The following is a 48872-nucleotide window of genomic DNA, read 5'->3' as shown; positions in this document are numbered from 1 at the left end:
ACGCGGCGTTGCTCCGTCAGACTTTCGTCCATTGCGGAAGATTCCCTACTGCTGCCTCCCGTAGGAGTCTGGGCCGTGTCTCAGTCCCAGTGTGGCCGATCACCCTCTCAGGTCGGCTACGCATCGTCGCCTTGGTGAGCCGTTACCTCACCAACTAGCTAATGCGCCGCGGGTCCATCTGTAAGTGGTAGCTAAAAGCCACCTTTTATAATTGAACCATGCGGTTCAATCAAGCATCCGGTATTAGCCCCGGTTTCCCGGAGTTATCCCAGTCTTACAGGCAGGTTACCCACGTGTTACTCACCCGTCCGCCGCTAACATCAGGGAGCAAGCTCCCATCTGTCCGCTCGACTTGCATGTATTAGGCACGCCGCCAGCGTTCGTCCTGAGCCAGGATCAAACTCTCCATGAAATAATGGAGCGCAGATTAAGTTCGTCACATCCTGTGACAACATCTGCATGACCTGCATCGTGCAGGCCCCTGACTACGCACATTCGCATGTACGATTTATTTAATGAATTAACAGGTACGTTTTGTCTTGTTTAGTTTTCAAAGATCATTTCCGCCTCTCAAAGAAGCGACTTTACTAATATAACATTCTATCATCTTGAATGTCAACAACTTTTTTTAAAAGATTTTCGAAGTTGTTTTTATAAAGCCTCCTTTTTAGGGGCGGATACTAATATAACATCTATTTTCGTTTTGCACAATAGCTTTTTTAAAAAAATAATAATCAAATGATTCGGACTCAGATGATTCCTGATCATCTCGACCTCCGGCAGTTGACAGCATTTATTTCTTCTTACTGCTTTCTTCTATATAAAAGTATACAGCGGTCTTTAAAAATTGATTTGCTAAAGCTGCACATGTCCAAAGCTTCGAGGATGACATTAAACTCTCCGTTATCAGCTTTTACTTGAATAAAAAGCTCCTCATTCCGGAGCTTTGTAACAGAATATATATTCTTCTCATTTTCATTCACGCTGGTTGGCGGATAAAGATTGTGCAGCCTACCTTTTCAGCTTGGCGGTCGAATGTCTGACAACCAGTTCAGGTTTGTAGACGGTGGAATGTTCAAGCTGATTCGTGTTGCGTCCCTCAACTTTGGCAATCATCCATTTTGCCGCCTCAATCCCCATCTGCATTTTCGGATGAGTGACTGACGTCAGCTTCACTTCAGATGCCTCGCTCAAATGTGAGTTGTCATATCCGACAATCGAAATGTCTTCCGGCACTTTCAAACCGAATTCCCTCACGACATCCAACACCAAAAGCGCTATCTCGTCATTATAGCAGAATATGGCAGTCGGACGATCTGATGAAGAAAGCCGCTTCCTGGCTTCAGCTATCGTTTTTTGTTTTTTGTTCTCTGTTGTGTACGTCACGACCATTTCAGGGTAAAACGACAAGCCGTTTTCTCTGAAAGCACGGATAAATCCTTTCATCCGGTTGGCGCCCTGCATATCGTCCTGTTTAAAGAAACCGAACACTTTTTCATGGCCGAGTTTAATCAAATGCTCAGTGGCGATAAAGCCGCCGTGTTCATCATCCAAAATGAAATGGGGCGGATTTAGCTCCTGATAAAATTGGTTGATCATCAAATACGGAATATGATGTTGTTCAAGCGTCAGATAGTAACTTAAATTCGGGTTAAAGCTTCCTGTTTTCGTCGGCTCCACGATCAACCCAGCAATTTTTTTATCGAGCATATTCACAAGGCATTGTTTTTCTTTTTCAATGTCATTATTGGTGCTCGCGACGACAAGGGTGTATCCTTCGCTGGACAGTGACGATTCGATTCCTCTTATAATAGAAGGAAAAATGTAATCCGAAAGGTAAGTCGTAATAACCCCGATCATCTTATTTCTTTCCCTTCCTTTTTCAGAAAGCTGAAGACGGTGAGAGCAATACGTCCCTGAGCCCTGCTCTCTGTATAAAAGCCCTTCATGAACAAGGTCGCCAATCGCTTGCCGGATCGTGTGCCTGCTTACATCAAATATTTTCATCAATTCGTTTTCCGAATGAATTTTTTCCCCCGGCTTCACTTTGCCTTCATATATCCACGATTTAATTTTATTTTTCACCATGCTGTATTTTGTAGGTTCACTCATCAGATCAACCCTTTACTGATCTTGTACGTACGAATACGTTCTATTATAAAGGAAAAGATGTTTGCATTGCTACATATTGGAGAAATTAAGCAAAATTTTTCGAAAAATCAGCTTGTCGTCCGTTTCTTTTTTTAGTATAGTAGAATATAACTAAATAACTTGATGACCACAAGGGGAGCCTCGAGGCTGAGAGTGAACGACCGTTCTGACCCTTTGAACCTGTTAGTTAACGCTGGCGTAGGGATGTGGCAAAGTCATTTCTAATTGCATCCAAAGCAGTGCGTGGAAAACTTTCCTACTCCTTCCCCGCATTGCTTTTTTTATTGGGAAAGAAGTCCAGTATCCCTTTGTTCATCAAAAGTGAGGGTTATGATGAATCAATCTAAACAACTTGTACAGCTGATTGAAATTGCGTTTATGACAGGAATAGCACTTATACTTGATATGGTGTCCGGAATGTTTTTAAAAATGCCTCAAGGCGGTTCAATCGCCGTCATGATGATTCCGATCTTCCTGATTTCCTTTAGATGGGGGCTGAAGGCAGGGCTGGCAACCGGGTTTTTAGCCGGATTGCTTCAGTTTGTCACTGGAGGATTTTACGTTTATCATCCTCTGCAGCTTCTTCTTGATTATTTTATCGCGCCTACAGCCGCGGGAATCGGCGGTTTTTTTGCCGGATCGATCAGAAATGCTTCAGTCGAGAAACAAAAAGGAAAGATCATTTTCTATGTTACGCTGGCCGTCTTTCTCGGAAGCGGACTGAAATTTCTCGCTCATGTCATCAGCGGCGCTGTCTTTTTTGGAAACTATGCGCCTGAAGGCACTCCGGTATGGATTTATTCCTTGGTATATAATGGAACATATATGCTTCCGTCTTTCATTGTCTGCACAATTGTCCTTTGTTTACTGCTGCTAACCGCGCCAAAACTCTTGGAAAACAGATCAGACATGAGATAGCATAAAAAAACAGCGGACTCGCCTGAGATTCCGCTGTTTTTTTATGATTTAATCAAATCTGCGACCAATATATACCGCTCCGGTGCTGAACCGATAAAGTCAAAAGGATAGCAGGTGGAAACCGTCAATGTTGCTCTCGGCTTTGGTACAATCACCGTCCGGTCATCCGCATCCACGATCCGCACCTTTTTCACTTTGTATGTAAAAGTTCCGTAGGAAGCTTCAACAATTAACTGATCGCCCTTCCCCACTCGGCCGAGTTTTCGGAAAACCGTATCCCGGTGGCCTGATAAAACCGAGTTGTCATCTTCTCCAGGCAGAACGGAACCAGCGAAATGGCCCACGCCTTTTTGCAGCTCGTCTTCATCTGTCCCGTGATATATAGGAATCCTTGCATTGATTTTCGGAATGACAAGATCGCCGATTTTCTCCCCGGTTTCAAATGTTTGATCAATCACCGTTTTTTCTTTTTTCGCCGTCTGAATCGGAGGTTTTTCAGGCTTTTCTTCTTCTTTCATCTGCTGAAATGAAAAAAGAGCGTAGCCGTGCATTAACTTGAACACATTCGTTGTTGTAAAATAAGCGCCGCACACAACCATCACAATAGCTGCGAGCCAGATGATTTTTTTTCGATGTGCCTTAATTTCCTTTCACTCCTTATAAAAACTTCCCATTCTCTACATAATTAGAATGGGAAGTGACATGTTAAGCCGCTTTGCGAAGCCTTCTGATCATGAAGAATCCGCCAAACATCAGAACGGCGCCTAAGATCGACCATTCCGCGTAATGCCCGGCTGTCTTTGGAAGCTTTGCACCTTTAACCGTCTTTTTCACATGAGATGGCTTTGAATCATGTTTGACAGCCGTTTGGGTTTGCTTCACTTTTGACCCTGTATCATGAATTAAATCAGATCCGATCATGTCAGGCGTCATCAATACATCCAAAATGAAGTTGCCTTGCAGATCGTATACTTCCACCAGAAGGCTTGCTCCCTTCAGATCTTCCGCGCTGACAAGCGTTGTCAAAGACACTTCTTTTTTCTTTCCGTCTTTAACAAGATAGTATTTTGTTTTCACTTCAAGCGTCTTCTGAAGATCGTTTAAAATGGATAGCATTTCAGCGATATCCTGAGCTGACAGCTCTGATACAGACTCGAAATCGGCTACCGCTTCAAGACGTTCTCCAAGAGCCATCAAATCATTTTCAAGGTTTGGATTTTTATCGCGCACCTTTCGGAGATGATTCACGAGCCTTTCCCACTCCTGATCATCCACACCCAATTCTTGAAACAGGTTCCCGATCTGAAAATCGTCTTCTTCATATGTCACAGTGAAAAGCGCATCATCCAATTCGTATTCAAACATAAACACGTCGAGAATGTTTTGGCCGCTTTCCATATAGCCATTTTCAACAAAAAGGTCAGCCGCTTCTTTTTCGCTCAATCCGTATTCTTTTAAATAGGATGCCAAAAGTTGATTAGTCAGTCTTTCCCCTAAAAAATCTTTCAACTCTTCCACCGACTCAAAATCTTTTAAACTTTCATCATATGTATCCTGTAAATAAGCTTCCAATTCTTTTTCTGTCATTCCTATTTCTTCAAGATACTCTTGAAGCTCAGCCTGTTTCGGCGCGGCAAAAGCACCAGCTGCCGGCACTAAAACCAGGATGCAGACCAATAGTGACATCAGCCTTTTTTTCATTTCTTATGACCCCCTAAATTTATCTTTCATTTTGATTATAGTGGAAATATTTTTAAAAACATGTATTGTAATTGAAAATCTTTTCGTCTATAATATTTTGTTCTTTTTCCTGTTTAAACAGGCATAATCTTCCCCTCTATTGAATGTAATATAGTAAAGCGAATAGAGGAGGTATGCAAATGAACCCTTACTATATGATGCTCTTATGTTACGTCCTATCGATCATCCACTTTTTAATAGGCTACCGGGAAGCCCTGAAAATAAGCGGAGCTGACGGGCTGGTCAACGGAACCGCAATGATCTCCTGTATTCCGCTTGGCGCGGTTTTCGCTTTTTTCGCGCACTTTTTTTGGAAAATGACGATTTAATTTCAGAAATGAACTTTTCACCGGCGAACTTGCATTTCAGCGTTATTCACAGACGGCAGCAGTTTATGCTATGATTAATAGAACTTCAATTTACAAAAAATTCACAAAGATTGGAGGGAAGAGAATGGCCAAAGCCGTGGCTTCACAAGAAGTCGCCAATATGCTCAACGACTGGTACATACTGATGAAAAAAAGAGACATTTCAGGCTCAATCGAAATGAAAGATGACATAGATAAAGCAATTGAAAAAATGGAAGAAGATCATGACGTTCTACTCTATTATCAAATGCTCGATTTTCGCTTAAGGCTCCTTCTTGAAGATATCTCCCAATCTTCCACCGAAAAATTGGAGGCCATCAGTTTTCAAGACAAAGATCCAAAAAGTACGGACGACAAGCTGAATTATTATTTTTACCTGTTTAAAGGGATTTATGAGGACTACAAGCAAAACCATACAGAAGCGCTCAATTTTTTCAGAATAGCGGAAAAAAGACTGAGCGTCATTCAAAATGAAATTGAAAAAGCTGAATTTCATTATAAAATCGGTGTTTTGTATTACAACTTAAAAGCGACATGGCTGTCGATTCATCACATCAACATTGCCTCCGGCATCTTTCAAGGGTATGACGGGTATGCCAAGCGGGTCATCAACTGCAAAATGCTGATCGGGCTCAATTATATTGACCAATTTAAGTTCTCCGAAAGTGAAGTATTATTAAAAGAAGCGATCGAAAAAACCGAAAAAATCGGCGACCAATACCTTTTACCGTGTACCTACTATAATATGGGCTTTTTGAAGAGTAAGGAAGACAAGCAGGAGGAAGCGCTAAAGTATTACAATAAAGCTTTTGCAATCAAAGATTTTGAAACGAAAGCCAAGTATGCTTACCTTCTTTGCGTTTATGAAAACACAAGGTCTCTTTTCAAAACCAACGCACACAAACAAGCATTTAAATGGATCGAAGTAGGCTTTAAAAAATCCCGCGAAATGAACAGCGAAATTTTCGAATTGAAATTCAAAATTTTATATACATTATATTCTGATACACAGAATAAACTGGAAATAATCAAGGACTATGTTCACCAGTTAGAAAATGAAAAAGCCTGGGTAGATTTGGAGGAATTATTGATGGATGTAGCGAATTACTACAGGCGAGAAAAGTTATATGAAGAAGCCATATACTTTTACATTAAAACAGACAAGGCGAGCAAGCTCGCTGGAAGAGGAGGAGAATAAAATGAAAAAAGTATTATTAACAGCAGTTGTATTAGGCGCAGTTATCAGCTTTTCATTCGTAAACCATGCACCGGAAGCGGCTTCTCAAGGAGATCAGGTACTTCTGGCATCCCGGGGATCAGGAGCATAAAATATTTAAAAAAATACCCATTCAGACATCTTCTGAATGGGTATTTTGCACTTTATATTCATATTCAGGAGGGATCGATATGGGAAAGAAAGTACTGCTGACAGGTTTTGACCCCTTCGGGGGAGAAACGGTCAATCCGTCTTGGGAAGCTGTAAAACGGCTGAACGGAGAAAAAGTCGAAGGCGTCTCTATCGTGGCGGAGCAGATCCCGACCGTTTTTCATCATTCAGCGGCCGTTTTGGAAAAAGCGATCGAAAAGCACCATCCCGATATCGTCATTTGTGTAGGACAAGCAGGCGGCCGGGCTCACATTACTCCAGAACGCATCGCAATCAACATCGATGACGCCCGCATTCCGGATAATGAAAAACGGGAACCGATCGATGAACCGATCGCGGCAGACGGGCCTGCAGCTTACTGGTCCGCGCTTCCTATCAAACTCGTTGTGAAAGAGTTGAGAAAAAACGGAATCCCGGCCTCCGTCTCTAATTCAGCTGGAACATTCGTATGCAACCATCTTTTTTACCAGTTAATGCACCGTATAGACCGCACCTCGGCAAACATCCGCGGAGGGTTCATCCACATTCCGTATCTCCCCGAACAAACAGTCGATAAGCACGAGCCGAGCCTCAGCCTTGAAACGATCGTCGAAGGGCTGAGGCTAGCCGCCGTCGTCTCTGCCCTTCACGAAAAAGACATTCGCGAAACCGGAGGCTCGCTCAGCTGAAACCGAAGCCGCCTCAAGGCGGCTCTCCGGATTCGCACACTTCCGGATTCTTGTACATCCCTGTGTGTTTTTCTTTTAAAAAAGTAAACACTATAAGAAAAACAGATAAAAGGGTGAACACGGATGCAGAAATCTTATGCCGTTTTCGGGCTCGGTCAGTTCGGCGGCAGTCTTGTCAAAGCCTTCCACGCAAAAGGGGCTGAAGTTTTAGGCATCGACAAATCCGAAGAAAAAGTAAACGAATATTCTGCTTATGCAACCTACACCATTTGCGCCAATGCCGTTGATGAAAATACATTGAAACAAATCGGAATACGCAACATCGATCACGCCTTTGTATCATTCGGCGATGACATTGAAGCAAGCATTCTGACTTCGCTTTTGCTGATTGAAATGGGCGTTCCCAAAGTATGGACGAAAGCGCAAAATGACTATCACCAAAAGGTTCTCCATAAAATCGGCGTCCATCGTATCATTCATCCCGAAAAAGATATGGCCAAGCGGATAGCCAGCCATATCACCTCGGAAAAGATGATCGATTTTGTTGAGCTGTCGCCAAATTACAGCATCGTCGAAATTGTGGCAACAAAAAAGCTGGACAAAAGAAGCCTGGGGGATATCGATGTACGCGCCAACTTCGGCTGCAACATCGTCGGCATAAAAAGAGACGGGCATTTCATCATCGCACCGAGCGCTGATGACTTGATATACGAAAACGATATTTTGATTGTGATCGGGCAAAACAAAGATATTGAGACCTTTGAAAAAAAGGGCGATTAACCGTGAAGTTTAAACAGATTCAATTAAGCCCGTCCCAACTGCTCGTGCTGGTGTTTTTATTTTTCATCATATTAGGAACTCTTTTATTGAAGACCCCGGCAGCGACGTCTAAACCCATAGGCTGGATTGATACGCTTTTTACATCGACATCGGCGATGACTGTTACCGGCCTAGCCGTCGTTGATACAGGCACGGATTATACGTTGTTCGGTCAGCTCATGATCCTCGTTCTCATCCAGATCGGGGGACTCGGCATCATGTCATTTGCAGTGCTCATTTTTATCATGCTCGGGAAAAAAATCGGCCTGAAAGAACGGCTGTTGATTCAACAGTCTCTCAATCAAACTTCTTTAGGCGGGATCATTAAGCTCATCAAGAGTTTGTTTATTTACTCCTTCGCAATTGAAATGCTGGCCATGGTCATACTGGCTGTCAAATGGGTTCCTGAATACGGTTTCGCACGCGGCGTCTACTACAGCCTGTTCCACGCGGTTTCCGCCTTTAACAATGCGGGATTTTCCATTTGGCCGGACAGTTTAATACGGTATAAAAGCGATCCGCTCGTCAACTTGGTGATCAGTTTTTTGTTTATCATCGGCGGGATAGGGTTTACCGTATTGTCTGATCTATGGCATAAGCGGAGCTTGAAAAAGTTAAGCCTTCATTCGAAATTGATGATATACGGTACGTTTATCATCAATTTGTCAGCCATGATCTTTATTTTTCTGCTTGAGTATCAAAATCAAAAAACGCTCGGCATGCTTCCGCCAGCTGAAAAACTTTGGGGCGCCTATTTTCAGGCCGTGACCCCGCGAACAGCCGGGTTTAACACGACAGATATCGGAAGCCTGCACGAAAGCACGATCACACTTTTGCTCCTTCTTATGTTTGTCGGAGCGGGGAGCGCATCCACCGGCGGAGGAATCAAGCTGACGACGTTTCTTGTCATTCTCCTGTCGGTTATCACTTTTTTAAAAGGCAAAAAACATATTTCGATAGCAAAAAAAACGCTGAAAGACCAATTGATCATTCGTTCGCTCGCTATTTCGACTATCAGTGTGCTGTTGATTTTAGCGGCTGTCTTTATTTTAAATATGACAGAACCTAAGCCGTTTTTGGCGATTTTGTTTGAAGTCGTATCAGCCTTCGGCACGGTCGGCCTGTCAATGGGGATTACGGCTGACCTGACCCCTGTCGGAAAGATACTGATTATTTTCATTATGTTTCTCGGAAAACTCGGACCGCTCACATTGGCGTTTTCCCTGGCCAGACCTGAACAGGAAAACATCCGCTATTCAAGCGAAGATATTTTGACCGGATAAGGTGCAAACTTTAAAGCGCCTTATGTGTTTTCCCTTTCACGGACGGGACGGTGTTTTTCCTCATGCTTTGCGAGGCCATGAACAAGATAATACCTGAAAAAATGACCGCTCCGCCGATCACCTGCGTCATCATGACGGATTCGTCTAAAATCCAATACGCCAGCGCAACCGCTCCGACAGGTTCAAATAAAATCGCCACAGAAATCATATTTGTGCTCAGCCATTTCAGCACCCAGTTAAACAGCGAGTGGCCGAGCAAAGTCGGAATGACGGCAAGCAGAAAGAAATACCCCCAATCTGACGCAGGATAAGAAAAAAAGGCGGCGCCCGAAAACAGACAGTACAGGCATAAAGTGATGGCGCTGATTCCATACACAATAAACGTGTAAACGGTCAAACTGTGGCGTTTTCTGACATGCTGGCCAAACAGCAAATATGCCGTCACAAGCGCACACGCCAATAGTGCAAGAATGTCGCCGTAGAGCGCCTGGCCGCTTACTTTGAAATCCCCCCAGCTGATGTACGCGCTTCCGCCGATCGCGAGAAGCGCACTGATGATTCCAGCGAACGACACTCTTTCTTTAAATAAAAAGTATGTACCGATAAAAGAAAAAATCGGCTGCAGCGTCACAAGAACAACCGAGCTCGCCACTGAGGTGTATTCAAGCGAACGAAACCATAAAATAAAATGAAATGCCAAAAAGAACCCCGCTGCCGCTGAAAACAGCCAGTCCTTTTTCGAAAAACTCAAGACTTCTTTTCTTTTTCCCCAGAAAAAAGGAAAGATCAGCAAAGCGGAAAAAAAGAGACGATAAAAAGCGATGATTCCAGCGTCAGCCGTTGACAGTCTGACAAAGATGGCGGAGGAAGACACAGCCAGCACCCCGACTACTAATGCGATATACGGGTACAATGTTGTTCTCAAATAAATCCTTCCTTCTATTCATTTTTCTTAAGCATATCCGATGGCGATGCGAAAATCGAGTGTTTTTTGGTTATTTTACCAGCCTGCGATATGGTACAGTAAAAACAGGAGGGGATATGATGAGCATTTTTAATGAAGCGAGAAAAGAACTTTGGAGCGAGATTCAAGGCCTGTCAGACGAAACGCTGAATAAAAGGCCCTCGGAGGACGAATGGAGCATTCAAGAAGTGATCGACCACCTGAAAAAAATCGACCTGATGGCACTTCAAATCCTAAAGGAACAAATCAAGCATGCACCGGTCAAAACAATCGAAGATAAACCGGTGCATCAGTCGGAAGACAGAAGCTCCAAACGAAAGGCGCCCCCATATGCAGAGCCTGAAAGAAAAACGGCGGATGCTTTAACCCTCAAAGCTGAGCTCGACAATGTCAGAACACAATTAACTTCAGTCATCGCCGCCTTTCATGATGAAGATTTTCAAAGGGTGCTGCCGCATCCGGTTTTCGAAGAGCTTACGGTCAGACAGTGGCTCGACTTCATCGGCCATCATGAAAGAAGACATATTAAACAGATCAAGGAAATCAAACAGAAACTATTATAATACACGGAAAGCCCCGGCTTTAGAGGCCCGGGGCTTTTCATCCGCTCAGGCAAACGACCTGGCGTCTTTCGTGGCAGCAGGCGAATACGCCCACACTTCTGCCTGGTCGCCTTGATGGATCAAGCCGGGGCGTTCGACGACGCAGACGATTCCCCTTCTTCCGATCGCATGGCGCACAAAGCGCGAAGCAAGCTTCGGTTTGTCGGGAAACTGCTCCTGAATGACTTCTCCGGGCTGAATGCACGGCTCGTTCTCACCCTCGCTCAACAGAGAGGCGCCGCTTGGAAAAACGATTCTGCTTCCTTCTCTTAATGAAGTTAAATCAGGCAGTCCGCTTAATGCGATATTAGCCCCGAGCCATTCCGGAAGGACCGCAGGAACGTTCAGCCGTCCGGCAATCTCAAGACACTCTTCGACCGAGACAATTGAAATCTGCCTCCTGTTGAAAATCTCCGTCCCTCTTTTATACATCGGCTCCCTTGCTCCCGCTTTTTTCGTCAGTCCAAAATGCAGATCACCCGGTATTCCCCCATAATCAATCACAATCTTTTCTTGTTTCTCTGTCACAAATGACGGTGTGTCCGCTATGTATACGTTCTCTGCAACAGCCGTGTGCTTTTTCCACATTCAACCCATCCCCTTTTTTCAAGATGTGATTTATTTTACAATGCATCCCTTTTTTTCTCAAATTGAGAAAGCCCGCTGTGCGTTCACACAGCGGGATTCATGCATTTCTTTATACAGTTTTCGGGGTTAGATTAAAGCAGCGTTTGTAAATCCAATTGTACGCTTTTTCGTTCAGGTCTCTCGGGTTTCCGACCGTTTGCGGATCTTTCATCGCTTCTTTTGAAAGGCGGTCGATCATGTCAGGTGATACGCCTTGCTCTTCAAGACTAGGAATCTCCAAGTCTTCCACAAGCTGATACATCCAGTTCACTGCAGCTTTAGCCGCTTCCACTGTAGACATGCCGCTTGTGTCAATGCCGAACGCTTTTGCAATGCGGGCAAATTTTTCAGGGTAGCCTTTCCAGTTGTATTCCATTACAGGACCCATCATCGCCGCCACACATTGGCCGTGCGCGACAGGAATGATTCCTCCGAGCGTCTGGCTCATCGCGTGAGCAGCGCCTGCAGATTCGCTTCCGTAAGAAAGGCCTGCAAGCATAGCCGCCTGCGCCATGCCGTATCTCGCTTCAAGATCTTCCCCATCGGCAAACGCTCTGCGGATGTAATGTGCGCCGTATTCGATGGCAAGAAGGGCCACCGCGTCAGTTATCGGCTGAGCAAATTTCATCGTATAGCACTCGATGGCGTGAGCCAAAGCGTCAACGCCGGTCATCGCTGTGACGTGCGGAGGCATTGATACATGCAATTCAGGATCGATAACTGTCAAGTGAGCAGCAATCAGCGGGCCGCCCGTATTGAATTTAAATTCACGCTCTTCATCTGTGATAACCGCCCATTGTGTAACTTCTGAGCCGGTTCCGGCAGTCGTCGGGATCGTTGTAAGCGGAGGAATCCGGTTTTCAAGAGGCTTCTTTCCTTCTGCCGCTTCATAGTCAAGAACCGAGCCTTCATGAGTGGCTTCGACTCCGATCGCTTTCGCCGTATCCATTGAGCTTCCGCCGCCGACTGCTACAAGGCCGTCGCAATTTTCTTCAGCATACAGTTTGGAACCTTCAGCGACAAGACGGACAGGCGGATTCGGCTCGACTTTATTAAAGACGACAACTTCAACGCCTGCTTCCTGAAGGGATTCAACGACCGGGTTTGTTACACCTGCTTTGTAGATGCCGGGGTCTGTGACAAGCAGTGCTTTTGAAACGCCAAGTTTTTTCACTTCTTCACCCACATGTTTAACGGCTCCGATTCCGTGCTTAATGACGGTCGGGATTTCAAACGTGTGGAATTTGTTCATCGCTTCTACTTTCATATTTAAAGTCATGAATAATCTCCTCCTTCTTATGCTTTAAACCAATTGACAGCCGCCGGTTTCGTATTGCGGTAGACGTGCTTCACTTCTGTGTATTCTTCAAGGCCCATGCGGCCAAGTTCGCGGCCGATGCCTGATTGCTTGTAACCTCCCCAAGGCGCTTGTGCGAAATAAGGGTGGAAGTCATTGATCCAGACGGTTCCCATGCGCAGTTTGGCAGCGACGCGTTCCGCTTTTTCGATGTCTTTTGACCAAACGGCGCCGGCAAGGCCGTAAATCGTATCGTTTGCAAGTGAGACAACTTCTTCTTCTGTTTTGAATGTTTCAACTGTTAATACAGGACCGAATACTTCTTCCTGAACGATTCTCATATCTGATGTACAGCCCGAGAAGATTGTCGGCAGATAGAAGAATCCATTTGCAAGTTCAGGGTCCTCCGGACGCTTTCCGCCTGTTTCCAGCTTGGCGCCTTCTTGCAGGCCAATTTCTACATATTTTTCAATTTTGCTGCGGTGCTCAGCTGAAATGAGCGGACCGCTCTGTGTCTCCTCGTGGAATCCGTTGCCAAGTTTGATTTTTTTCGCACGCTTGACAAGCTCTGCGACAAACTCGTCATGAATGGATTCTTCAACGAGAAGACGAGCACCCGCGGAGCAAACCTGTCCTGCGTGGAAGAATACCGCATTCAGCGCCTGGTCAACCGCTACGTCAAAATCTGCGTCTTTAAACACAATATTCGGATTTTTTCCGCCAAGCTCAAGCGCAATTTTTTTCACATTCGTACTTGCAGCCTGCATGATTTTCTTTCCGGTTTCAATTCCGCCGGTGAAGGAAATTAAGTCGACGTCTGTATTTCTGGCAAGTTCATCGCCGACAGTGGCTCCGGGGCCGAGAACAAGGTTGGCAACCCCTTTAGGCACACCGGCTTCTTCCATCAGCTTGAAGATCTTAATGGTTGTCAGCGGTGTGATTTCACTTGGTTTGACAACGATCGTGTTGCCCGCTGCCAAAGCCGGAGCGATTTTCCAGCTAGCCTGCAGAAGCGGATAGTTCCATGGTGTGATCTGCCCGCAGACACCGACCGGCTCCCTGACAATTTCGCTTTTAGAATCGGGAATCGGTGAAGAAATGACTTCTCCGCCATCTTTATCCGCAAGCCCTGCATAATATTGAAATACGTTTGCAATATCATCCATATCGGCTCTGCTTTCTTCAAGCGTCTTGCCGGTGTCAAGCGATTCAAGCTCTGCCAGCTCTTCGTGGTCGCGTCTGATCAGTTCGGCGATCTTTAATACGATGTTGCCTCGTTCAAGACCCGGCGTATTCGCCCACTCGCCGTCGTCAAAGGCGCGGCGCGCTGCGGCAATCGCCCGAACAGCGTCTTCTCTGTCTCCTTCACTGACGGTTTCAATATGCTCTTGATTGTAAGGGTTGATAATTTGGCGGGTTTCGCCTTTTTTGGCGCCCACCCACTTTCCGTCAATGAAAAGTGTTTGACTCATAAAAGCAGCCTCCTCATTACGCAAAGTTTGTTAAATAAAAATTTAACGTTTTGAACACTTTGAATTTATCATGTGCCATTTTTTGTGTCAAAGAAAATCAGGCTGATTATTTTTTTGAATTTTATATGAACGCAGTACTCACACGGGCTGAGGCCATTTGAAAAAAAATTTTGATTTTGACATTTGAATTTCTTTCGTTAAGATAAAGAACATACAGAAATAACTTAACAAACTTAACGCGGATTTCAGATTAATCCCCGTTTTTCCGGGGCATTGAATCTGCAATGCTGATGTTCCGCTCCTGTGAAAGGAGGCAAGTAATGGACAATCCCCGTGATCTTTCAGCAAAAGAAGCGATCGCACAGGCAAAAGATCTTGTCATTGATTCAATCGCAGAAACGATGGATCTGTACGGCATTACCCGGAGTGCGGGTATTTTGTACGGAACCATGTACCTTTCGGATGAAATGACACTGGACGAAATGCGGGAAGAACTGCAAATGAGCAAGCCCAGCATGAGCACAAGCGTAAAAAAACTCCAAGACTTAAACGTCGTCAAAAAGACATTCCATAGAGGAAGAAGAAAACACAGCTTTGTTGCTGAAAAGGATTTCTTCAAATTTTTCACAAGCTTTTTCCCGCAAAAATGGGAAAGGGAAGTCAAAGTGAATCTCATGGCCATTCAAGACGCTCAAAAAGCATTGGAGGACATCGTCGAAAGCGATGGGCTTGACGAAAGTATAAAAGAAGAAGCGAGAACTCTTTATGACCAGTTGGAACAGTCAAAACCGTATTATGACTGGCTGCTGAGACTCGCGAAATCTGTCCAGTCCGGAGAGATTTTTGAGTTTATACCGATTGATAACAAGGAATAAAAAGGTTTTATCCGCTCTGAAGTCAGCAGTTTGCATACTTCCCAGAGTGGCGCAAAACCTTTTTTCACATTTTAATTTCAAGAAAATTCGAAAAATTATTACCGGAGGCGATGTGCATACATGAATTATGCTGAGAAGAAAAAAAGCTGGATCAAATTAGGTATTTTTGTGTTGTTTGCGGGAGGCTTACTCGCGTATATCGGCATTTCGAATGCAGACATTCATTGGGGCGGCTTTATCTCGATGATGATATTCTTTGCTTTCACCTATTATTTAGGCGCTTTTTACGCAGCAAAGAAATCAAATTCTTTTTCTGATATGATCGTGGCAAAAAGGAGCATGCCGTTTTTCGTCGGAATGGTGACGATGGCCGCAACATGGGTCGGCGGCGGATATATTAACGGAACGGCCGAATCGGCTTACAGCGACGGTCTCATCTGGGCCCAGGCACCCTGGGGCTACGCATTAAGCCTGATTATCGGCGGTATTTTCTTCGCCAGAAAAATGCGCCGTCATCAATTTATGACCATTATCGATCCTCTCGAACAGCGCTTCGGTAAGCGGATGGCCGGTGTTTTATATATACCGGCGCTGTTAGGAGAATTGTTTTGGAGCGCCGCGATCTTAACGGCATTGGGCACGACTTTCGGAATGATTCTGAATATCGATTTCCAAACGTCGATTATTCTTTCGGCGATGATCGCCATCGCTTATACGGTGGCCGGAGGCATGTGGGCAGTCGCTTTCACAGATGTCTTCCAAATGATCATCATTTTGCTCGGGCTGTTTTTAGTCGTCCCATTTGTGTTGTCAAATGTCGGTTCATTCGATATCGTATGGGCAAATTACAGGCACGATTTCGGAAGCAGCGCCAATCTGTTTCCGCCGTTGGACGGCTGGAAAAATCCTGAATGGGGAAACCTGTTTTGGAACTGGTGGGATAATGCGCTCCTCTTAATTTTCGGTGGTATCGCATGGCAGGTGTACTTTCAGCGCGTTCTTTCGGCAAAATCGGAAAACGCCGCCATGTGGCAGTCGATTATTGCCGGAGTGATCTGTATCATTGCCGCCATTCCGTGCGTGATCATCGGAGCTGCCGGAAACAGTGCGGATTGGAGCCTGTTCGGAGCGAGCGCTCCGGATAACCCGGCGATGATTTTGCCGCAAACGCTTGCGTATTTAACGCCCGGAATTATCGCTGGCATCGGTTTGGGTGCAATTGCAGCTGCCGTTATGTCAAGCATGGACTCATCGATTCTATCGGCATCATCAATGGCCGCATGGAATATTTACCGTCCGCTGATCAAGCCGAAGGCCACCCAAAAACAGCTGCAAAAAGTCGTCAAACGCTCAATCATTTTGTTCGGCGCGGGAGCAGCGATCATCGCGCTGAATGTCAAAAGCGTTTATACTTTATGGTATTTGGCATCGGATTTAGTTTATTGCATTCTTTTTCCCCAGTTAACAATGGCCCTCTTTTATAAAAGAGCAAACCTGTACGGGTCAATTTCCGGATTTGCAGTTGCGGTCATTCTGAGGCTGGGCGGCGGTGAACCCGCATTCGGCATCCCGCCGCTTCTGCCGTATCCGATGATTGAAGACGGCACAGTCCTCTTTCCTTTCCGGACGCTGGCTGCGGTTACAGCATTTATGACGATCTTCGCTGTGTCCGAATTGACGCAGCGCAAATGCCCTCCTAAACAGCTTGTACTCCCCCAAGAAAAACAGAAAGACGATCGCGCGGCTTAAAATAGGAAAAACGCCCGGCCCCGGGCGTTTTTCTTGATTCGTGTTTAATTTTTCACGGCATGAATGTAGTGAATCGTTTCAAAGGCTGACAGATCATCTTTTCGATTTTTAAAATAACGCTCTTGAATATCCGACGGTGACAAATGCTCATAAACGAGCAGTCCGGATTGCTCCAGCATATGCTGGATTTCCTGATACGAATAGCATGACTTCATCGGTTCTCCGCCTGCCGCTGCCATTTTCACCATATTTTCCACCCTGTTGGAGAAACCTTTTTCTTTGAACAGGTTTTCATCCGCATAATCAAAAACGATCGAACTCCCTGAAGGAAGATCAGCCATTAATTGTCTCAGCAATTTTTCGGTTTCTTCCTTTGTTAAGTAGTAGGAAACGCCCAAAAAGCTAAAGAACGTTTTTTTGTTAAAATGAAAACCCTTATCAGCCAATTCTTGATAAGAAAATGCCTTGGCAAAGTCCAAAGGAATAAAATGAAGATGGGCCGGGATGTGAAAACCGGCTTTCTCCAGCCTTTCCTTTTTCCATTTTTGTGTCGCCGGATGGTCAATTTCAAAGATATCAATTTTGCCTTTTAACTCTAGGTTCCGAAAACAAAAAGTATCCAGCCCTGCCCCAAGAATCACGTATTGTTCTGCTCCAAACCGAATCTCATGGTGCAGCACGCTTTCGCAATATGCGGCACGCGCGAGCGGCGTCGGAGAGAGCTGAATTTGTGTGACCCATTTTAATATTTCTTCATCGTCTCCCTCGTATTTTTCCGCTATATCTTTGTTGAAGAACTGTATACCTTGAATGAAACTGTTTTTAATATCAGAAAATTCTTGTTGGGAAATGAGCGTTTTGGCTAGATTGTCATCAAAAATTTTTGGTTCATCATATTGGCTGTGATAAGCTCTGCCAAAAGCCGAAATAAGAGACGTTACACTCGATTCATCTTTTTTCATGTCGTACACTCCTTCATCAAACGCAAAAAAATAGGATTCTCCCGGCCAGGAGAATCCTATTATACACACCAATATTCAATTAGTAAATTATAGCATAAATAAATTTTTTTGTCAAGAATTTTCACTTTTCCTATTTTATCAATGATCGAGAAAACAGCCTGTGAGTATGGGAAAACTACACGTATAACAGCGGGGTCGACTTTTTAAAAATCTTGCCGTCTCTTATATAAAAACGGGGGACGCGCCAGCTTATTGTAGATACCACTTCATAATTGATCGTATCAAGCATTTCCGCAACTTCATCAACGGAAATTTCAGCTCCCTTTTGCCGGCCGTAAATCACGACTTCCTCTCCTTGTTTACCTTCGCTCTCTCCCAGACTGACCATTATCATGTCCATTGTTACTCTTCCCGCCACCGGCACCCGTCTTCCGCGGTGTAGAATAAATCCGCGATTGGAAAGTTCACGGGAATAACCGTCAGCATAGCCGACCGGAATCGTGGCAATCACTTCCCCGCGCTCCGCAACATATGTAGCCCCATAACTAACGGTCCGCGGTTCTGTCAACATGGTTTTCACATAAGCGATGCGCGCCTTCAAGCTTAGTGCAGGCACAAGCTTAACGAGATTGAGCTGCCTGATATAATCGGAAGGATATAATCCATACATTCCGATACCTAAGCGAATCATATCAGCGCTGAATTCCGGAAAAGCGATCGCCGCGGCCGTGTTGTTCATATGCACCGTAGGCAGCTTAAAGCCTTGTTCTTTCAGAAAGCGAAGAAAGCTGATAAACTTTTCGTGTTGAATCATGGTTAGCTCAGTATCCGGTTCGTCAGCTGTGGAAAAATGCGTAAAAATCCCTTCCCATCTGAGGTTTTCACTTGCCGCCAGCGCTTCCACAATTGCTAAAAGCCTTTCTTTTGTGCGTACACCTAAACGCCCCATGCCGGTATCCACATTGATATGAACAGACAGCCGGTCAGGGGTTGCTTCTGTTTCCAATATCTCGTTCGCTTCTTTAATCCAGTCAACTTGAAATGCTGATAACGATATATTCCAAGCTGCCGCTTCTTTCACACAGCTAAGCGGGGTGAAACCGAGCACAAGGATCGGTGCGTCAATCCCCGCTTTTCGCAAAACGACCGCTTCCTCCACCGAGGCAACGGCGAGCTCACTCGCGCCGTTTTCCAGTGCATGGCGTGCCACTTCCACCGAGCCGTGACCATAAGCGTTTGCTTTTACGACAGCCATAATCTTGCTCCTCTTCGGAATATGCCGCCGAAATGCGCGCAAATTTTTTTTAATCGCATCAAGGTTTACCTCTACCCAGACTTCCCGGCAAAGCTTTTTCATCAACGCTCCCTTCTTTCTTGTCACATAGTATTCATTCATGTAGCCGTTCGAAAATTGCCCGGATGCTTTCTATCTCATTCTTATTCAGCTTCGGGCGAAATCATTCAGTCAGTAATCGTTAGCGGTGGAAGGCAAACAGCAGAAGACCGTGCCGTGCAGACTTTAAATCGAAGGTTTTCTTCTGCTGCCAAAGGAAATGCAAATCTGTCCATCTAGTTTTTTTAAAAGCGTCTTAATAAGGCTCCGATTTTTTTCGATTTGATATATTTTAAGCGTCCCTGTCATAAATTTCGGTATACACGACCTGTGAAGGGAGCTTTTTACATGAAAAGAACAGCCGGGACTCCAGCTTGGTACAATCGCGTGCCTCATCCAATAAGACACGATGGTGCGGGCGCGACCGATTTTGGGCCCCGCGACGTGATGCGGGATTTAGAGAATCCCGACATGTTCGTTCCTCCAAAAACAGATGCCGGAGCAATCCCCAATTTAAAGTTTTCTTTTTCAGACACACATATGCAGTTAAATCATGGCGGCTGGTCGCGCGAAATAACTGTCCGGGAGCTGCCGGTATCAACGACGATTGCCGGCGTCAACATGCGGCTGACGCCAGGCGGGGTGCGCGAGCTGCATTGGCATAAGCAATCGGAATGGGCTTACATGATTTTGGGCCATGCGCGCATTACCGCCGTCGATCAGGACGGCCGAAACTTTATCGCCGATGTCGGCCCCGGGGATTTGTGGTTCTTTCCCGCTGGAATACCGCACTCGATTCAAGGGCTTGAGGATGGCTGCGAATTTCTCCTCGTTTTTGACGACGGGAACTTCTCCGAGTTCGATACCTTCACGATTACAGATTGGTTCGCACACACACCGAAAGATATTCTGGCCGCGAATTTCGGTGTACACGAAAGCGCCTTCGCCCGCATCCCCGACAAACAGCGATACATCTTCCAAGCAAAAGCGCCGGGACCGCTCGAAAACCAAAAAGTGCCCGACCCGTATGGAACCGTACCAAAAAGCTTCGCTTACAGGTTGTTTGCACAAAAACCTATCGTAACACCCGGCGGAACGGTGCGAATTGTTGATTCTTCAAACTTTCCAATTTCGACAACGATCGCCGCCGCACTCGTCGAAGTCAAGCCCGGCGGAATGAGGGAAATGCATTGGCACCCGAACAACGATGAATGGCAGTACTATATCACAGGAACCGGGCGAATGACAGTATTTGCGGCAAACGGGACTGCCCGTACCTTTAATTACCGGGCGGGGGATGTCGGATATGTCCCGTTTGCCATGGGACATTACATTCAAAATACAGGCAGCGAAAGCCTGTGGTTTTTAGAAATATTCAAAAGCAGCCGCTTTGCAGACATTTCATTAAATCAGTGGATGGCGCTGACTCCAAGAGAGCTGATTGAAGAGCATTTGCATGTAGGACCGGAGCTGATGAACGCTCTGCGAAAAGAAAAATGGCCAGTCGTCAAATACCGTACAGACAGATAGGCCATCACCCCGCAAAAATGGATCGCGTAAAAAAGGCAACAAAAAAACCCTTGAATCTTCAAGGGTTTTAAAGATGGAGCATAGCGGGCTCGAACCGCTGACCTCTACACTGCCAGTGTAGCGCTCTCCCAGCTGAGCTAATGCCCCGTATATTTAAGACATGATTTATTATAGATGGATTTTTGGAGAAAAGCAAGTGGTTTTTGATGTGAAAAAGAAAATGCTCTGTCAGCCGGCATTTTCTTTTTCACCTAGACAAGCGCTATTGCTTTGATTTTTCAAAACAGAACTGAGTGAACCTTTCAGACAAATCCAGAATGTCATCTATCCTAGCCAAGGCAGTGATCCATTCTTCCGGGATGCTTTCCATTTGATCATACATTCCAGCCATTGTACCTGTAATAAAGGCAATTGTATCTGTGTCTTCCCCCAGGTTCACTGCTTCCAATACAGCATCAGAATAACGGTCTGAATTGAGGAAACACCACAATGCCGCTTCTAAAGAGTGCACAACATAGCCGTCTGACATGATGTTTTCTCTTTTAACACTCGCAATGTCATCATTAAGTATCCTCTTATACGAAGAAAACTCATTTTCATACTCGGTTCCTCTCAAATTCTCCACACAAGAATGGACTGCTTGTTTATATGCCTCTTTAGGGGAATGATCAAACAAGTTTATTAAGAATTCTATATAAATGATACATCCCAGCGTAGATCGGGGATGACGATGTGTAATAAATGCCCACCTTTCGATCTCAGCTTGTCTTTTTGAAAAATCGGATTCGTTCCATAGCATAAAAGCCAACGGAGATATTCTCATCAATGCTCCGTTTCCATTATCAAACTCAGACGCTCCGCCGCATTGTTCAATTGGAACGCCCCTTTTGAAGCGCTCGATTGCATCATCAGTCGCTCTGCCAATATCAAACATGCTGCCGTATGGAGTCCAGTACCCTTCCCGATACGCAGCAAACTTTTTCATCAATTCGGTCTCATCTTTTTTTTCGATCAGATTCTCCATTAAACACAAAGTGAGTGATGTATCATCTGACCATGTCCCAGGCGGTTGATTATAAGTCCCGTACCCTATCATTCCAGTGATATTTAAGTTTCTAGCTTTAAATTCCACAGGGACGCCCAGCGCATCACCGATAACCCCGCCAAGGATAGTGGAGTACAGTCTTTTTTTAAATTGTGAGATATGGTTATCATCGTTCCACTGAAACGATATTATTCTTCTTTTCATTTGGCACACCCGCTTTGTTGATTCATCTTGAAAACGCATGGAGATCGATTTCCATGCGTTTTAGTTTTAAATCATATTCATTTAAAAATAATTATACATCAAATATTATTTTCCTAAAATCAATCTTCTTATCTTCTCTTCAAACTGCATACTTATATTGAAATCGTTTTTCCATAGATTTAAAAGAGAGATAACTTCTTTTAATTTCAAGGAAAAGTTATACAATACAAGAAATGCACTTGGAGCTTCTCTATCTTTAATTAAATAAACTTTTTTGAAGTCAGGAGTCATATAAAAAATATTATATAATCCATTTTTTGTTTGTTCTAAGTTAACAGAAATCTTTTTTTCTTTAAAAATTGAAAAATAATTCTCACCAATTTTCAAATCTAATAAGTTATTTAAAGATTTTATTTCATTATCTTCTAACTCTAATATTTTATCTTGTGTTTCAATATCTCGAATACGATCACCTAAAATTGAAACCGCATAAATACCGAGTGCACAAATTCCCTCTTCTTTATTATCAAATTGCTCTTTAATAAATTCATTCCCTCTTTGATTTAATATTAAATAATATATATTGTTTTCCGTGTTTTCTTGAAGTTCAACAAATGTTTCTTGATAAATACAGTTATTAAACTTTTGATAAACCCCTATTTTATTTTCTTCAGCATGACTTATAACCGCATAATCCTCACCAAGGTTTTCCTTCAACAAATTATGCATTTCTAAAGACCACCTTTTGTAATTGAAACTTCTTTTATATAACCTTTATCTATTGTATCATTGTGATATTTAAGAATAGTGTAATCTTTACTCTCTGTCTCCATAACCTTATGTAGTTTCAATTAAAATCGACCATCTATAATAGATAGATGGTCGATTAAAATTTCATTATAAAAGAAAAGTACTTATGTCTCCTTCAGAGAAATTATTTGCTATTCCTTCAGTTTCCAACAAGTTTTTCACTTTATTTTCAAATTGATAAAGCAAATAGACTTTTTTGAACGCAATAAACAGTGCTCTTTGATTTTGGATTGCTACTGTAGATTGAATCACATTACCTTTATTGTTGACAAAAGAGACAATCGAACTTGCTTCGTCTTCCATCTCTAGCATAATCGCTCTATTTTTTACTTGTGATTGTCCCAAAGCAAATAAAGAAGCAGGGATCCCTAATATAGACATGGCTTGAAAAAGCTTACTTTGATCAAATGTAGGTCCACCTATATCCAACTCTTCATGTTCCATCACAAAAAGCTGAAACTTTTCTAAAAAATAAAAAGAAGATAACCTATCCAGAAAAAAGTGTTTTGCCCCTTCAACTTCATTGTAAAATTCTTTTGTTATTTCCAAATAAGGGTTATTTTGTCTTTCAACCATAAACAAACCATAAACCCATTTATCTTTGTCGTTCTTCAATATATAAAAATTTTCATACGGAGCAACATTCTCTTTAATGCAACTATCTTCAAGAGTAGTTGATTTCCCCAGCTTATTCAAAATTTTATGAGCTTGATTAATATTCACTGAAAGTCCACCACATTTATTTTAATAAACTTTGTCAATGAGCTACGGTCGTTGAGCTTGTCTTTTGCTTTCAGTCGCATGCGTTTTTGATTATATCTCATTTGAGTCATACAGCAACTCTTAGCTTATTTCTTCTCCTTTCTAAATGCTATCTCGGAACATCTGCCCACATTCCAGTAGATCTGTCACCATTATGAATAGTTATATTGTGTATTCCAAAAGGTACTAACTCCATTTTACCTGGCACTTCAGTATGGTGCCATGTCATACCTTCTGGTCTTCCTCCAATTGCGTTATCTAGCCATTCAAATTTTGCCTCGTCAGACTTTAACCAGAGACTTTCTGGTAAATCTTTAGTCTTTACCACAAGTCCAGCACCCTTGAAATCTGCAAAACCAATACCTCCTTTTAATAGGTTAGTTTAACATTTAAATAAGTTAATTTTTTCTCACTAGAACTCATATTTTGTGCTACACTTCTTATTTGTTCATCCACTATGTCTATTCTATATTTCCATTGAGATCTGAGGGAAGAATTTATTTTTCCTTCTACCAGCTATATTACACAAAAAAGCACCCGTTGTTTTTAACAACAAAGTGCCTTATAGTAACGTACAGAAAGCATTCCACTTAAAGTTTAGCCTAAAGTTGCACAGAAAGCTTCTTCATCTCACTATGTTCCTCAAGTATCCATTATTTAATATCATATTTTTCTTTAATCTTCATTAATAATTCTTCAATAAGCTCTTTCTTCTCAGGATTTCTTTCTATATAAAAATTACACGCAGTACTTATATACTGATACAATTCATCATAACTCACAATATCGTAATCATCGTCACCGTCGCCAGAATAAAATAAAACTTTATTTTGTCCAAAGTATTCCTCTTCATCTTGTTCATATTCATCTGAATAAATTATTCCATTATACTCACGGCGCTCTCCCTCTTTATTTTTAAATTCTTCTAAATGCTGTAGAAAGTTACGTCCATTTACATAAAGATTCAAAACATCTATAACTGCCTCTTTAGTCAAATTATTCTGTTTCATCATCTCAATAAATTCTTCATATACGTTCATACTAATCCACCCATTCTAATACTGGATAAGCATTTTCTATCTCACCAGTTTCTGAATTCATAATGCCTTCAAATTTTAATTTTTTTCCATTATATTCTGTTTGTCCTTGTATTTTTATCTTCTTTTGTTTTAATAGAGGAATTTCTCTTTTATTGCTTAATCCTTCGTCCATTGCCTTTTTACTTAAATTTATTATTTCATCATCCGAAATAATCTTTGGATCATACACTGTCTTTTTATACATTTTGTCTTTATTAGGTATTACTTTGTATTCACCTGTTCCATTTTTTCCGGTATAGTCCATTTTTTCGTACTTCACTTTATATTCAATATCAAAAACTCCTTCTATACTTGGATGTTCTTTCTTAACAACAGTTTCCAACTCATACTTGTTAGAATTACTATCAAAATAATTCTTAAACTCATCATAATTATGTCCACCACTAACACCATTACGTTCAGTAAACTTTTTAACGGGTCCTGTCGTGTGTTCGACATAGTAATCTTCTTTATATTTAAGGTTTGTCGTACCTTTAGAAACACTCTTCCCAGCCTCAATCTCCTTCTCAACCCGCTGAATCGAATCCTGCATCTTCGCTTTCGACGCTTTATGGGCGTCGTTGACGTGGGCGGAGTAATTGGACCCTTTTCGGACGAGGGTGCCGCCGGCTCCTGCTTCTGCACCGCGGGCAATATCGCTCAAAGCGTCGGCGCTTTTGGCGAATTGTTTTTTGATGGCGAAGCCTGCGTCGTTGAGTCGGTCTTGAGCTTTCAGCCCATTCACCTTCATGCGGTTCGCCCAGATGTTTTTGCTGTCTTTAAAAGATTGTACCATATGTTCTGTTTTGCTTGAAATTTGGCCGATTGTGGCTGCGCTTTTAAATGTACCTTTTGCCGCGGCTGCCCCCGGGATGATGTCAAGGGCGCCGAACACGCCTCTTTCAACCCTTTCGTCTGTGTTTAACTCCCGTTGTGTCATCCAGTCTTTTCCGGTTGCGGCGCTCGAAATATTGGCTCCTCCGTAGGCGACGGCCACCGTGAGACCTGCCGGTGCACAAAAGATGGTGAGCACGATGATGCCTGCACCGGCCAGAAGATCCCGCCACAATTCCTGATTCTTTTGGACATCTCCGATTGATTCGTATTCAAATCCGCGGGAAGAGGCAATCGCTTTCATGTATTCTTCATACGATAATTCGATGTCGGGGTGGTTGATCTGGAATTCTTCAAATTCTTTGCTCAGTACGTGATCAAACGATTCCGAGTCTTTGAAAATATCATTTACGCTCACTTTCGCTTTGTCGGTTTCGACCGCTTGTTTGGACATGCCGTATCCGACGTAAGTGGTTTCCTTGGAGCTTATCCGGTTCGCGGTCGTGTAATTATGTATCGTCAGTCCGCGCATTTTTTCGGCGAACGCGTCTATTTTTTTATAAAAAGGGCTGTCAATGTGATCTTCCACCAAACTGCCGGCTTTCAGGCAAAAGTCAGCCAGCTTTTGATAATCCTTAAACAGTTCCTCGATCTTGCTTTTTTTGCTTGTGTGGGTAAAGCTGATCGACCTGTCGCTGTCCTTGTCTTTGATTTTGGATTCGATATCTTCCAAGAGATCGTTGAGTTTGATAAGGCCGGCTTTCATACCGCCGCCATATGGTCCGCCCGTCAGCGCATCGAGCCCGTCTTTCATGCCCTGCCATTCTTCCGGTACGTATTTCACATCCATTTAGATGATCGCCTCATTTCTATTTCTGAATCTTGTAGAGTTTTTGAAGCTCTTTATCTGTTTCATACATTTTCTCCATCGCATAACTGACAATATGGGAAGCTATACAGTAATTATCAAACAGCTCCATCGTCTTCCCGAGAATATCCGCGTAGCTTTCAATCGCTTTTGATGCCTGTCCGGCTTTATAAAAATCGGATTCTGAAAGGTTTTTGATTTCTTTCTGAACCCCTTCTGTATAAATATCGCAGATGCTTTTCAGCTTATTAGAAATGGTGATCATTTCTTCAAACTCGAGATGGATGTTTGTACCGCCGCCTCCTGCTCCGCCTTCTGCATTCATAGCATCGCCCTCCCTGCTCTGAAATTGATGTGCAGTGCGTCATAGATCCGGTTGTTCATAATATAAAGGCTGATCCATTCATATCGATCATTTAAAGGATCAACCGAGATGAAATCTTCGCCTTTTGTAAAGTAAAGTGTTGTCGTCTGGAAACCGGTGTCTGCCGGTTTTTGCTGCGAGGCAAGCTTGAACGTTTCCACAGCAAGAACTTCTTTTTGATCAAGATCCATTGCCCTGACTTCGGCTTTTTCAGCGGCGCTCATCGGTTTTGTCAAAAAAGCGAGGTCTTGATCACGCGGCTCTCTTACTAAAAATGACACGTTGGAAATAAGCGATAAATAAACTTCGCGCTTTTCCAAATAATCTAATGTGTAGCCTTTGCCCTGGCTTCTTTCAGTCAGAGCGACAACGCGCTCCTCATCGTCCGGCAAAAATGCGCACATGACGTTATTAAAGCGCACGAATTCTTCGCTTTCTTGATATTGCTTCAGCAGCTTAATCAGAAAAAAAGCGGTCTTGGTCAGCTTGCCTTCCTTTAAAAGGATGCCTTTTTCAATCAGGCTCTCTTTTGCTTTTACTGCACAATCCGGCTCAGCCAAGGCCAGCTGTTCGCGTTCCGGAAGACCGAATATGTAGGTAACTCCGGCTGCTCCTGCTAAAACATAAAGTTCTGACGCCGACAGCGTATCTGCTTTCACCTGCATGTCATTCTCCTTCCCTGTTATAAGTTTTTGATTTCCTGCACTTCACTGAGCTTTGAAAAATCGTCGATGTGCATTTGCAGTGCATCTAATGCAGCCGTATGTTCTTTCAAGGCGTCTTTCATATCGGCATTCAATTCGATAATCAGCTCAAGGTAGCTTAAAAATGCGTCGCGGGTTTTTCCGCTCCATTTTCCGCTTTCAACATACGCTTTCAATTCCTTTGCTTTTTTCAGCGAGTCGCCAACATGTTTTTCGATCGCTTTCGCATGGGAATGCGCTTTTATTGTTCCATTATGTGAAATTTTCACAGTCTCTCCGCTTACTTTCGGATTGGCCGCTTGATAGTTGTAGTATCCATATCCGTCCATGACTCGGCTGTTCCTCCTCTACGCCTTTTTCTCTTCAGCTTCAGCTTTTGCTTTATAATACTCCCACTTGCTTTTCGCCTTCGACTTGGCGCTTTGAATGTCATCGACCATATCTTTAAAATGCTTGACCAATTCCTTCAGCTTGGCATCCTTTTCATGGCGTGTATCCTCAAATTCGTGGGAAGGGATTTTCAAGTCCGGGAGATTGCTGTTGTATGCTTTCAAACTTGCATCAACTTCTGCTAATTTCGTCTTAACATCGCTTTCTTTATCAGATAAAAAGTCGTATAAATTTTTATACTCGTCGCGTTTTCGTTCATTTTCCGTGTAGGATATGTGCAAAAAGTTGCCTACTGAATCCCAAAAACCTTCGCTCAAAGCAGCTGCCCCTTTCATTTATCCTAGTCAATAAAAACTATTTTCCTGTAGTGGATGATATTGTAATAGGTTTATCTTACAGGATGGTCCTAGGCGAATGAATAGGTTAAAAGGATTGTTTTTTCGACGAAAAAATAAAATAACCGGTCTTCGAGAGATTTTTATAAGCAAAAAGGATCAGTCCGTTTTCCCCTCTTTTCCGACCGGTCATTTCCTGAGAAATATTTTCTTTTGAAGAACATTCCATTATAATGAAGTTGGTTGGATTTTACATCATGAAAGGAGAAGCGCTATGCGTGAACATAAAGGATGTATCAAGTGCGGAAGTACAGATGCGGGGCAAAAAGAAATCGCGACGACCGGCACCGGCCTGTCAAAATTGTTCGATGTGCAGCATAACCGTTTTCTCGTCGTTTATTGCAAAAACTGCGGGTATTCGGAACTGTACAACAAACAATCTTCAACCGCCGGAAACATTCTCGACCTGTTCTTTGGAGGATGACGGCCCGAAAGGAGAAACGGTTATGAGAGAAAAATACGGATTATTGATTGCCATATTTATTTTGGCTTTATGTGTGCACTCCAATATCGTCGTAGAACATGCACTCTTACAGGCGATCATAAAAACAGTCTCACTATTCGTGATGATCGCTTCGGCGCTTGCAGCATTTGTCAAAGGCATCAGACAGCCGTCATAATCACTGGGAGAGGGGGTTAGTCATTGCCCCGTTCCCAGTGATTTGACTAAATCGAGAATCCATTCTTTCACGTCGACAAGGCGATTGTATGCCGGCTTTGTATCGGTTCCGGTGATGATCATGGATACGAGGGAGTCCTGCTTGTGCAATGCACCGTGGCTGGCTCCTCCGACGTGCGTCGGCGACCCTTCGCCGATAAATTCGTATCCAGGCTTTGCATTGGCGATCAAAAAGTCGCCTTCATGCGAAAAAAATGAAGTGTACAGTCTGGCCAGCGCATCGGGAAACTTTCCGTATGTCATGCTGCTTTGCTCGACCGTCAAATCGAGAATGTTTACATCCCCTTCCAGCGTCCACGTTTGTCCAAATTCATCCGTGTATTTGCCTCCCGGCCGAAATGTGAGCTTCCCGTGCTGCTCCCCCGAAACGACCTCAATTGAATCCGTTTCATTTTTCCAGCCGATGATGTCGATCCTCTCGTCCTGTTGCAGAATATCCGCGATCCTCGCGAGCGGAAGCTTCGCTTTATCGAGCGAATAGATGAACGCCATTCTTTCGTTAACGGCAAGAACGATGTCGTCATCGTCCGCCACGCCTTTCTTTAATTTCACAATGCGAAAGGCGTCCAGAAGACTTCTCAAATCAATCAATGCTTCTTTTTTATTGCCGCTGATCCAGGCCTGTCCGTTATCCCCCATCACGATCCAAATGTGATCTTTTAAAGCGGCTTCCCATGACGGAAAGCTGTCTAAAATCTTTTGAACATGCCGGTCTGCTTTCGCGACCCCTGCTGCGTCGTTTCTCCCGTGTTTATGTACGTGCTGGTCGAGATCGGGAAAATAGACGAGTGTAAGAGGCGGCACTTTGTTTGTTTTGATCAGATGAACCAATTCATTCGCAGAAAACCGGTCATTAAAGCCGAATTTTTTGAAAAGCGAGCGGTTTGCCGGATTCACTTTGGAAAAACCGCCGTACGAGAACAGCTGGGACGTGTTGATTTTGACTGATTGGTTTAACCCGGAAATCATTGAAAAAAGAAAAGGAACCTGTAAATAGCCGTCCCGGCTCCCCCTGTGCAAAAGTGCATTGATCGAGCACGTTTCAATTCCTTTTTCATCAAGCTCTTCGTGAAGCGTCTTCACCTGTTGGCTTAAATGAACCTGATTCAAATTGTAAAAGACGTCTCTGGAGGATTGTTTGATGCCTAATTTCAGAAGCTCTCGAATATGGCTGCCATAATTGATGATCCGTTTTTCCTTCGCGTTGTACCACACAAGACCCGGAACTTTATGGCGGTTGCTGCTCGCCCCTGTAAGCAATGTGCTGTCAACATTGACGGACATCGTCGGAAAAGGGCTGATCATATCAGGGACATAGCGCCCGTTTTCCAGAAAATATCGCAGACCAGGAGCCTGTCCGGTTTTCACGGCTTCTTGAAGCGGTTCATCCATTAATGAATCAATCAGCAACATGACGACTGATTTCTTGCGGCTCTCAGACATCGTTCTTCCTCCTTCCTTATACATGAGCATTCCCTAAACCGCTCCGGTTATGAATGATCCCGTCTAAAATGTCGCTGATATCCCGGTCCGATTTTTCACGCAAATATTGACCAACGCTCATTTGATAGCGTCTGATGTCTTCTTCCGAACGGAAAAAGGAGAGCAGCTGCTGTTCAATCGGCTCCTGTTTTTGCTGATTCAGTTCAATGACAAGGTTTTTCTTTTTCAGAATATCGAGATTCATCTCTTCCTGTCCGGGCAGCGCATGGTAGATAAATACCGGAAGCTGTTTTTCAATGCACTCGCTGATCGTGACGCCGCCGGGCTTCGTTATGATGCCCGACGCCTCCTCGTATAAACGGTTCATTTCTGCTTTGCTTTCGATATAAGGCAGCGCTGTAATGTATGGATTGTTTAAATCATGAACATACCGGTAGAGCTTTCGGTTTTTTCCGCATAGTATTTGGTATGCGACATCCCCATTCGGCGACAGCTCCTGCACAAGCTTAAAAATGCCGCCCACCCCCATGCTTCCGCCGGTTATGAGGATGTTGCACACCGCTTTTTTGTCCCCGTTCTGCCCAGGCTTTCTCTCCATTTTATAGGAACGATGCACGGGTATTCCGGTCAAAAAAATCTTCTCTTCATCAACGCCTTCTGCGATCAGCTGTTCTTTGATGTCTTTGATCGGCGCAAAATGATAATCAATCTTTTCTCTTCCCCAAATTCGGTTGACGAAAAAATCGGTATAGACATTGACCACTTTCATGTCGGGAAATCGGCCTTTTAAGCGGTTCAGCAAATAGGAGGGCAATGCATGCGTACAGAACACGATATCAGGCTTTTTTTCCGCAATGATCTGCTGCATATCCTTCAAAAAGATCAGCTCGTACAAGAGGTGGCGCTTTGCGGTTTGATGGCGCCCGCACGCCAGGAGATGATAGACCGAGCTGTAGACTTTCGGAAAATACTGAATCCATGACAAATACGCCGCAGAAGAGGCTTTTTCAAGCCGCCGATAAGCATGTGAAAAAATGTCGATTTTTTCACATTGATGGGATTTGAGAAGCAGTTCTGCCTGCAGTGAATCGGCAACGTGATGATGACCGGTGGAAATGCTTAAAAAAGGGAAAATCAGAATCTTTGTCATCTCCATCCTCCATTTCAGAAGAAAAATGTTTTCCATTTATATTTTTCAAATATCCAGCCAAAATATAAGTGTATTTTTTCAGGAAAGGAAAGTGGCGACTTGAGAAACTGTTTTTTGTCGATTTGGAGTGTAATTGACCCGTTTTATTATTTTTTTTCAAGACTGACACTCATTGATCAAACGAAATCGAGCATTTTTCGCGTCCGTCTCACAAGGTACAAAGGGATCGATGTGGTGTTAAACGATGGGACGGTTATTAAGAAGAACGATGTTCTGATCAAAATTCATCTGCATAATATTAAGCTGATCAAAGAGCTTCAAAATATTGAGAGCGCTGTCAGAAGAGGCATCCTCATTTATCAAAAGGCGTACTTTTCAATGCCGATCCTGGCCGAATATGTTAAAAACCATCACCGGACAGACCAAATCAAAGGCATCATCGGCATTACGACGCTGCATAAAGGCGTTGAAAGGCTCGGTTTTGAAGCCGTTGAGCCCGCAAACCAGTTTTACAGAGTCTTTAAAAAACTGACGCAGATTCCGATTTTATATTTAACAACAAAGCAATTTTCTCTTCGTAAAATTCCTCCTTCCCAATATTTGTTTATCTCGAAAGAAAAATTGTTCAAGTCCTATCTGCAGAAATAACAAAAAAAGAGACTGATCCCTCAAAACAGGAACAGCCTCTTCTTTTTATGAAATGTGATGGAACGTCATTTCCGGACGGCTTCCAATGCGGATATTCGCTCCCGTCTGGCCCAATCCCTCGCTGATATAAAACGGTTTGTCATGATGATAGTGAAGACCTTTAATCATATTCATTCGCACAAGCTTTCCCATCTTCAGAAGATGATAAGGCTTCGGCCAATGAATCTGACCGCCGTGAAAGTGCCCTGACAGAAGATAGTCAAAGTGAAATTCCTGCATATCAAGCACAACGTTCGGATCATGCGTCAATACAAGGTTGTACCCTTCCTTCAGCTCTTTATATGAAGCGGCAATATCGCTTCGCTTCGTGCTGTAATCATCAATCCCAATAATGTTGAGTGCCTCACCTTCCACTTCAATCGAGACATGCTGATTTCGAAGGGTGATGCATCCGTTATCTTCCAGCACACGTTTCAGCTTCCGAAAGTGTTCACCTTTCAATACGTAGTCATGGTTGCCGAATACAGCGTACATCCCGTATGCCGGCTTTAGTTTTTGCAAAGCTTTTAAGTAGTTTGCAAGCTTTGGTATATTTCGTTTCCTATCAAGAAAATCTCCTGTCAAAGCAATGAGATCCACTCGTTTTTTATTGGCAAGTTCAAGAATCTGTTCAGGTGAAATCGAAATGTTTTCTAAATGAAGATCAGACAGATGAAGAATGTTCAGCTTTTTCTTTAAAGCGGGAGCCTGGACGCGCTCGACCGAAATCGTGTTGACTTTCACATCTTTTGTATTGTGGTTCGCTTTATAAAAAATAGGCATTAAACCTAAGATAATCAATAGACATGCGATAATAAACATTTCAATATCTCCTCCCTCTTACTAGTATAGTAAGTTGGCAGGCAGTTTTATAGTGGGAAATAATGGGATATCATTCTTTTTACCTATAAAAAAACCGATTTCCAGCTGGAAATCGGTTCGTAATTTTACAGAAACAAAATGAACAGAAGAAGCCCTAAAATGATGCGATAGATGGCAAACGGGACAAGCTTGATCTTATTGATCAGCCTGAGGAAAAAGCGGACGACAAAAAGAGCGACAATAAAAGCGCTGATAAACCCTGTAATAAAGAAAGGAAACAGGTCTGCACTTAAATATGCCCAGTTTTTAATTAAAGAGAGCAGGCTGGCTCCCATCATGATCGGAATCGCCATGATGAAGGTGAAATCGGCGGCCGCTCTGTGGTTCAAGCCGAGAATAACACCGCCCGAAATCGTCGAACCCGAGCGCGAGAAGCCCGGCCAGAGCGCCAGACATTGAAACAGCCCCATACCGAGTGCCTGCTTATACGTCATCCGGTCAACCGAATCTGTCGTCTCCGTGCGCCGGTTAATCCAGTCGGCCCCGAGCATCAGCACCGCGCCGGCGATGAGACCGACCGCAACGGTGTGTACGGAAAACAGGTACTGATCAATATAGTCTTCGAATAAAAAGCCGAGCACAGCGGCGGGAACAAGTCCTACAGCGATTTGGGCGATAGAAAGGCGGTTTCCCGATTTTTGCTCTTCCGTCATGTTTTTCTTCACACCTAAGAGGTTGAGAATCCGGTCTTTAAATACGATGGCGACAGCGAGGATGGAGCCGAGCTGAATCACGACTTTAAAGGTATTCGCCGCCTCAGGCGTGAGCAGTTCTTTCGATTTCAGCCAGACGTCGTCAACAATGATCATATGCCCTGTTGACGAAACAGGGGCATATTCTGTTAATCCTTCAACAATTCCGAGTATGATGGCGACAAAAATATCCCAAATGTTCATATGTCATTCCTTTCGCTTCATAAAACTTGTCCTCTAATAAACTATTTATATCGCCTTTAAAAGCCGATTATGCAAGCGGGATTTAGACTTCTTCGTTTTTTTCATAAAGGTGTGAACGCTGTTTAAACCATTCAAACAAATGCGTGACCACCACTTTGATGACCGCGTATCCGGGGATGGCGAGAATGACGCCGATCACGCCGAACAGCTTGGCTGCCGTCAGCAGCACAAAGATGATCGTTACCGGATGGATGTGCAGGTTTTTTCCCATAATTTGCGGCGAAATAAATTTTCCTTCAAACAGCTGCACGACAGTCCATACGATGATCAGCTTCACAAGCATAAACGGGGAAGTAACCAGGGCAATAATGATTGCCGGCGTGATCGCAATCGTCGGTCCGAGATACGGAACGATGCTCGTACACGCCGCCACAAGGGCCAATAAGGAAGCGTAATCAAGACCGATGATCATATATCCGATAAACAATAGGCAGCCGATACAGAAGCTGACGATGATCTGCCCCCTGATATACGAACTGAGCCGGTGATTCATCTCGGACATCATCACATACGTCTGTTCCCGCAAGCGGACCGGTACGAGCTTCAAAATAAAGAGCGGCAGTTTTTTACCATCTTTCAATAAGTAAAACAGGATAAACGGCACGGTCACAATTGAAATCACGACTTCTGTAACAGCGCCTATGAACGTTCCCACTCCGGTAAATGTGCTGTTTAAAATTGTGGTGGCTTGATCGGATAATTTGCTTGCCAAATCGGTCAGATTGATGTTCAGCGTCTGCTGGACTTGATTAAAAAACTGGCTTCCGATCAGCTGTTTAATTTGGTCTTCCACAATGTGGACATACCTTGGGAAATTATCGACAAGGCTTGTGATCTGTTCCCTTAACAGCGGGATAACGGAGACGATCAAAATCGTGATCAGACCGATGATCACGATATAGAGAAGAAGAATTGAATAAATCCTTTTCACATTTTTCCGCTCTAGAAAATCAACGATCGGATTTAACAAATAATAAACGACACCTGTCAGTACGACAGGCAGAGCGATAGTTTCCACAAGGACGATGAAAGGCGTGAAAATAAACGATGCTTTTGTAAATACAAGGATGTTCAATCCGATCAAGAGCAGAACGAGCAGAAACAAAACGAATTTATTGTCTAAAAAAAACTTCTTAAATCTGCCGCCCCACATATTCAAAGAGTCCATGGCGATCCTCCATTAACGTTGGTTTTATACATTAAATTGTACACTATTACTCCTCATACTAAAAATAAAACCATTGCTATTGGTCTTTTTTTCCGCTTGCAAACGTTTATTGATGATATACATATACGCCGGTGTTTCCGGCTTTTTGTCTTTCGCCGGCAAAAGAAAACACTGTATAATAAACATATCCTACAGCGAAAGGGGAAAATAGCATGATACGGTTCGGGGTAGTCGGAACAAATTGGATCACCGACCGGTTTCTTGAAGCGGCCCGTTTGGTCGACGATTTTCAATTAACCGCGGTATATTCAAGGAGCGGGGAGCGCGGACGTGAATTCGCGCAAAAATACGGGGCAGAGGCGGTTTTTACCGATATCAGCGAAATGGCTGAGAGCGATGTTATTGATGCGGTATATATCGCAAGTCCCAACTCTTTACATAAAGAACAGGCCGTCACATTCATGAAAAGCGGAAAGCACGTCCTGTGCGAAAAACCGCTTGCGTCCCATGTCAAAGAAGCGGAAGAAATGGTAAAAACAGCGCAGGAACACCGCGTGACATTTATGGAAGCGATGAAAACGACATTTCTTCCGAATTTTAAAAACATCGAACGCAACCTGCACAAAATCGGCAAAGTCCGCCGTTTTACAGCAAGCTACTGTCAATACTCTTCCCGCTATGACGCCTATAGAAACGGAACCGTCTTAAACGCATTTAATCCGGCTTTATCGAACGGTTCCCTGATGGATATCGGCGTCTATTGCGTCCATCCCGCGATCGTCCTGTTCGGCAAGCCCCTCGAAGTAAAAGCAAACGGGCTGATCCTTGAGTCGGGGGCGGACGGTGAAGGAACAGTGCTGTTAAAATACAAGGAGCATGAAGCTGTTTTGATGCACTCGAAAATCTCCAATTCCTTCACGCCTGCTGAAATTCAAGGGGAGGAAGGCTCTATCGTCATTGATAAAATCCACCGACCTGAAAAAGTCGACATCCGCTATCGGGACGGACGGGTTGAACATCTTACGCTGCCGGATGACAAACCGGCCATGTTTTATGAAACAGAGGAATTCATTCATTTAATTAAACAAGGGCGGATCGAGTCTTCGCTTAACACATTTGAACGCTCTATCAACACCTTGGCGGTCATGGATGAAGCCCGCAAACAGATCGGTCTCGTTTTCCCCGCTGATCAAAAATAACAAATGAGCCGCCTCGATTCGAATGAACGGGCGGCTCATTTGTTTTAGGATTGCGCCAAAAGATCGGCAAAGGCTTTGACATAGATCGGCAGGTCCGGCGGGCGGCGGCTTGACACGATATGACCGTCGACGACCGCTGCTTCATTTACCCATACTGCTCCGGCATTTTCCATATCGTCTTTGATCCCAGGTGTGCTTGTGACTTTCCTGCCTTCCAATATTCCTGCGGAAATCAGTACCCAGCCGGCATGGCAGATTTGCCCGATAGGCTTCTTCCTTTCGTTGAACCACCGAATCATCTCCAGTACCTCGGGATATCTTCTGAGCTTGTCAGGCGCCCAGCCTCCCGGAACCAGAACTGCGTCGTATTCCTCAATGTTCACACTTTTCAGCTCATAATCAGAGACAGCAGGTACGCCGTATTTGCCCTTATATTCATGATCCGCTTTTTCGCCAACGAGGTGTACGATCGCGCCTTCTTCCCTCAGCCTTAAAACTGGATACCACAGTTCTAAATCTTCGAAGTCATCGCTGACAAGCGCGATCACTTTCTTGCCTTCAAGTCGCATGATTTATCCCTCCTGTACAACCAGTGTACGATAGATGACAGTCTGTTTAAACCTATTTATCCCCTTCCCCGTCACTTTTTAAAAATGCTTTTCCCGCGTAAAAGGCTGCCGGATCGCCGGCAGCCTGATGTTTAGTCAATCTTAAATTTTTTCGTCAAATCGCGCAGTTCTTCAGCCATTTGTTCAAGCGTAGCCGCGGAAGAACTGATTTCTTCCATTGAAGCGAGCTGTTCTTCAGCCGAAGCGGCGATGTCTTGAATGCTTCCTGAGCTTTCACGCGATACGTCTGCAATTTCTTCAACCGCTCCCGCGACATGCTGTGACCCTTCTGACAGCTCTTCAACTGCCGCATTCATCGTCTGCAGCTTGCCCGCGATTTCGTTTGTCATGTCATAAATCTGCTTAAAGCTTGTATCTGTTTCATCTGTGATGGTAAGTCCCGACTGTACTTCACGGTTGACGTCCTGGAACATGTCCAGCGACTTTCCGATCTCATTGACGATTTCCTGAATGAGCGCTTCGATTTCTTTTGCCGATGAGGCGGATTGCTCAGCCAGTTTGCGCACTTCTTCAGCCACTACTGAAAACCCTCTCCCGGCTTCACCGGCTCTTGCGGCTTCAATTGCAGCGTTCAACGCGAGCAAATTCGTCTGATCTGCGATGCCGTTGATCACCCGCAGAATTGCCGTAATGTCTTTTGACTTGCTTTCAAGTCCTTTCACGACGGATTCTGCCTGTTTAACGGAATGATCGATGGAATTCATTTGTCCGACCGTTTTTTGAACAAGCTCTCCGCCTGTACCGGCAATGTCTGTCGATTGAATGGATGATTCTGTAATCGATGCTGAAACTTTGGACATTTCATGCAATTGGCTGTTCATGTCAGCCAGCTGCTGCGCACTGACTTCCACTTTCTCGTTTTGGCTTTCGTTTCCGTTTGAAAATTGTTCGATCGCAGATGTAATATGTTCTGTCGCCTTGCTTGTCTGATCCGCGCTCGCGGTCAGCTGCTCTGACGAAGAAGCGACGTTTTCAACTGATGTCTGAATGACGCTGATTAAAGAGCTCAGCGATTCGGCCATTTCGTTGAAGCTTGATCCGAGCTGTCCGATTTCATCTTTTGAACGGACAGTGATTTTTTGCGTCAAGTCGCCTCCGCTGATGCTTTTCGCAGAGGAAACGAGTTCGCGGAGCGGACCTGTGATCGATCTGATGATGAAAATCATCAGAAGCACACCGATGATGATGCTGACGCCCAACGTAATCAAAGCTGCATTCAACACAGGCTGTGACGCTTCTTTTAGTTCAGTGATATACATGGTTCCGCCGATTTTCCAGCCGGTCAGTTTATTGGTCGCGAATGCCATCTGCTTTTCGCCGTCAGACGTATATTTGATTGTTCCTTTGTCATTGGCGTATACTTTTTCAACCCAGCTGCCTTCGATGTCTGAGCCCGCATCATGTTTCGGGTGGGCGACAAACTTTTTATCGGCGCTGGTGATAAAGGCAAAGCCTTTTTTCCCGATGGTCACACGTTCTGTCGCTTTAATGAGCTCTTCGATTTTCATATTGACGGCGACCACGCCGGATCCGTCTTCATGCATCTTGGCGATGGTGATAACCATCGTTCCGGTTGACGCCGTTTTGTAAGGGTCTGTAATAATGACTTCGCCCTTGTGTTCGGCGGCTTTTTTATACCAGTCCCGCTCTACCGGATTATATCCGCTCGGCATTTCCTGATCCGGGTAGCGGATGAACTTTCCGTCCTTTGATCCGGTAAAGATCCCTTCCACATCGGGATGGAGCTTGGCGAACTGTTCGAATTTCACTTTTAAAGCGTCACTTTCTTTTCCTTTAAAAGAGTTTTCTTTAATGAACCCGCTGAAATAGGACATGGCATTTGTTTTCTGGCTGATATTCTGATTGATGATTTCGTTCAGCTGATTAACGTTTTCGCGCGCATTGTCCATGATTTCTCCGTCAAGCGTACTGCTTGCCGTTTGATACGCGCTATAGGAGAGGACGATGATTGGAACGGTTAAAATCAGCAAGAATGAAAGAATTAATTTCTTTGCAATGGAGGGACGTTTCACCCAATTTATAATATTTTCCATAGAATTGTTGACTCCTCTTTTCTGTTATATTTCTAATATCGGATTCTTTTAAAAGTTTTTATACGCGTTTTATAACTTTTTATAGTCTAAAATAACTAAAAAAACATCCGGAGGAAAACCGGATGTTTTAAAGCTATTCAATCTTAAATTTCCGTGTCAAATCACGCAGTTCTTCAGCCAGCTCCGCCAATGTGGTGGAAGATGCGCTGATCTCTTCCATAGAAGCGAGCTGTTCCTCGGCTGAAGCGGCGATGTCCTGAATGCTTGCCGAACTTTCTTTCGATACATCAGCGATTTCTTCGACCGCGCCCGCGACTTGGCGGGAACCTTGCGTCAATTGTTCGACAGCGGCATTCATCGTCTGCAGCTTGCCTGCGATATCATTGGTCATATCGTAAATCGTTTTGAAGCTTGTCTCTGTTTCATCTGTGATTCGAAGTCCTGACTGTACTTCATGATTGACCGATTTGAACATGTTCAGGGAGTTGTCGATTTCCTTGACGATTTCCTGAATTAAATGTTCAATTTCCTTCGCCGAACCGGCGGATTGTGCAGCGAGCTTCCTGACTTCTTCAGCCACTACCGAGAAGCCGCGGCCCGATTCCCCGGCCCTTGCCGCTTCGATCGCTGCATTGAGCGCGAGCAGATTCGTTTGATCGGCGATTCCGTTAATCACACGCAAAATGCTTGTGATGTCTTTTGATTTGGCTTCGAGCCCTTTGACGACCGCTTCCGCTTGCTTGACAGACCGATCGATCGAGTTCATTTGGCCGACCGTCTTTTGAACAAGCTCTTCCCCTTTGCCTGCAATCTCAGTCGATTTCAGCGACGCATCAGTAATCGCGGCTGAAGTTTTTGACATGTCATATAACCCGTCGTTCATTTCATTCAGCTGATGCGAGCTTGCTTCGACTTTTTCTTTCTGGCTTTCATTACCGTCAGAAAACTGTTCAATGGCCATTGTAATATGCTCAGTCGCTTTGCTTGTCTGCTCTGCGCTGGCATGAAGCTCTTCAGATGAAGAAGCTACATTGTCAACTGATGATTGAATGACGCTGATTAAAGAGCGCAGCGATTCGGCCATTTCATTAAAGCTTGTACCGAGCTGACCGAATTCGTCTTTTGAACGGACTGCGATTTTTTGTGTCAAGTCGCCGCCGCTGATGCTCTTTGCGGATGACACGAGCTCGCTTAACGGCTTGCTGATTCCGCGGATAATGAAGTAGATGAGAATCCCGCCGAGCACGATCGCGGCTGCCAAAATGATGATCGCCATGTGGAAGACAGGCTGAGCAGCCTCTGATATCTCATCCGTGAACATCGTTCCGCCGATTTTCCAGCCGGTCAGCTTGTTCGTCGTAAAGGCCATTCTCTTTTCTTTTCCTTCAAATGTATATTGAAAATCACCTTTTTCACTGCCGTACATTTTTGTAACCCAGTCGCCTTTGCCTTCGGTTCCGGCTTCGATCTTCGGATGAGCGACATATTTTTTATCATTGCTTGAGATAAACGCAAAGCCGCTTTTTCCGATGTTGACGCGTTCTGTCGCTTTGATAAGTTCATCGATTTTCATGTTAACGGCAACAACCCCTGAGCCGTCCTCCGTCTGCTTTGCAATCGTAACGACCATCGTTCCGGTTGACGCCGTTTTATAAGGGTTTGTGATAATCGCTTTTCCTTTATTTTCAACGGCTTGCTTATACCAGTCCCTATCCGCTGGGTTATAATCTTTCGCCATTTTTTCAGCGGGATAGCGGATGAACTTGCCGTCTTTTGAACCTGTGTAGATCGCTTCCACATCCTGGTTCAGCTTGGCGTACTGCTCGAATCTCTCGACAAGTGATGCGTTCCCTTTTTCTTGATAAAGCTTTTCATTCACCCAGCCGCTGAAAAAAGAGACGGCCTGCTCTTTCTTTCCGATATTCTGGTCTATGATCTCATTCAGCTGTTCGACATTATCGCGCGCGCTTCTCATGATTTCCGTTTCAAGAGAGCTTCCCGCCGTTTGGTACGCACTATAGGATAAGGCCAAAATCGGCAAAGTTAAAACCAATATAAAGCTGAAAAACAGCTTTTTTGAGATAGACGGCCGTTTAAGCCAGTCCAATACCTTTTTCATTTGATATAACTCCTTTAGCTTCTAGATTATGAAACTAATATCGGAGCTTTCATTTACTTTTGCATATTAAAAAACTTTAAAAAGTATTTCTGAAGATTCTTAAAAAAGAGCTTAAAAAGAGGCTGACCAGCAGCCTCTTTTCATCAAATTGTAAACTTTTTCGTTAAGTCGCGCAGTTCTTCAGCCATTTGTTCGAGCGTCGCAGCGGATGAGCTGATTTCTTCCATTGAAGCCAGCTGTTCTTCCGCTGAAGCAGCGATGTCTTGAATGCCGGCAGAGCTTTCACGCGATACGTCGGCGATCTCTTCGACCGCGTCGGATATTTCGTGAGAACCTGTTGACAAATGCTCTACGGCGGCGTTCATCGTCTGCAGCTTGCCTGCGATTTCGTTCGTCATGTCGTAAATATGTTTAAAACTCGTTTCCGTTTCTTCCGTAATTTCGAGCCCTGACTGTACTTCTTGGTTGACCGATTTGAACATGTTGAGCGAATGTTCGATTTCCTTGACGATATCCTGAATCAGCTCTTCGATTTCTTTTGCCGATCCTGCTGATTGGGCCGCAAGCTTTCTGACTTCTTCAGCGACAACCGAGAATCCTCTGCCTGATTCGCCGGCCCGCGCTGCCTCGATGGCGGCGTTCAGCGCCAGTAAATTCGTTTGATCAGCGATTCCGTTTATGACGCGCAGGATCGCGGTGATATCTTTCGATTTCGCTTCTAGCCCTTTGACAACCTGTTCGGCCTGTCTGACGGACTTGTTGATCGAATTCATCTGCCCGACGGTTTGTTGGACGAGCTCTCCGCCTGTTTCGGCAATTTCCGTCGATTTACCCGAGGATTCTGTAATCGATTCCGATACGCCTGCGATTTCATTCAGCTTGTCATTCATTTGGCTGAGCCGCTGGGAGCTCGCTTCGACTTTTTCATTTTGACTTTCAGCGCCGCTTGAGAACCGCTCGATGGCTAATGTAATGTGCTCCGTCGCTTTACTTGTCTGGTCGGCGCTTGCCGTCAGCTGCTCTGATGAAGATGCCACATTGTCGACCGATTCCTGAATTGTGCTGATCAGCGAACGCAATGAGTCAGCCATTTCGTTGAAGCTTGCGCCCAGCTGTCCGAATTCGTCTCTGGAGCGGACATCGATTTTTTGTGTCAGATCTCCTTCACTGATGCTTTTTGCAGAAGAGACGAGTTGATTTAAAGGCTTGCTGATCGCGCGGACGATAAAGTAAACAAGAATGCCGCCCAGAATAATCGCGCCTGCCAATGTCATGACTGCCATGTGAAGCACAGGCTGTGCAGCGTCTTTAATCTCTGCTGTATTCATCTCTCCGCCGATTTTCCAGCCTGTTAGTTTATTGGTCGTGAAGACCGTTTTCTTTTCTTTGCCTTTTTCATTAAATGTGAACAAGCCGCTCTCTTTGCTGAACATCTGCTCTGTCAGATCGGCTTCTGCTTCTGTGCCGGCTTTCATTTTCGGATGGGCGACATACGTTTTCCCTTCGCCGATGATGAATGCATAGCCGGTTTTTCCGATGCTGATGCTGTTTGCCGATTTGATCAGCTTGTCAATGTTTAAGTCAAGGGCGACTACGCCTGATCCGTCTTTGTTCTGCTTGGCGATCGTGACGACCATATGGCCTGTTGATGCAGACTCATAAGGTTCAGTTACAATCGTTTTCCCTTTTTCCTGGACAGCCTGTTTGTACCAGTCGCGTTCTACCGGGTCATACCCGTCAGGCAATGGAGCATTCGGATATTGTGCGTAAACGCTATCCTCCGAACCGGTGAATACGAGTTCGACGTCGGGATTTTGTTTTGCAAATTGCTCAAACCGCTGTTTAATGGCGGTCTGCCCTTTCTCTTTGTACGCTTTTTGATCAATCCATTCGCTGAAATACGCAATAGAAGTCTCCTTGCTGCCGATATCTTGCTGAATGATGTCGTTCAGTTCATCGATATTGTCTTTCGCACTTCTCAAAATCTCATCCTCAAGCGTGCTGCTGGCCGTAAAATATGAAGTAGCCGAAAGAACCAAGATCGGAATTGTTAAAATGAATATAAATGAAAAAATTAATTTTTTAGAAATAGAAGGCCGTTTCATCCAATTTAAAAGCTTTTTCATGTGTGATTCCCCTTTCTCTACTTTTATCGGAGACGGGGTCTATTTTTTAAGTAAAAAAAGCGGAAAATTAGACCGTTTTCCTGCCCAAGCATCAGGCATACGCTAATAAAAAAGGGAAAAGGGTGTATCCTATGATAAGTGTTTCGGGCTACTGGCTCCGTCCTGAGGATATCGAAAAACTGAATGTCAGTCAGACGCAGAGAGACATTGCCAACCGGATGCTGGCCATGCCGTCCAGATATAGATACGGTTCAATCTCAGAACTGTTATTTGAGCTGAGATTCAGAGTGCATACCGTCGAATCAGCCAGAGAGCTGATCAACAGCGGAGCAAAGTTTGCCACCTTTTCAAAGACATACGGGAATGAAGAGTTTTGGAGGGTGACGCCTGAGGGGGCTTTGGAGTTGAAGTACAGAGCGCCGGCTTCAAAGGCGATTCGAAATATTTTCGAAAGCGGCTCTCTTTATGCTTTTGAGTGCGCAACTGCGATTGTCATCATTTTTTATATGGCGCTCCTCAAAACGATCGGCGATCAGACATTTGACCGGAATTATCAAAGAATCATTTTATACGATTGGCATTATGAGCGGCTGCCGATCTATACAGATAAGGGGAACGACTACCTTCCGGGAGACTGCCTGTATTTCAAGAACCCTGAATTCGATCCCGAAAGACCGCAGTGGCGCGGAGAAAACGCTATTTTACTTGAAAATAATCTCTATGCGGCACACGGTCTGGGGATCTTAAGCGGCGAAACGATCATTGAAAAACTGAACGGGCTGAGAAAGCCTCATGCACAGACGTCCGCCTATCTGCTTTCTCAAGTGACACGGGTTGATATTCCTGCATTAATACAAATGATCAGATAGCACATCGGCAGGCGCAAGCTGATCCATCAGCTCCTTCACCGTCGTTAGCCGGACGGAGGCCCGCACGCCCTGTCCGGACCACAATGACATGCCGTCCGGATTCCCTTCAAGCTTCGCCTGTTTTCTCATCGGCTGCGTCAGCGTATTTTGCAGAGGATAAGGCAGCGCTTCAGCTTCGGCCGGGCGCCTGTCTTCCATCCATTGATTGACGATGCCTCTTGCCGGCTTCCCTGAGAACAAACGGGTCAGCCTTGTGTCTGTTTCAACCGCTTCGAGCAATTTTTGTTTGTATGCAGGGTGTGTTCCGCTTTCTTCGCACGTCAAAAAAGCGGTGCCGATTTGAACGCCCTGTGCGCCGAGGGCAAAAGCTGCCGCAACACCTCTTTTGTCAAAAATGCCGCCCGCTGCAATAATCGGAACCGACACATGATCTGCCGCTTGGGGAATTAAAGCCATCGAGCCGACAGCGGGTTCTCCCTTCGTTTTCAAAAAGGCACCCCTGTGGCCGCCAGCTTCACTTCCTTGAACAACGATGACATCCATCCCCAATTCTTCAAGCATCAAGGCTTCTTCAACCGAAACGGCGGTGCCCATTAAACAGCAGTTTCGGTCTTTCAGTTCTTTGACGGCATCGGCCGGCGGCGGGCCAAACGTAAATGAAACGGCGCTGACCCCTTCCCTTAAAATGATTTCGATTTTCTCGTAAAAATCGTCCCAATCGTGTTTCTCTTCTGGCACGGGTGAAGCCGAACGTGCATAAGGTATCTTCTCTTTCCACCCTTCATAATCTTCCCGTCTGACGTTTTCCCGTTTTTCCGGAATGAAGAGGTTGACTTGAAACCCGGCTGATGTCAGCTTTTTAGTCTCCAGAATCTGTTGTTGAAGAACTTCCGGCGTCAAATAGCCGGATGCAAGGCTGCCTAAGCCGCCGCAGTCTGATACGGCGGCGGCGAGCCTTGGTGTTGTCGGTCCGCCCGCCATCGGCGCCTGGATCACAGGCTTTGATAAAGAGAGACGTTCCATGAACTGATTCATTTTATTTTCTCCTTTCAATCGGCTGTGATTTTAAAATAGCATGTCCGGTGCCTCGGGCCGTCGAACTCGCAAAAATATATGCCCTGCCAAGTCCCGAGGACAAGCCTGCCCCCTTCAATGATCATATGTTGCGATGCCCCGACCGTGCTCGCTTTCAAATGCGCCGCGGTATTCCCTTCCATATGGCGGTCAAGCTCATGTTCCCACGGATACACTTCATCGAACCGTCTCAGCATATCGCGTTTAACATCGGGGTCGGCATTTTCATTAATCGTAATGCCTGCCGTTGTATGCGGACAGTAGACAATAACAGTGCCGCTGGAAACGCCATTTTCTGAAACGAATCTTTGGACGTCATTTGTAATATCAAGCATTTCATCGCGCCGGTTTGTTTGAATCTGTATTTTTTTCAACATATGAATCCGCTCCTTTCCTGGCACCCTTTCTCTATTCGTTATAAATCGCCGATTTCCTGTCTGATCATGTAAACGCGCGCCTCATAAGGCTTCATCACAAAAGATGTAAGGTGCTTGTGCGCGTTGATATCAGCATTTGACAGCAGCAGTCCGTCCGTACATAACGAGTATGCGGGATGGTGGTAATACGCCTGGCGCGCGCTAAGGTTGACGATCACGATGGCCGTTTCTTCCCGAAGCTTTCGCAAGTATGCGAAAATCTGCCGGTCCTCAGGCAAGAGCAGTTCATATGATCCGTCGATGAAGACGTCATACCGCTTTCTGATCGCGATCAACCGTTTATAAAAATGATAGACTGACCGGGGGTCATGCTGCTGATGAACCGTATTGATCAGCTTGTAATTTTCGTTCATGCAGAGCCACGGTTCTCCTTTAGTAAAGCCGGCATTTGGCCGATCCGTCCATTGCATCGGCGTGCGGGCGTGATCCCTGCTCTTTTTCCAAACCGCCTTCATGATGTCTTCGTGTGAGCGGCCCTTTTCTTTTTGAATCCGGTAATCATTTTTAATCGATACGTCATCATAATCATCTATCTCGAAGAAAATCGCGTTTGTCATTCCGATTTCCTGCCCTTGATAAATAAACGGGGTGCCTTTCATCAAAAAATACATCGCAGCTAAGGCCTTGGCGCTGTCTACTCTGTATTTCCCGTCATCTCCCCAGACTGAAACGGCCCGGGGTTGATCATGATTTTCGATAAAAAGCGCGTTCCACCCTTTCCCCTCAAGAGCCGATTGCCAGTTTGACAATATCCGCTTGAGTTCGGGGAGATCGAGTTCTCCGCCTTCAATCCCCCAAAGACCGAGGTGTTCAAATTGGAAAATCATGCTGAATATCCCGTTTGATTCTCCAACCCAGTCCTCCGCTTCTTCAGCGCTGACACCGTTTGCTTCGCCGACTGTCATGATATGGGGATACCCGGCGAACGTATTTTCTTTTAGTTCCTGCAATAACGCTATAATCCCGTCGACATTCATATGATAAGCAAATGAAGGCACAAAAGAGAGCCCTTCCGGATTCGGCAGATCCGGAAGTCCTTCTTTTTTCTTAATGTGTGAAATCGCGTCAACCCTGAACCCGTCGATTCCTTTTTGAAGCCACCAGTTGATCATGTCATAAAGAGCGCTTCTCATGTCACTGTTTTCCCAATTCAGATCCGGCTGCTTTTCGTGAAACAGGTGCAGATAATATTGCTCTGTTTTTTCGTCATAAGTCCAGGCTGAGCCGCCGAATATGCTTTCCCAGTTGTTCGGTTCGCTCCCGTCCTTTCCGTCTTGCCAAATATACCAGTCCCGCTTCCCGGAATTCCGCTCTGCCCTTGATTCGATAAACCATGGATGTTCATCGCTCGTATGATTGATGACGAGATCGATGATCAGTTTCATTCCGAACTGATGCGTTTCAGTCAGCAGAGCGTCAAAGTCGTCCATCGTGCCAAATTCCGGCATAATGCTTTGATAATCCCTGATGTCATAACCGTTATCGGCATTGGGAGAATCAAAGACCGGACAAATCCAAATGGCATCTGCCCCGAGCTCCCTGATATACGGAAGCTTCTCTCTGATCCCGTTGATATCTCCGATGCCATCCCCGTTCGAATCCATAAAACTGCGCGGATACACTTGATATATGACAGCCTCTTTCCACCATGCCCTTGTCATTCAAACACCCCTTGTTGTGAAGACATTATGATATATGAATAAAATATTTTTAGACTCCGAACATAAACATCCTATAAACTTTGATATACCAACGATTATACGTTTCTCAATACTAAATATGCTTTGCGGCTTATAAATCCTTTGAAGGCAGCAAGGGTGATGGCAAGAGTAGGTGAAAGAAGCTTTAATCCTTTTGAAACGGAGCATCTGTTAATACAGAATATGTAAAGCATAAATTACAGTTGCTTTTTTACCTATCGGTAAGTAAAATAAATATACAGATTATGCTAAGGATGATTTCAATGAAAAAGAAAATGAACACCCAAGATGCGATTGTTGAAGCAGCATTTACTCTTATTGCCCAACACGGCCTAAAAGGCACGAGCCTTTCAATGATTGCATCGGAAGTCGGCATTTCTAAACCGGCTATTTACTATTATTTCCCTTCTAAAGAAGAGCTGGTGGATTATCTATTTCACATTGTATTTGATGATCACAATTTCTCTGAATTTTTTTCAATCAATGAGTACACGAAGGAAAACTTTAAAAAACGATTAATAACAGACGGCATACGCTATTTTGAAGAGTATAAACATAACTCTCCTGCTTTAAAAGTGGTGCACGAGTTTGTTTTAAGTGCAGCACAAAAACCAAGGTATGAGAAAAAGCTTAAATCTATCATGGAACAATTCTTAGAAGGTTTTGAAGCTTTGCTTTCTTACGGTGTCGAACTCGGTGTCATCTCTTCTAAAAACACCAAAGTGAATGCACACTCCCTTGCCCTGATCATTGATAATTTGGGTAACTTTATGATTTTAGGAATCGAGATGGATTATAAAAAAATATGGGAAACAGCAGTCAGTCATGTGATGAAAGGCAGTGAAAGATTTTGAATCAGGAAACGATCATTGGATTATCTAAAATAGAGAAAACCTTATATTGGATCATTCCACCGGTTTTAGGAGCTGTTCTTGGATGGTTTTTGCCTGTTATAGCCGATTGGGTATTGACCATTCCAATCGTTCCTTTTAAAGGGCCTTTGGAATTTATCACATCACTAAACAATTTCTGGGTTTCAATTATCGCTGCAGTTATCGGAATCGTTGCCGGCCTATTTTTTTCACAATATATTTTCACTGAAATTCTTCAGGTGTTCATCTCTGATCAAAATGTGAAGCTGTTGTTTAAAGAGAAAGAAGTAGTGATTGAGAAAAAAGACATTTCTGCAGTTTATCTTGAGAATAAGGATCTTGTTGTTCTTGATCATAAGGGTACTGAATTGTACCGTGAACAACTTGAATCAAAGAGAGCCCTTGCAGAAAGTGCTTTTAAACATCACGGCTATAAATGGGCAGACGAAGATCCTTTTAAGAATGAGTATCAACGCTGGGTTGCGGATCACCCCGATTTTCCCTCGCATATCAATACGCTACTTTTAGCCAGAGAACGAGCTTTACTGGATAATAAACATGAAGAAGCAAAAATTCTGCGCAAAGACCTGGCAAAGCTTGGAGTGGTTATACAGGATGAAGATAAACG

Annotated in this window: 50 protein-coding genes, 1 tRNA gene, 1 rRNA gene, 3 pseudogenes and 1 riboswitch (1 of these 56 cut by a window edge); of the genes and pseudogenes, 18 read left to right on the top strand and 37 right to left on the bottom strand. The window is 44.4% G+C overall.

The genetic code is table 11. The annotated features are described in order from the left end of the window. Both KI350_RS12225 and KI350_RS12220 read right to left on the bottom strand, forming a co-directional pair. Positions 1-412: ribosomal RNA gene (locus KI350_RS12225) — 16S ribosomal RNA — on the bottom strand; the annotation flags it as partial. Between the two features lie 599 nt (positions 413-1011). Next, positions 1012-2112: a GntR family transcriptional regulator gene (locus tag KI350_RS12220; RefSeq protein ID WP_023856004.1), complete on the bottom strand. Its 1101-nt coding sequence runs from the start codon at positions 2110-2112 to the stop codon at positions 1012-1014. Positions 2113-2273: 161 nt separating this feature from the next. Beyond that, positions 2274-2373, top strand: a riboswitch (TPP riboswitch). Positions 2374-2484: 111 nt separating this feature from the next. On the opposite strand from KI350_RS12220, the gene thiT reads away from it, so the two are divergent. After that, a complete protein-coding gene (gene thiT / locus KI350_RS12215; protein ID WP_020452705.1) occupies positions 2485-3069 on the top strand; it encodes an energy-coupled thiamine transporter ThiT in 585 nt (194 codons plus the stop codon). Positions 3070-3110: 41 nt separating this feature from the next. On the opposite strand, the gene KI350_RS12210 is transcribed toward thiT, so the two are convergent. Beyond that, complete coding sequence (locus tag KI350_RS12210) at positions 3111-3668, bottom strand: class D sortase (RefSeq protein WP_026580028.1); 558 nt, start codon at positions 3666-3668, stop codon at positions 3111-3113. Between the two features lie 106 nt (positions 3669-3774). Beyond that, on the bottom strand, positions 3775-4770 hold the full coding sequence (locus tag KI350_RS12205; protein ID WP_065643910.1) for a processed acidic surface protein: 996 nt from the start codon (positions 4768-4770) through the stop codon (positions 3775-3777). 179 nt (positions 4771-4949) lie between these two features. Between KI350_RS12205 and KI350_RS12200 the strand changes: the two genes are divergently transcribed. From KI350_RS12200 to KI350_RS12180, 6 genes are all read left to right on the top strand, one after another. After that, on the top strand, positions 4950-5138 hold the full coding sequence (locus tag KI350_RS12200; protein WP_003184678.1) for a hypothetical protein: 189 nt from the start codon (positions 4950-4952) through the stop codon (positions 5136-5138). A gap of 124 nt (positions 5139-5262) precedes the next feature. Continuing rightward, positions 5263-6375: a response regulator aspartate phosphatase gene (locus KI350_RS12195; RefSeq protein WP_065643909.1), complete on the top strand. Its 1113-nt coding sequence runs from the start codon at positions 5263-5265 to the stop codon at positions 6373-6375. Between the two features lies 1 nt (position 6376). After that, positions 6377-6505 (top strand): hypothetical protein, encoded by a 129-nt coding sequence (locus tag KI350_RS23210; protein WP_023856006.1) that lies wholly within the window; start codon positions 6377-6379, stop codon positions 6503-6505. Positions 6506-6584: 79 nt separating this feature from the next. Beyond that, positions 6585-7232: a pyroglutamyl-peptidase I gene (pcp, locus tag KI350_RS12190; protein ID WP_020452709.1), complete on the top strand. Its 648-nt coding sequence runs from the start codon at positions 6585-6587 to the stop codon at positions 7230-7232. 123 nt (positions 7233-7355) lie between these two features. Next, a complete protein-coding gene (locus tag KI350_RS12185; RefSeq protein WP_020452710.1) occupies positions 7356-8012 on the top strand; it encodes a potassium channel family protein in 657 nt (218 codons plus the stop codon). Positions 8013-8014: 2 nt separating this feature from the next. Continuing rightward, complete coding sequence (locus KI350_RS12180; RefSeq protein WP_026580030.1) at positions 8015-9334, top strand: TrkH family potassium uptake protein; 1320 nt, start codon at positions 8015-8017, stop codon at positions 9332-9334. Between the two features lie 10 nt (positions 9335-9344). On the opposite strand, the gene KI350_RS12175 is transcribed toward KI350_RS12180, so the two are convergent. Next, entirely contained in the window at positions 9345-10259 is a 915-nt protein-coding gene (locus tag KI350_RS12175; RefSeq protein WP_020452711.1) for a DMT family transporter, read from the bottom strand. Positions 10260-10375: 116 nt separating this feature from the next. On the opposite strand from KI350_RS12175, the gene KI350_RS12170 reads away from it, so the two are divergent. Beyond that, a complete protein-coding gene (locus KI350_RS12170) occupies positions 10376-10861 on the top strand; it encodes a DinB family protein (RefSeq protein ID WP_033155020.1) in 486 nt (161 codons plus the stop codon). 45 nt (positions 10862-10906) lie between these two features. Here KI350_RS12170 and KI350_RS12165 read toward each other — a convergent pair whose 3' ends face one another. From KI350_RS12165 to betB, 3 genes are all read right to left on the bottom strand, one after another. Next, positions 10907-11488, bottom strand: a complete 582-nt coding sequence (locus tag KI350_RS12165; protein ID WP_020452713.1) for an MOSC domain-containing protein — start codon at positions 11486-11488, stop codon at positions 10907-10909. Positions 11489-11597: 109 nt separating this feature from the next. Beyond that, complete coding sequence (gene gbsB, locus KI350_RS12160) at positions 11598-12806, bottom strand: choline dehydrogenase (RefSeq protein WP_020452714.1); 1209 nt, start codon at positions 12804-12806, stop codon at positions 11598-11600. A gap of 17 nt (positions 12807-12823) precedes the next feature. Beyond that, entirely contained in the window at positions 12824-14296 is a 1473-nt protein-coding gene (gene betB, locus KI350_RS12155; protein ID WP_023856011.1) for a betaine-aldehyde dehydrogenase, read from the bottom strand. A gap of 320 nt (positions 14297-14616) precedes the next feature. Between betB and cudC the strand changes: the two genes are divergently transcribed. Both cudC and KI350_RS12145 read left to right on the top strand, forming a co-directional pair. After that, entirely contained in the window at positions 14617-15171 is a 555-nt protein-coding gene (gene cudC / locus KI350_RS12150; protein ID WP_023856013.1) for a transcriptional regulator GbsR, read from the top strand. Between the two features lie 120 nt (positions 15172-15291). Continuing rightward, on the top strand, positions 15292-16920 hold the full coding sequence (locus KI350_RS12145) for a high affinity choline transporter 1 (RefSeq protein WP_065643908.1): 1629 nt from the start codon (positions 15292-15294) through the stop codon (positions 16918-16920). Positions 16921-16964: 44 nt separating this feature from the next. On the opposite strand, the gene KI350_RS12140 is transcribed toward KI350_RS12145, so the two are convergent. Then, the gene (locus tag KI350_RS12140; protein ID WP_065643701.1) at positions 16965-17882 is read right to left on the bottom strand and encodes a class I SAM-dependent methyltransferase; all 918 of its coding nucleotides are present in this window, start codon (positions 17880-17882) and stop codon (positions 16965-16967) included. A gap of 175 nt (positions 17883-18057) precedes the next feature. Continuing rightward, positions 18058-19239 carry an alanine racemase gene (alr, locus tag KI350_RS12135; protein ID WP_020452719.1) on the bottom strand — a complete coding sequence of 394 codons (1182 nt, stop codon included), beginning with the start codon at positions 19237-19239 and terminating at the stop codon, positions 18058-18060. A gap of 324 nt (positions 19240-19563) precedes the next feature. Here alr and KI350_RS12130 point away from each other — a divergent pair, with 324 nt between their 5' ends. Next, a complete protein-coding gene (locus tag KI350_RS12130; protein WP_023856017.1) occupies positions 19564-20745 on the top strand; it encodes an oxalate decarboxylase family bicupin in 1182 nt (393 codons plus the stop codon). Positions 20746-20819: 74 nt separating this feature from the next. On the opposite strand, the gene KI350_RS12125 is transcribed toward KI350_RS12130, so the two are convergent. The 12 genes from KI350_RS12125 to KI350_RS12065 form a co-directional block, all read right to left on the bottom strand. After that, positions 20820-20892, bottom strand: a tRNA-Ala gene (locus tag KI350_RS12125). 115 nt (positions 20893-21007) lie between these two features. Beyond that, positions 21008-21994 (bottom strand): ADP-ribosylglycohydrolase family protein, encoded by a 987-nt coding sequence (locus KI350_RS12120; protein ID WP_212930486.1) that lies wholly within the window; start codon positions 21992-21994, stop codon positions 21008-21010. A 105-nt stretch (positions 21995-22099) separates the two neighbouring features. Then, positions 22100-22723, bottom strand: a complete 624-nt coding sequence (locus KI350_RS12115; protein WP_025809669.1) for a hypothetical protein — start codon at positions 22721-22723, stop codon at positions 22100-22102. A 168-nt stretch (positions 22724-22891) separates the two neighbouring features. Then, positions 22892-23527 carry a hypothetical protein gene (locus KI350_RS12110; RefSeq protein ID WP_025809671.1) on the bottom strand — a complete coding sequence of 212 codons (636 nt, stop codon included), beginning with the start codon at positions 23525-23527 and terminating at the stop codon, positions 22892-22894. Positions 23528-23675: 148 nt separating this feature from the next. Continuing rightward, positions 23676-23894 (bottom strand): HNH endonuclease signature motif containing protein, encoded by a 219-nt coding sequence (locus KI350_RS12105; RefSeq protein ID WP_025809673.1) that lies wholly within the window; start codon positions 23892-23894, stop codon positions 23676-23678. A gap of 41 nt (positions 23895-23935) precedes the next feature. After that, a complete protein-coding gene (locus KI350_RS23035) occupies positions 23936-24067 on the bottom strand; it encodes a polymorphic toxin type 15 domain-containing protein (protein ID WP_228119636.1) in 132 nt (43 codons plus the stop codon). Positions 24068-24219: 152 nt separating this feature from the next. After that, positions 24220-24606, bottom strand: a complete 387-nt coding sequence (cdiI, locus tag KI350_RS12095; RefSeq protein ID WP_020452731.1) for a ribonuclease toxin immunity protein CdiI — start codon at positions 24604-24606, stop codon at positions 24220-24222. Position 24607: 1 nt separating this feature from the next. Next, a complete protein-coding gene (locus KI350_RS12085) occupies positions 24608-26329 on the bottom strand; it encodes an EndoU domain-containing protein (RefSeq protein ID WP_065643703.1) in 1722 nt (573 codons plus the stop codon). A 19-nt stretch (positions 26330-26348) separates the two neighbouring features. Continuing rightward, the gene (locus KI350_RS12080) at positions 26349-26672 is read right to left on the bottom strand and encodes a hypothetical protein (protein WP_003184717.1); all 324 of its coding nucleotides are present in this window, start codon (positions 26670-26672) and stop codon (positions 26349-26351) included. Then, positions 26669-27376, bottom strand: a complete 708-nt coding sequence (locus tag KI350_RS12075; protein WP_065643704.1) for a DUF5081 family protein — start codon at positions 27374-27376, stop codon at positions 26669-26671. Before KI350_RS12075 ends, KI350_RS12080 begins: the two co-directional genes overlap by 4 nt. Before the next feature lie 17 nt (positions 27377-27393). Continuing rightward, on the bottom strand, positions 27394-27744 hold the full coding sequence (locus tag KI350_RS12070; protein WP_039072947.1) for a WXG100 family type VII secretion target: 351 nt from the start codon (positions 27742-27744) through the stop codon (positions 27394-27396). 18 nt (positions 27745-27762) lie between these two features. Beyond that, complete coding sequence (locus KI350_RS12065) at positions 27763-28122, bottom strand: hypothetical protein (protein WP_023856112.1); 360 nt, start codon at positions 28120-28122, stop codon at positions 27763-27765. A gap of 292 nt (positions 28123-28414) precedes the next feature. Here KI350_RS12065 and KI350_RS12060 point away from each other — a divergent pair, with 292 nt between their 5' ends. Both KI350_RS12060 and KI350_RS12055 read left to right on the top strand, forming a co-directional pair. Beyond that, positions 28415-28624, top strand: coding sequence for a zinc ribbon domain-containing protein (locus KI350_RS12060; RefSeq protein WP_003184724.1), 210 nt, complete (start codon positions 28415-28417; stop codon positions 28622-28624). Positions 28625-28646: 22 nt separating this feature from the next. Continuing rightward, positions 28647-28820, top strand: a complete 174-nt coding sequence (locus KI350_RS12055; RefSeq protein WP_020452736.1) for a hypothetical protein — start codon at positions 28647-28649, stop codon at positions 28818-28820. 20 nt (positions 28821-28840) lie between these two features. Here the strand turns inward: KI350_RS12055 and KI350_RS12050 are convergent, their stop codons facing one another. Together KI350_RS12050 and KI350_RS12045 are read right to left on the bottom strand one after the other, a co-directional pair. After that, positions 28841-30322: an alkaline phosphatase family protein gene (locus tag KI350_RS12050; protein ID WP_065643705.1), complete on the bottom strand. Its 1482-nt coding sequence runs from the start codon at positions 30320-30322 to the stop codon at positions 28841-28843. A gap of 16 nt (positions 30323-30338) precedes the next feature. Further along, positions 30339-31472, bottom strand: coding sequence for an MGDG synthase family glycosyltransferase (locus KI350_RS12045; RefSeq protein WP_065643706.1), 1134 nt, complete (start codon positions 31470-31472; stop codon positions 30339-30341). A gap of 99 nt (positions 31473-31571) precedes the next feature. Between KI350_RS12045 and KI350_RS12040 the strand changes: the two genes are divergently transcribed. Next, positions 31572-32120: a YkoP family protein gene (locus KI350_RS12040; protein WP_023856115.1), complete on the top strand. Its 549-nt coding sequence runs from the start codon at positions 31572-31574 to the stop codon at positions 32118-32120. Positions 32121-32165: 45 nt separating this feature from the next. On the opposite strand, the gene KI350_RS12035 is transcribed toward KI350_RS12040, so the two are convergent. The 3 genes from KI350_RS12035 to KI350_RS12025 form a co-directional block, all read right to left on the bottom strand. Next, positions 32166-32981, bottom strand: a complete 816-nt coding sequence (locus KI350_RS12035; RefSeq protein WP_020452740.1) for a metallophosphoesterase — start codon at positions 32979-32981, stop codon at positions 32166-32168. Between the two features lie 125 nt (positions 32982-33106). After that, positions 33107-33937 carry an undecaprenyl-diphosphate phosphatase gene (locus KI350_RS12030; RefSeq protein ID WP_023856116.1) on the bottom strand — a complete coding sequence of 277 codons (831 nt, stop codon included), beginning with the start codon at positions 33935-33937 and terminating at the stop codon, positions 33107-33109. Between the two features lie 82 nt (positions 33938-34019). Next, complete coding sequence (locus KI350_RS12025) at positions 34020-35165, bottom strand: AI-2E family transporter (protein ID WP_020452742.1); 1146 nt, start codon at positions 35163-35165, stop codon at positions 34020-34022. A 212-nt stretch (positions 35166-35377) separates the two neighbouring features. Here KI350_RS12025 and KI350_RS12020 point away from each other — a divergent pair, with 212 nt between their 5' ends. Then, positions 35378-36364 (top strand): Gfo/Idh/MocA family protein, encoded by a 987-nt coding sequence (locus tag KI350_RS12020; protein ID WP_096748282.1) that lies wholly within the window; start codon positions 35378-35380, stop codon positions 36362-36364. Positions 36365-36408: 44 nt separating this feature from the next. Here the strand turns inward: KI350_RS12020 and KI350_RS12015 are convergent, their stop codons facing one another. From KI350_RS12015 to KI350_RS23380, 7 genes and pseudogenes are all read right to left on the bottom strand, one after another. After that, the gene (locus KI350_RS12015) at positions 36409-36933 is read right to left on the bottom strand and encodes a type 1 glutamine amidotransferase domain-containing protein (RefSeq protein WP_096748283.1); all 525 of its coding nucleotides are present in this window, start codon (positions 36931-36933) and stop codon (positions 36409-36411) included. A 131-nt stretch (positions 36934-37064) separates the two neighbouring features. Next, complete coding sequence (locus tag KI350_RS23540) at positions 37065-38015, bottom strand: methyl-accepting chemotaxis protein (RefSeq protein WP_404841434.1); 951 nt, start codon at positions 38013-38015, stop codon at positions 37065-37067. After that, positions 38010-38903 (bottom strand): annotated as a pseudogene (locus KI350_RS23535) (HAMP domain-containing protein); the annotation flags it as partial. The pseudogene KI350_RS23535 and the gene KI350_RS23540, both read right to left, overlap by 6 nt. Before the next feature lie 277 nt (positions 38904-39180). After that, positions 39181-40008, bottom strand: a complete 828-nt coding sequence (locus tag KI350_RS23530; protein WP_404841433.1) for a methyl-accepting chemotaxis protein — start codon at positions 40006-40008, stop codon at positions 39181-39183. A 117-nt stretch (positions 40009-40125) separates the two neighbouring features. Continuing rightward, a pseudogene (locus KI350_RS23525) lies at positions 40126-41166 on the bottom strand (HAMP domain-containing protein); the annotation flags it as partial. 143 nt (positions 41167-41309) lie between these two features. Next, entirely contained in the window at positions 41310-42257 is a 948-nt protein-coding gene (locus tag KI350_RS23385; protein ID WP_373367321.1) for a methyl-accepting chemotaxis protein, read from the bottom strand. After that, positions 42252-43271: pseudogene (locus tag KI350_RS23380) on the bottom strand (cache domain-containing protein); the annotation flags it as partial. The gene KI350_RS23385 and the pseudogene KI350_RS23380, both read right to left, overlap by 6 nt. Positions 43272-43423: 152 nt before the next feature. On the opposite strand from KI350_RS23380, the gene KI350_RS11995 reads away from it, so the two are divergent. Then, positions 43424-44161 carry a protein-glutamine gamma-glutamyltransferase gene (locus KI350_RS11995; protein WP_020452748.1) on the top strand — a complete coding sequence of 246 codons (738 nt, stop codon included), beginning with the start codon at positions 43424-43426 and terminating at the stop codon, positions 44159-44161. On the opposite strand, the gene KI350_RS11990 is transcribed toward KI350_RS11995, so the two are convergent. From KI350_RS11990 to KI350_RS11980, 3 genes are read right to left on the bottom strand one after another with little or no spacing between them, the layout of a single operon-like run. After that, positions 44141-45196 (bottom strand): nitronate monooxygenase, encoded by a 1056-nt coding sequence (locus KI350_RS11990; RefSeq protein WP_212930485.1) that lies wholly within the window; start codon positions 45194-45196, stop codon positions 44141-44143. The genes KI350_RS11995 and KI350_RS11990 overlap by 21 nt on opposite strands. A 14-nt stretch (positions 45197-45210) precedes the next feature. Then, positions 45211-45612 carry a secondary thiamine-phosphate synthase enzyme YjbQ gene (locus KI350_RS11985; RefSeq protein ID WP_023856122.1) on the bottom strand — a complete coding sequence of 134 codons (402 nt, stop codon included), beginning with the start codon at positions 45610-45612 and terminating at the stop codon, positions 45211-45213. A 38-nt stretch (positions 45613-45650) separates the two neighbouring features. Next, on the bottom strand, positions 45651-47333 hold the full coding sequence (locus tag KI350_RS11980) for a glycoside hydrolase family 13 protein (RefSeq protein ID WP_128823079.1): 1683 nt from the start codon (positions 47331-47333) through the stop codon (positions 45651-45653). A 302-nt stretch (positions 47334-47635) separates the two neighbouring features. On the opposite strand from KI350_RS11980, the gene KI350_RS11975 reads away from it, so the two are divergent. Both KI350_RS11975 and KI350_RS11970 read left to right on the top strand, forming a co-directional pair. Beyond that, a complete protein-coding gene (locus tag KI350_RS11975; RefSeq protein ID WP_016886099.1) occupies positions 47636-48226 on the top strand; it encodes a TetR/AcrR family transcriptional regulator in 591 nt (196 codons plus the stop codon). Then, on the top strand, positions 48223-48872 hold the 5' portion of the coding sequence (locus tag KI350_RS11970; protein ID WP_016886100.1) for a YqeB family protein. Its footprint extends 25 nt past the window's final position; the window shows 650 of its 675 coding nt (coding positions 1-650); the start codon lies at positions 48223-48225; its stop codon lies off the right edge, out of view. The genes KI350_RS11975 and KI350_RS11970 overlap by 4 nt, the downstream gene beginning before the upstream one ends.

It is taken from the genome of Bacillus sp. J41TS8 (assembly GCF_018333035.1).
Taxonomy (GTDB): Bacteria; Bacillota; Bacilli; order Bacillales; family Bacillaceae; genus Bacillus; species Bacillus paralicheniformis.
The sequence above is the reverse complement of the archived record's forward strand: the minus strand, read 5'-3'. Positions and strand labels throughout refer to the sequence as shown.

Coding starts and splice junctions, on each gene's coding strand:
- KI350_RS12220 (WP_023856004.1), bottom strand. CDS start 2,112: ATGAGTGAACCTACAAAATACAGCATGGTGAAAAATAAAATTAAATCG.
- thiT (WP_020452705.1), top strand. CDS start 2,485: ATGAATCAATCTAAACAACTTGTACAGCTGATTGAAATTGCGTTTATG.
- KI350_RS12210 (WP_026580028.1), bottom strand. CDS start 3,668: ATGGTTGTGTGCGGCGCTTATTTTACAACAACGAATGTGTTCAAGTTA.
- KI350_RS12205 (WP_065643910.1), bottom strand. CDS start 4,770: ATGAAAAAAAGGCTGATGTCACTATTGGTCTGCATCCTGGTTTTAGTG.
- KI350_RS12200 (WP_003184678.1), top strand. CDS start 4,950: ATGAACCCTTACTATATGATGCTCTTATGTTACGTCCTATCGATCATC.
- KI350_RS12195 (WP_065643909.1), top strand. CDS start 5,263: ATGGCCAAAGCCGTGGCTTCACAAGAAGTCGCCAATATGCTCAACGAC.
- KI350_RS23210 (WP_023856006.1), top strand. CDS start 6,377: ATGAAAAAAGTATTATTAACAGCAGTTGTATTAGGCGCAGTTATCAGC.
- pcp (WP_020452709.1), top strand. CDS start 6,585: ATGGGAAAGAAAGTACTGCTGACAGGTTTTGACCCCTTCGGGGGAGAA.
- KI350_RS12185 (WP_020452710.1), top strand. CDS start 7,356: ATGCAGAAATCTTATGCCGTTTTCGGGCTCGGTCAGTTCGGCGGCAGT.
- KI350_RS12170 (WP_033155020.1), top strand. CDS start 10,376: ATGATGAGCATTTTTAATGAAGCGAGAAAAGAACTTTGGAGCGAGATT.
- KI350_RS12165 (WP_020452713.1), bottom strand. CDS start 11,488: ATGTGGAAAAAGCACACGGCTGTTGCAGAGAACGTATACATAGCGGAC.
- gbsB (WP_020452714.1), bottom strand. CDS start 12,806: ATGACTTTAAATATGAAAGTAGAAGCGATGAACAAATTCCACACGTTT.
- betB (WP_023856011.1), bottom strand. CDS start 14,296: ATGAGTCAAACACTTTTCATTGACGGAAAGTGGGTGGGCGCCAAAAAA.
- cudC (WP_023856013.1), top strand. CDS start 14,617: ATGGACAATCCCCGTGATCTTTCAGCAAAAGAAGCGATCGCACAGGCA.
- KI350_RS12145 (WP_065643908.1), top strand. CDS start 15,292: ATGAATTATGCTGAGAAGAAAAAAAGCTGGATCAAATTAGGTATTTTT.
- KI350_RS12140 (WP_065643701.1), bottom strand. CDS start 17,882: ATGAAAAAAGATGAATCGAGTGTAACGTCTCTTATTTCGGCTTTTGGC.
- alr (WP_020452719.1), bottom strand. CDS start 19,239: ATGAAAAAGCTTTGCCGGGAAGTCTGGGTAGAGGTAAACCTTGATGCG.
- KI350_RS12130 (WP_023856017.1), top strand. CDS start 19,564: ATGAAAAGAACAGCCGGGACTCCAGCTTGGTACAATCGCGTGCCTCAT.
- KI350_RS12120 (WP_212930486.1), bottom strand. CDS start 21,994: ATGAAAAGAAGAATAATATCGTTTCAGTGGAACGATGATAACCATATC.
- KI350_RS12115 (WP_025809669.1), bottom strand. CDS start 22,723: ATGCATAATTTGTTGAAGGAAAACCTTGGTGAGGATTATGCGGTTATA.
- cdiI (WP_020452731.1), bottom strand. CDS start 24,606: ATGAACGTATATGAAGAATTTATTGAGATGATGAAACAGAATAATTTG.
- KI350_RS12085 (WP_065643703.1), bottom strand. CDS start 26,329: ATGGATGTGAAATACGTACCGGAAGAATGGCAGGGCATGAAAGACGGG.
- KI350_RS12080 (WP_003184717.1), bottom strand. CDS start 26,672: ATGAATGCAGAAGGCGGAGCAGGAGGCGGCGGTACAAACATCCATCTC.
- KI350_RS12075 (WP_065643704.1), bottom strand. CDS start 27,376: ATGCAGGTGAAAGCAGATACGCTGTCGGCGTCAGAACTTTATGTTTTA.
- KI350_RS12070 (WP_039072947.1), bottom strand. CDS start 27,744: ATGGACGGATATGGATACTACAACTATCAAGCGGCCAATCCGAAAGTA.
- KI350_RS12060 (WP_003184724.1), top strand. CDS start 28,415: ATGCGTGAACATAAAGGATGTATCAAGTGCGGAAGTACAGATGCGGGG.
- KI350_RS12055 (WP_020452736.1), top strand. CDS start 28,647: ATGAGAGAAAAATACGGATTATTGATTGCCATATTTATTTTGGCTTTA.
- KI350_RS12050 (WP_065643705.1), bottom strand. CDS start 30,322: ATGTCTGAGAGCCGCAAGAAATCAGTCGTCATGTTGCTGATTGATTCA.
- KI350_RS12045 (WP_065643706.1), bottom strand. CDS start 31,472: ATGACAAAGATTCTGATTTTCCCTTTTTTAAGCATTTCCACCGGTCAT.
- KI350_RS12035 (WP_020452740.1), bottom strand. CDS start 32,981: ATGTTTATTATCGCATGTCTATTGATTATCTTAGGTTTAATGCCTATT.
- KI350_RS12030 (WP_023856116.1), bottom strand. CDS start 33,937: ATGAACATTTGGGATATTTTTGTCGCCATCATACTCGGAATTGTTGAA.
- KI350_RS12025 (WP_020452742.1), bottom strand. CDS start 35,165: ATGGACTCTTTGAATATGTGGGGCGGCAGATTTAAGAAGTTTTTTTTA.
- KI350_RS12020 (WP_096748282.1), top strand. CDS start 35,378: ATGATACGGTTCGGGGTAGTCGGAACAAATTGGATCACCGACCGGTTT.
- KI350_RS12015 (WP_096748283.1), bottom strand. CDS start 36,933: ATGCGACTTGAAGGCAAGAAAGTGATCGCGCTTGTCAGCGATGACTTC.
- KI350_RS23540 (WP_404841434.1), bottom strand. CDS start 38,015: ATGGCCGAATCGCTGAGCTCTTTAATCAGCGTCATTCAGACATCAGTT.
- KI350_RS23530 (WP_404841433.1), bottom strand. CDS start 40,008: ATGGCCATTGAACAGTTTTCTGACGGTAATGAAAGCCAGAAAGAAAAA.
- KI350_RS23385 (WP_373367321.1), bottom strand. CDS start 42,257: ATGGCTGACTCATTGCGTTCGCTGATCAGCACAATTCAGGAATCGGTC.
- KI350_RS11995 (WP_020452748.1), top strand. CDS start 43,424: ATGATAAGTGTTTCGGGCTACTGGCTCCGTCCTGAGGATATCGAAAAA.
- KI350_RS11990 (WP_212930485.1), bottom strand. CDS start 45,196: ATGAATCAGTTCATGGAACGTCTCTCTTTATCAAAGCCTGTGATCCAG.
- KI350_RS11985 (WP_023856122.1), bottom strand. CDS start 45,612: ATGTTGAAAAAAATACAGATTCAAACAAACCGGCGCGATGAAATGCTT.
- KI350_RS11980 (WP_128823079.1), bottom strand. CDS start 47,333: ATGACAAGGGCATGGTGGAAAGAGGCTGTCATATATCAAGTGTATCCG.
- KI350_RS11975 (WP_016886099.1), top strand. CDS start 47,636: ATGAAAAAGAAAATGAACACCCAAGATGCGATTGTTGAAGCAGCATTT.